Annotated in this window: 46 protein-coding genes and 1 pseudogene; 14 read left to right on the top strand and 33 right to left on the bottom strand. The window is 59.9% G+C overall.

Translation table 11 applies throughout. From position 1 onward, the window contains the following. Positions 1–357 (top strand): thioesterase family protein (locus B3Y70_RS09080; protein ID WP_288589641.1); only part of this gene is annotated, 357 nt, incomplete at its 5' end. A 3-nt stretch (positions 358–360) separates the two neighbouring features. Here B3Y70_RS09080 and B3Y70_RS09075 read toward each other — a convergent pair. The 5 genes from B3Y70_RS09075 to B3Y70_RS09055 all read right to left on the bottom strand — a co-directional run bounded on the left by B3Y70_RS09075 (position 361) and on the right by B3Y70_RS09055 (position 6,040). Beyond that, on the bottom strand, positions 361–1,683 hold the full coding sequence (locus B3Y70_RS09075; RefSeq protein ID WP_022991351.1) for an MATE family efflux transporter: 1,323 nt from the start codon (positions 1,681–1,683) through the stop codon (positions 361–363). Between the two features lie 261 nt (positions 1,684–1,944). Next, complete coding sequence (gene tpx / locus B3Y70_RS09070) at positions 1,945–2,442, bottom strand: thiol peroxidase (RefSeq protein WP_206854516.1); 498 nt, start codon at positions 2,440–2,442, stop codon at positions 1,945–1,947. A gap of 120 nt (positions 2,443–2,562) precedes the next feature. Beyond that, complete coding sequence (locus B3Y70_RS09065) at positions 2,563–3,780, bottom strand: Bcr/CflA family multidrug efflux MFS transporter (RefSeq protein ID WP_273031655.1); 1,218 nt, start codon at positions 3,778–3,780, stop codon at positions 2,563–2,565. A 116-nt stretch (positions 3,781–3,896) separates the two neighbouring features. Next, positions 3,897–4,808 (bottom strand): LysR family transcriptional regulator, encoded by a 912-nt coding sequence (locus B3Y70_RS09060; RefSeq protein WP_031210070.1) that lies wholly within the window; start codon positions 4,806–4,808, stop codon positions 3,897–3,899. Positions 4,809–4,888: 80 nt separating this feature from the next. Continuing rightward, positions 4,889–6,040: an alpha/beta fold hydrolase gene (locus B3Y70_RS09055; RefSeq protein ID WP_011787198.1), complete on the bottom strand. Its 1,152-nt coding sequence runs from the start codon at positions 6,038–6,040 to the stop codon at positions 4,889–4,891. A 179-nt stretch (positions 6,041–6,219) separates the two neighbouring features. On the opposite strand from B3Y70_RS09055, the gene B3Y70_RS09050 reads away from it, so the two are divergent. Continuing rightward, positions 6,220–7,131 (top strand): acyltransferase, encoded by a 912-nt coding sequence (locus B3Y70_RS09050; protein WP_194841868.1) that lies wholly within the window; start codon positions 6,220–6,222, stop codon positions 7,129–7,131. A 12-nt stretch (positions 7,132–7,143) separates the two neighbouring features. On the opposite strand, the gene B3Y70_RS09045 is transcribed toward B3Y70_RS09050, so the two are convergent. From B3Y70_RS09045 to folE, 12 genes and pseudogenes are all read right to left on the bottom strand, one after another. Beyond that, positions 7,144–7,341, bottom strand: coding sequence for a hypothetical protein (locus tag B3Y70_RS09045; protein ID WP_011787196.1), 198 nt, complete (start codon positions 7,339–7,341; stop codon positions 7,144–7,146). Between the two features lie 61 nt (positions 7,342–7,402). Further along, the gene (locus B3Y70_RS09040; protein WP_288589638.1) at positions 7,403–9,385 is read right to left on the bottom strand and encodes a ribonuclease R family protein; all 1,983 of its coding nucleotides are present in this window, start codon (positions 9,383–9,385) and stop codon (positions 7,403–7,405) included. Positions 9,386–9,456: 71 nt separating this feature from the next. Beyond that, positions 9,457–11,175, bottom strand: coding sequence for a GGDEF domain-containing protein (locus B3Y70_RS09035; RefSeq protein WP_153739632.1), 1,719 nt, complete (start codon positions 11,173–11,175; stop codon positions 9,457–9,459). Positions 11,176–11,310: 135 nt separating this feature from the next. Further along, positions 11,311–11,760, bottom strand: coding sequence for a DUF411 domain-containing protein (locus B3Y70_RS09030; protein ID WP_014423038.1), 450 nt, complete (start codon positions 11,758–11,760; stop codon positions 11,311–11,313). Positions 11,761–11,877: 117 nt separating this feature from the next. Further along, complete coding sequence (locus B3Y70_RS09025; protein ID WP_286893246.1) at positions 11,878–14,460, bottom strand: heavy metal translocating P-type ATPase; 2,583 nt, start codon at positions 14,458–14,460, stop codon at positions 11,878–11,880. A 3-nt stretch (positions 14,461–14,463) separates the two neighbouring features. Continuing rightward, a complete protein-coding gene (locus B3Y70_RS09020) occupies positions 14,464–14,898 on the bottom strand; it encodes a MerR family transcriptional regulator (RefSeq protein ID WP_014423036.1) in 435 nt (144 codons plus the stop codon). A 248-nt stretch (positions 14,899–15,146) separates the two neighbouring features. After that, positions 15,147–15,467, bottom strand: a complete 321-nt coding sequence (locus B3Y70_RS09015; RefSeq protein WP_011787190.1) for a hypothetical protein — start codon at positions 15,465–15,467, stop codon at positions 15,147–15,149. A 53-nt stretch (positions 15,468–15,520) separates the two neighbouring features. Beyond that, positions 15,521–17,788, bottom strand: a complete 2,268-nt coding sequence (locus B3Y70_RS09010) for a putative bifunctional diguanylate cyclase/phosphodiesterase (RefSeq protein ID WP_153739629.1) — start codon at positions 17,786–17,788, stop codon at positions 15,521–15,523. A gap of 58 nt (positions 17,789–17,846) precedes the next feature. After that, positions 17,847–19,157, bottom strand: a complete 1,311-nt coding sequence (locus tag B3Y70_RS09005) for an HD-GYP domain-containing protein (RefSeq protein WP_153739628.1) — start codon at positions 19,155–19,157, stop codon at positions 17,847–17,849. Between the two features lie 167 nt (positions 19,158–19,324). Continuing rightward, positions 19,325–19,759 (bottom strand): CoA-binding protein, encoded by a 435-nt coding sequence (locus B3Y70_RS09000; RefSeq protein WP_153739627.1) that lies wholly within the window; start codon positions 19,757–19,759, stop codon positions 19,325–19,327. A 13-nt stretch (positions 19,760–19,772) separates the two neighbouring features. Next, positions 19,773–20,147: pseudogene (folX, locus tag B3Y70_RS08995) on the bottom strand (dihydroneopterin triphosphate 2'-epimerase). Positions 20,148–20,173: 26 nt separating this feature from the next. Next, entirely contained in the window at positions 20,174–20,743 is a 570-nt protein-coding gene (folE, locus tag B3Y70_RS08990) for a GTP cyclohydrolase I FolE (protein ID WP_011787185.1), read from the bottom strand. Between the two features lie 182 nt (positions 20,744–20,925). Here folE and B3Y70_RS08985 point away from each other — a divergent pair, with 182 nt between their 5' ends. Continuing rightward, entirely contained in the window at positions 20,926–21,840 is a 915-nt protein-coding gene (locus B3Y70_RS08985; RefSeq protein ID WP_183580935.1) for an alpha/beta fold hydrolase, read from the top strand. Positions 21,841–21,845: 5 nt separating this feature from the next. Here B3Y70_RS08985 and B3Y70_RS08980 read toward each other — a convergent pair whose 3' ends face one another. Continuing rightward, positions 21,846–22,931 (bottom strand): GGDEF domain-containing protein, encoded by a 1,086-nt coding sequence (locus tag B3Y70_RS08980; protein ID WP_153739626.1) that lies wholly within the window; start codon positions 22,929–22,931, stop codon positions 21,846–21,848. Between the two features lie 227 nt (positions 22,932–23,158). Here B3Y70_RS08980 and B3Y70_RS08975 point away from each other — a divergent pair, with 227 nt between their 5' ends. Next, positions 23,159–24,241, top strand: a complete 1,083-nt coding sequence (locus B3Y70_RS08975) for a patatin-like phospholipase family protein (protein ID WP_273031637.1) — start codon at positions 23,159–23,161, stop codon at positions 24,239–24,241. Positions 24,242–24,277: 36 nt separating this feature from the next. On the opposite strand, the gene B3Y70_RS08970 is transcribed toward B3Y70_RS08975, so the two are convergent. The 12 genes from B3Y70_RS08970 to pilG all read right to left on the bottom strand — a co-directional run bounded on the left by B3Y70_RS08970 (position 24,278) and on the right by pilG (position 41,104). Further along, positions 24,278–25,264, bottom strand: a complete 987-nt coding sequence (locus B3Y70_RS08970; RefSeq protein WP_273031635.1) for a PAS domain-containing protein — start codon at positions 25,262–25,264, stop codon at positions 24,278–24,280. Positions 25,265–25,375: 111 nt separating this feature from the next. Beyond that, positions 25,376–26,188 carry a zinc ABC transporter permease subunit ZnuB gene (gene znuB / locus B3Y70_RS08965; RefSeq protein ID WP_041655189.1) on the bottom strand — a complete coding sequence of 271 codons (813 nt, stop codon included), beginning with the start codon at positions 26,186–26,188 and terminating at the stop codon, positions 25,376–25,378. Then, the gene (gene znuC, locus B3Y70_RS08960; protein ID WP_273031633.1) at positions 26,175–26,948 is read right to left on the bottom strand and encodes a zinc ABC transporter ATP-binding protein ZnuC; all 774 of its coding nucleotides are present in this window, start codon (positions 26,946–26,948) and stop codon (positions 26,175–26,177) included. Before znuC ends, znuB begins: the two co-directional genes overlap by 14 nt. Continuing rightward, positions 26,941–27,432 carry a Fur family transcriptional regulator gene (locus tag B3Y70_RS08955; protein WP_011787178.1) on the bottom strand — a complete coding sequence of 164 codons (492 nt, stop codon included), beginning with the start codon at positions 27,430–27,432 and terminating at the stop codon, positions 26,941–26,943. The genes znuC and B3Y70_RS08955 overlap by 8 nt, the downstream gene beginning before the upstream one ends. A 68-nt stretch (positions 27,433–27,500) precedes the next feature. Then, positions 27,501–27,962 (bottom strand): chemotaxis protein CheW, encoded by a 462-nt coding sequence (locus B3Y70_RS08950; RefSeq protein WP_278350570.1) that lies wholly within the window; start codon positions 27,960–27,962, stop codon positions 27,501–27,503. An 11-nt stretch (positions 27,963–27,973) separates the two neighbouring features. After that, entirely contained in the window at positions 27,974–29,026 is a 1,053-nt protein-coding gene (locus B3Y70_RS08945) for a chemotaxis protein CheB (protein ID WP_224850811.1), read from the bottom strand. Further along, a complete protein-coding gene (locus B3Y70_RS08940; RefSeq protein ID WP_288589637.1) occupies positions 29,026–36,642 on the bottom strand; it encodes an Hpt domain-containing protein in 7,617 nt (2,538 codons plus the stop codon). The genes B3Y70_RS08945 and B3Y70_RS08940 overlap by 1 nt, the downstream gene beginning before the upstream one ends. A gap of 11 nt (positions 36,643–36,653) precedes the next feature. Then, positions 36,654–37,553 carry a CheR family methyltransferase gene (locus B3Y70_RS08935; protein ID WP_011787174.1) on the bottom strand — a complete coding sequence of 300 codons (900 nt, stop codon included), beginning with the start codon at positions 37,551–37,553 and terminating at the stop codon, positions 36,654–36,656. 27 nt (positions 37,554–37,580) lie between these two features. Then, complete coding sequence (locus B3Y70_RS08930) at positions 37,581–39,656, bottom strand: methyl-accepting chemotaxis protein (RefSeq protein ID WP_288589634.1); 2,076 nt, start codon at positions 39,654–39,656, stop codon at positions 37,581–37,583. Positions 39,657–39,749: 93 nt separating this feature from the next. Beyond that, entirely contained in the window at positions 39,750–40,295 is a 546-nt protein-coding gene (locus tag B3Y70_RS08925) for a chemotaxis protein CheW (RefSeq protein WP_011787172.1), read from the bottom strand. Positions 40,296–40,315: 20 nt separating this feature from the next. Continuing rightward, positions 40,316–40,678 carry a twitching motility response regulator PilH gene (gene pilH, locus B3Y70_RS08920; protein WP_011787171.1) on the bottom strand — a complete coding sequence of 121 codons (363 nt, stop codon included), beginning with the start codon at positions 40,676–40,678 and terminating at the stop codon, positions 40,316–40,318. Between the two features lie 33 nt (positions 40,679–40,711). Continuing rightward, positions 40,712–41,104: a twitching motility response regulator PilG gene (gene pilG, locus B3Y70_RS08915; RefSeq protein ID WP_011787170.1), complete on the bottom strand. Its 393-nt coding sequence runs from the start codon at positions 41,102–41,104 to the stop codon at positions 40,712–40,714. A 297-nt stretch (positions 41,105–41,401) separates the two neighbouring features. Here pilG and gshB point away from each other — a divergent pair, with 297 nt between their 5' ends. The 8 genes from gshB (at position 41,402) to B3Y70_RS08875 (ending at position 48,353) form a co-directional block, all read left to right on the top strand. After that, on the top strand, positions 41,402–42,355 hold the full coding sequence (gene gshB / locus B3Y70_RS08910; protein WP_278350566.1) for a glutathione synthase: 954 nt from the start codon (positions 41,402–41,404) through the stop codon (positions 42,353–42,355). A gap of 46 nt (positions 42,356–42,401) precedes the next feature. Beyond that, positions 42,402–43,268 carry an energy transducer TonB gene (locus tag B3Y70_RS08905; RefSeq protein WP_023008698.1) on the top strand — a complete coding sequence of 289 codons (867 nt, stop codon included), beginning with the start codon at positions 42,402–42,404 and terminating at the stop codon, positions 43,266–43,268. After that, complete coding sequence (locus B3Y70_RS08900; RefSeq protein ID WP_011787167.1) at positions 43,265–43,831, top strand: YqgE/AlgH family protein; 567 nt, start codon at positions 43,265–43,267, stop codon at positions 43,829–43,831. Before B3Y70_RS08905 ends, B3Y70_RS08900 begins: the two co-directional genes overlap by 4 nt. Beyond that, entirely contained in the window at positions 43,824–44,255 is a 432-nt protein-coding gene (gene ruvX / locus B3Y70_RS08895; protein ID WP_031210066.1) for a Holliday junction resolvase RuvX, read from the top strand. The genes B3Y70_RS08900 and ruvX overlap by 8 nt, the downstream gene beginning before the upstream one ends. 19 nt (positions 44,256–44,274) lie before the next feature. Continuing rightward, positions 44,275–44,784, top strand: a complete 510-nt coding sequence (gene pyrR, locus B3Y70_RS08890; RefSeq protein ID WP_011787165.1) for a bifunctional pyr operon transcriptional regulator/uracil phosphoribosyltransferase PyrR — start codon at positions 44,275–44,277, stop codon at positions 44,782–44,784. Positions 44,785–44,811: 27 nt separating this feature from the next. Then, complete coding sequence (locus B3Y70_RS08885; protein ID WP_273031620.1) at positions 44,812–45,831, top strand: aspartate carbamoyltransferase catalytic subunit; 1,020 nt, start codon at positions 44,812–44,814, stop codon at positions 45,829–45,831. Continuing rightward, complete coding sequence (locus B3Y70_RS08880; protein ID WP_153739612.1) at positions 45,828–47,141, top strand: dihydroorotase; 1,314 nt, start codon at positions 45,828–45,830, stop codon at positions 47,139–47,141. The genes B3Y70_RS08885 and B3Y70_RS08880 overlap by 4 nt, the downstream gene beginning before the upstream one ends. A gap of 192 nt (positions 47,142–47,333) precedes the next feature. After that, the gene (locus B3Y70_RS08875; RefSeq protein WP_219194375.1) at positions 47,334–48,353 is read left to right on the top strand and encodes a putative solute-binding protein; all 1,020 of its coding nucleotides are present in this window, start codon (positions 47,334–47,336) and stop codon (positions 48,351–48,353) included. A 37-nt stretch (positions 48,354–48,390) separates the two neighbouring features. Here the strand turns inward: B3Y70_RS08875 and B3Y70_RS08870 are convergent, their stop codons facing one another. After that, a complete protein-coding gene (locus B3Y70_RS08870) occupies positions 48,391–48,663 on the bottom strand; it encodes an HU family DNA-binding protein (RefSeq protein WP_014422988.1) in 273 nt (90 codons plus the stop codon). A gap of 261 nt (positions 48,664–48,924) precedes the next feature. Between B3Y70_RS08870 and B3Y70_RS08865 the strand changes: the two genes are divergently transcribed. Together B3Y70_RS08865 and B3Y70_RS08860 are read left to right on the top strand one after the other, a co-directional pair. Beyond that, the gene (locus B3Y70_RS08865; RefSeq protein ID WP_011787160.1) at positions 48,925–49,977 is read left to right on the top strand and encodes a hypothetical protein; all 1,053 of its coding nucleotides are present in this window, start codon (positions 48,925–48,927) and stop codon (positions 49,975–49,977) included. A 25-nt stretch (positions 49,978–50,002) separates the two neighbouring features. Beyond that, a complete protein-coding gene (locus tag B3Y70_RS08860; protein ID WP_288589632.1) occupies positions 50,003–52,069 on the top strand; it encodes a TRAP transporter large permease subunit in 2,067 nt (688 codons plus the stop codon). A gap of 116 nt (positions 52,070–52,185) precedes the next feature. Here B3Y70_RS08860 and B3Y70_RS08855 read toward each other — a convergent pair whose 3' ends face one another. Beyond that, positions 52,186–53,721: a phosphoenolpyruvate carboxykinase gene (locus tag B3Y70_RS08855; protein ID WP_022991326.1), complete on the bottom strand. Its 1,536-nt coding sequence runs from the start codon at positions 53,719–53,721 to the stop codon at positions 52,186–52,188. Positions 53,722–53,895: 174 nt separating this feature from the next. Next, positions 53,896–54,104, bottom strand: a 209-nt coding sequence (locus B3Y70_RS08850; RefSeq protein WP_288589631.1) for an Hsp33 family molecular chaperone HslO, incomplete at its 5' end; no start/stop codon positions are given.

Here is a 54,104-nt window from a genome sequence, read left to right as displayed (position 1 = left end):
ACCGACATCAACGGCGCCAACCACCTGGGCAACGACGCGCTGATCTCCATGCTGTCTGAAGCGCGCGCCCAGTTCCTGGTGGAGCACGGCATTGAAGAGGCGGGCCACGATGGTGTGGGCATCATCGTCACGGATCTCGCGACCATGTATCAGGGTGAGTCCTTCTACCCGGACCTGCTGCGCTTTGAAGTGGGGCTGATGGATTTCAACAAATACGGCGGTGATTTCGTGTTCCGGGTCACCAAGGCCGACAGCGGGCAACCAGTGGCGCTGGCCAAGTACGGTTTCGTGTTCTTTAACTACCAGAGCCGGGAAGTAACCCCCATGCCCGAGAGCTTCCGCGCCCGGTTTGCCTGAGTATTACCCCTGCTGGCGCAACCGGCTCATACCCTGGCGATACAGGCTATAGGCCATGGTGCCGGCCAGCAGGTTGCCCACCAGAGCGCCGGACATCAGCCCGGTCAGCCCGGCCAGTTGCCCGCCAATCCAGAGCAGGGGCAGATAGCAGGCGAATAACCGCAGAGTGGAAATCAGCAGTGCGCGCATGGGCATGCCCAGTGCGTTGTTCACTGACACCATCAGAATACACACGCCAAGCCCGCTGTAGCTCAGTGGCACTCGCAGCAGATAGCTCACCAGAATGTCCTGCACTCCGGCATCGCGGCTGAACAGGCCAGAGACGAAGCCGGAGGCGGCCAGCCAGATCAGCCCGATGGCAAGCTGCCAGATCACGATAAAGCGCACCGCAATGCGAACCAGCTTGCGGATCTTCTCGACTTCTCCTGCCCCCAGCATGCGGCCGATCATTGGCGGCATGGACATGGTCAGGGCCAGCACTACCACAATGGAAAAGAACTCCAGACGAGTGCCCAGCCCCCAGGCGGCCACCGCAGCAGAGCCGAACCCTGCCACCAGTGCCGTGGCCAGCATGGCTGAGATAGGTGGCATCAGCTGGCTGACCATGGCCGGCGCCATGATGCCGCCAAGCTGGCGTACAGCCTGAGCCAGTTGCAGTTGGAGCAGGTCGAATCTTAGCCACTGGCGTTTGAGCAGGGTCGGGTAGACGATCAGCGCGCCAATGCCGAAGGCGGTGATGGTGGCCCAGGCGGCGCCGGGCAGACCCCAGCCGAACACGAAGATGTACAGCGGGTCCAGGGCGATGTTGAGCAGGCTGGTGATGATCATCATGTAGCCCGGCAGGCGGGTGTCGCCATTGGCGCGGCACACAGCGTAGCTGAAGTAGACCATGGCGCCGGTCCAGGCGGAGAGTAGCCAGGGTGCCCAGTATTCCCTGATGACTGGCCGCAGGGCCTGTTCGGCGCCGAGCAGGTCCAGGATCAGGTTTTGCAGGAGCCAGACCGACAGGCATAGAAGGAAAGCCAGGCCGGCCCCAATGGCGACCACCAGGCCGCCCAGGCGTTGGGCGCGCATGTCGTCGCCCTGGCCCAGTGTGCGGGAGATGATGGCGGTGGTGGCGATGCCCAGCCCTACGTACATGCCGCTGACCAGTTGTTGCATGGGCACGGTAAAGCCCAGCGCTGCCAGCGGGTCGCGGCCGAGTTGGCCGACGAAGGCGCTGTCGGTGAGCTGGAAGGTCATCAGCGAGAGCACGCCGAAGAGCATGGGCCAGGTCATGTGGTAGAGCTGGCGGCCCAGGGAGGCGTTTTGCAGGTGGTTTTGCACGTTAGCTTGAGGGCCTTGGTATTGAGTGTGGCGGGAATTCTAGCAGTTCTTGTGTCGGGTGCATGCACTCGGCTCAGATGCAAGCGACCGAGCGGGGTGGGCTTTCCAAAAAACGCTCCTTCGGCACATCCATGTGGCGCTTCTGCTCCGCCATCCCTGGCTCCGCAAATTTTTGGAAAGCCCACCCCACCCGGTCACCCGGACCGTGGTGCAATACCCTGTAGTCTATCGATCAACAGGGGTTTGGAGGTTCAATGAATATCAGAGCACACTCAAAGCCGCATCGTAATCCGGCTCGTTCTTGATCTCGTTGACCAGTTCGCTGTGGATTACCTTGTTGTTCTCGTCCAGTACCACCACCGCGCGGGCGCAGAGGCCGGCGAGGGGGCCGTTCTGGATGGCCACGCCGTAGTCCTGCTGGAAGCTGTAGTTGCGGAAAGTGGACAGGGTTTCCACGTTTTTCAGGCCTTCGGCGCCACAGAAACGGGAAGCGGCGAAGGGCAGGTCGGCGGAGATAACGAGTACTACGGTGTTGTCGAGGTTGCCGGCTTTTTCGTTGAACTTGCGCGTGCTGGCGGCGCATACACCGGTGTCGATGCTGGGGATGATGTTGAGGATTTTGCGTTTGCCGGCCCAGTTGTCGAGTTTGACTTCTTCCAGTCCGCTGCTGGTCAGAGTGAAGGGCGGTACGTTGTCGCCCGGCTGGGGGAATTTTCCGCTCAGTTCAATGGGGTTGCCGTCGAGGGTGACGTTGCTCATATGCTGCTCCTGAGTTTGTTGAGAGTTCCTTGGCTTTATGTTCTGCAACTTACTCTGTGTAGCTTACTTTGGATGACTTTTCATCCCCGACTTTAGCTAGATCATGCTCGTGCGAGCCTTTCAGGCGCTGGCTTTTCCGGTTTCGAAGGCTTTCGCCGGGTAGCGCTGTACCAGCAGCAGGTAGCCGATCATGGCCAGTCCGGCGCAGGTGGCGATGACGGTGGCCATCACCAGAGGGGTGCCATTGTGCAGGGCTCCGACGATGGCGCCGGCGATGGCGGCGGCGCTCATCTGGATAAATCCAAAAAGCGCGGAGGCGGAGCCAGCCATGGTGGGGAAGTTGGCCAGGGCGCCGGCCATGCACTGGGGCAGTACCAGGCCGGTACCGGCCATGAAGATGGCCTGGGGAATCATCACCGCCCACGGGCTGTAAACCTGTTGGTAGGCCAGGAGCGCCATGATGGCGCCGCCGGCCAGGGCGGTGACCAGGCCGTAGAACAGGATCTGATCCGGGCCCAGGTAACGCGCCAGTCGGATGGAGCCCAGATTACCAGCGATGTAGCCCACCACGATGGCGGCGAAGTAGAAGCCGAAGTGCTCCGGCTGAACCCCCAGTACGTCAATCAGCACGAAGGACGCGCCGGACAGGAAGGCAAACAGCCCGCCGTAGATGGCAGCGTTGGTCAGGGTGTAGCCAATGAAGCTGGCGTCGGTGCTGATGCGCCGGTAGTTGGCGAACAGGTGGCACAGGCGCAGGGGCTGGCGATACTCCGGTTTCAGGGGCTCAGGGATGCCAAAGGCGGTGACCGCGGCCATGACCAGGGCGTAGCCGCCCATGGCGATGAAGATCCAGTGCCAGCTGAGACCACTAACCATCAGGCCGCCCAGGGTAGGGGCCACCGCCGGTGCCAGGGCCATGATGCTGGCCAGCAGGGCGAGGATTTTGGCGGCTTCCCAAGGGGTATAGATGTCGCGGATGATGGCGCGACCCAGCACAGGGCCAGCGGAGCCGCCCAGGGCTTGCAGGAACCGGAACAGCTGCAGGGTTTCGATGTTGTTGGCCAGGGCGCAGCCGATGCTCGCAACAGTAAAGAGCAGGAAGCCACCGATCATGATGGGTTTGCGGCCGAAGCGGTCGGCCAGCGGCCCGCAGATGAGTTGTGCTATGGCGAAGCCGGCCAGGTAGACGCTCAGAGTCAGCTGGACCTGATCGGTGCCGGCATCGAAGTCGGCGCCGATCTGGGGCAATGCTGGCAGGTACATGTCCACGGCCAGTGGCCCGAGGGCGACGGCGGCGGCCAGCAGTATGGTTGTCCAGATGCTTGTGAGTGCTAACACTATTTGTCCTGACTTTAGAGTTGCGCTAGGTCGACGATTGACGTGAAGTCTAGGGTTTATGGTGCGTTTGGATAACGGCTTGTAGCCTCATGCAATACATGAACAAAACTGATTGATTAATCGTTCAGCCCGTTCATGGTCGCTGCAACCGAATTCACCTGGTTGCGTACCCAGCGGTGGGCCGGGTCATTCTGGTGCCTTCGGTGCCATAGCATCAGCAGGGTAAAGGGCTTGTAGTCGAAGGGAAGTGGAACCCAGGCGAAGTCCCGCATGAGTTGTGCGCTCATGCGTTCCGGGGCGGTGGCCAGCATGTCGGTGCCGCGGAGGAATTCGGGCAGGCCGGAGAAGTTGGAGACGGTGACCACGTTGCGGCGGTCCAGGCCCTTGGCGTGCAGGGTGTTTTCAAAGCCGGGTCGTTCGCCGGTGGCGAACATCAGGGCGATGTGATCGGCTTTCAGGTATTCGGCCAGATCTGTCGGCGCGTTGCGTTGGTTTGGGTCATAGAACACTACCATGCGGTCCGCCATCAGGCCCCGTTGCATGATGTCCGTGGTTTCCGGTGCGTGCGGGCTGATGATCAGGTCGCAGGCTTCTTTGCGCAGCATGTCGGCGTTGGGGATGCCGGAGGGAATCACCTGTAGCCGGATGCCCGGGGCCTGCTGCCGCAGGATTCGGAGCAGCCCGGGCAGAAGCAGATCCCGCTGGTAATCGTTGGCGGCAATGGTGAAGGTGAATTCCGCCGACGCCGGTTCGAAGGGCGGCCCGGAGGGCAGGGTGCGCAGATCATCCAGCAGTTGGCGGATGTGGGGGCCGGTGCGCAGGGCGTAGTCGGTGGGTACAATGCCGCGCCCTGATTTCACAAACAGGGGGTCGCCGAAGGCCTGTCTCAGGCGCTCGAGGGTGTGGCTCACGGCCGATTGGGTAACGCCCAGGCGAACCGCCGCCCGGGACACGCTGCCCTCATCCAGAACCGCCACAAACGTTGCCAGGGATCGCAGATCCAGGCTCAACATATCAACAGGTTTCATGGGTGGCAGTTTAAAGCAGGGAAGACGGAAAGTCAGCGGTGGAAAGCGCTCCCTGCCACCTGCCGCTTGTGAAAGTAGTATCAGTCAGACCTTGCAGCCAACCAGTCGGCCAGCTCAAGCCAGGACGCCCGGGGCGCTTTGCTTCCGGCCAGTATCCCCATGTGCCCGCCGGGGGCCACCCGGAAGGTCTTATCCGTGGAGCTGACGTGGTCCATCACTCGCTTGGCGGCACCGGGTGTAGCGAGGGTGTCCTCCTGGCCGGCGATGGCCAGTAAGTTGGCGTTTACGTTCTCCAGTCGAGCGAAGTCGTCGCCAATCTGGATCTGGCCTTTGGCCAACTGGTTATCAATCCAGACCCGGACCACGGTGTCCTGAATGACACCGCCGGGGTAGGCCACCATTCGGTCCAGAAAGGCCGAGGTGGTGGCATGGTTGGTGACGAATTCGCGGTCGCCCAGTCGCACGATCAACTCCCAGTAGCCCATCACACTGCCAACCGGGTTGGTTAACTTGAAGCCGATGGTGTTGGCCCAGCCCGGGGTGTGGAACCAGTGCGGTTTCATGTCGTGGAGCCGGAAACCGGTTCGCTTGCGCACTAGTTCTGCAACGTCTGCAATTCGTTGATACATCCAGCCAATCAGGCCGGAAGCATGGCTGTCGATGGGCAGGCCCAGGACGATGGCGTTGCGGATGTGCTGGTCCTTGCTGAGGGCAGAGTAGAACAGCGTGAACATGCCGCCCATGCTCCAGCCATGCAGTGACAGTTCCTGTTCCCCACTGTGTTCCCGGACCCGATTCAGATACTCCGGCAGGAATTCGGCAACATAGGTATGCATGTTGTAGTGGGTATGTTCCCGGCCCGGCATACCCCAGTCGATCAGATAGACCTCAAATCCTCTGGCTCGAAGGAAACGCACCAGACTTCGCTGGGGAAACAGATCATAGATCAGCATATTCACGGCCAGAGGAGGAATGATGACGATCGGCGTGCGGTGGGTCTTGCGTTCTACCGGGATCACCATGCCATCCAGTTCAATGAAATCCTCCTCCAGCGGCGGATAGTATCGCAGGCTCACCAGCCCATTGCTGTGCAAGGTCTCGAACGGGGTCTGGCCTGCCTGTACCAGGCTGGCCGCCCGGAAAATCCGGTCGAAGGCATTGCCAGCGTAGAGTGCGCTCTGGCGGGCGAGGCCGGAGGAGGTCTTGATAGCGGATTTCAGGGGGTTGCGCATAGGGTGTCCGGTGTAGCTGCGGTGCGTGTGGAGTCAGATAATAGAGTGGATTCATTCCCCCAGCCATGGCAAGACTGTCACATCCGGTCGGCGTTTTGGTCACTTCGGGCCACTGCCCAAGCGGCTGCCAGGTTGCTATGATTGCGGGCTTCGGAAACAACAACCACAACAGGATGCCCATGCTCAGTTTCCTGCCTGCCCCCGTTATTGGCGTGCTTAATTCCCTGCTACTAGGCCTGAACACCGTGTTCTGGTGCCTGCTGCTCTATATCCCCGCGGTGCTCAAGCTGGTTATTCCGCATAAGGGTTTCCGGGTGTTGTGCACCCGCGTGATCATCTGGATTTCGGAGTCGTGGGTGGCCTGCAATACGGGCTGGATGAAGCTCACCCACAATACCCGCTGGCACGTGGAAGGCGCTGATAAGCTCAAGCGCGAGAGCTGGTATCTGGTGCTCAGCAATCATCAGAGCTGGGTGGATATCCTCGCCATGCAGCGGGTGTTCAACCGGCGGGCGCCGTTTCTGAAGTTCTTTCTCAAGCAACAGCTGATCTGGGTCCCGGTGATCGGCCTGGCCTGGTGGGGGCTGGATTTCCCGTTTATGAAACGCTACACCCGGGAGTACCTGATCAAGCATCCGGAAAAACGGGGCGATGACCTGAAGGCGACCCGTAAGGCCTGTGAGAAATTCCGCTACACGCCGGTGAGTGTGATGAACTTTGTCGAAGGCACCCGTTTTACACCGGCCAAGCACGACCGGCAGAAGTCACCGTACCAGCATTTGCTGGTGCCCAAGGCCGGTGGAGTGGCCTTTGTGCTGGATGCCATGGGGGATTCCATTGATACCCTGGTGGATGTCACGATTGCCTATCCCGATGGCGCTCCAACGTTCTGGGACTTCATTTGTGGGCGGGTGCCGGAGATCCGGATGAGCATTGATACCCAGACCATTCCGGAACACCTCAAGGGCAGGGATTACTCTGAGGACGCCGAGCACCGCCGCAACGTCAAGGACTGGTTGGGCGATCTGTGGCGTGCCAAAGACGAGCGGCTGGGGCGAATGCTGGCCCGGCAGGACCAGAACCCTAGCTGATGCCGTCCCGGGTCAGTCGTCGTCTTCGACCTGATCCGGGTGTTCCTTCTTGAACCTTTCCCACTCTTCCCAGTCATGGGGAGTGCCGGCATGGGGCCGTTTCAAATGCCTGGCATGCTCCATGGCATTGTGGCGCAGGCTGTGGTCGGGCTCTTCTTCTTCCTTGTCGAAGCCGTACTTTCGCAGAAATTCCTGAGGACTGATGGGCATAACACACCTCCTGAAAACAGAAGACCTCTGAACAGATACGGTGTGTCTGCCCGGCTGGTTTTCAACCCTTGTCGTCGGTTCCGGGATTAATGTCCTCGGCCTCGAGCAGTTTGAAGTTGATCTGCCGACGCTCTTCGTCCACACCGGAAAAACTCACGGTTACCCGCTGGTCCAGCTGGAAGATCCGGCCGTTCTTGTTGTGCACCAGGCGCAGCGTAACCGGATCAAAGCTGAACTTGCCCTCCAGATCCTTGCAACTGACAAAGCCTTCCAGGCCGTTGCAATCCAGGCGGACGAAAAACCCCGACGGCATGGTGCGGGTAATGGTGCCTTCCATCGGATCTGCCGGCAGGCCTTTGGCGTAATCGCTCTTGAGCCAGGCCTCCAGGGTGTTGGCAGCCATGCGGGCGCGGAACTGGGTGGTCTGGAGACTCTCCAGCTGCTGCGGGTTCAGGGCCTTGATGGGTTGATCCCAGAGTGCGGCCTTGATCAGACGGTGCACGTAGAAGTCCGAGAACTTGCGCAGCGGTGAAGTAAAGGTGGTGTAGGCCGCCAGTCCCATACCCTGATGCGGAGCAGGCTCGAAGCCCAGTTCGGCCCGGGCCAGTTGGCGCGAGAGAATGGACTTGACCGGCACATCGGCCTGCAGGCCATCGGTGTGTTTCATCAACGCCTTGAAGCCTTCGGCACTGGTGGCATCCAGTTCGGCCAGATGTGGGGCGTAACCTTCCAGCAGTTTACGGATATTGTCGGCGCGGTCGTCCCGCAGCCCCGGATGCTGGATGAACAGGCCTTGCCCCTGCTTTTGCAGGAAATCGGCCGCACAACGATTGGCCGCAACCATGCATTCTTCCACCAGCCGGTGGGCTTCGTTCTGCACTGCCGGTTCAATCACCCGGATCCGCTTGTTTTCGTCCAGACGCAACCGGAATTCGGGGCGATCATTGCTCAGTAACGCGTGCTCCGAGCGCCATTTGCGCAGGGCAGTGGCGGCCTGATGCAGCTGGTCCAGGCTGTTGGCGACGGCTTCGGGCAAGGCCTTGATGTCATCGTCTTCCCGACCTTCAATCAGGTGTGACACCAGCTCATAGCTCAGCTTGCCCTGGGAGCGGATGACGGCCTGGCGAAAGCTGTAGTCGCCCAGGCTGCCATCGTTGTTCACCTGCAGGTCGCACACCAGGGCCAACCGGGGTACCTCTGGCATCAGCGAGCACAGGCGGGTGCTGATGGCGTCCGGTAACATCGGCAGTGGCTCACCCGGGAAATAGATGGCGGTGGCGCGGTTAAAGGCTTCTTCTTCGGCCGGGCTGCCCGGCTCGATCATCGCGGTCGGGTCGGCGATGGCGATGGACAGGGTCCAGCCAGTGGCATTCGGGGTTGCCATCAGGGCATCGTCCATATCCTGGGTGCCCGGACTGTCGATGGTCACGTAGGGCTGTTCGGTACGGTCTTCCCGGCCCTCGCGGTGTGAGGTAACGGATTCCTCAGTAAGGGTGTCGGCCTGCTTCTGCACTTCTTCCGGCCAGGCATCGGCCAAATCAAAGTTGGCCAGGGTGAAGGCCCGTTCGATGCCCGGCTCACCGGCCTTGCCGATCACCCGTAGCACCTTCGCCTGGCCCTTGCCGTCCTTGATCGGATGGCGGTGAATCTGGCAGTAGATGAAATCATCGGGCTGGGCGCCCATGCGTTCTTTCGGCGGAATAAAAATCCAGCGGTTAATGCCCGGGGTTTCCGGTGCCACGAAGTGGCCTTTGCCCTTGATCAGATAGCGACCCACGAAGGTGGTCAGGTGCGATTCCAGCAGCTCGTCGACAACGCCCTGGGTCTTGCCTTTTTCCACTTCGTGTTCGGTGACATTGACCCGATCACCGGGCAGGACTTTCTGCATTTCCTCGGGAGGCAGAAACACATCCCGCCCTTCATCCAGGGCCACAAAGCCGAAACGACCGTTGGTGGACTTGACGGTACCGGGGAAGACCACCTTGTTCTGTTTGATGTCGGTTTTCAGCTGGCGCAACTGATTGAGAGCGTCGGCGTTGAGCATGAAGAGATAACCTGAATAAAAAAGTGTGTTGCAGCGGAGTATAACGGTTCTGCCAGTGCGAGTCAGATCTGTCAGGCCGGATGAATGGCCTCGCCGGTGCCCGTGCGGATGCAGACCCGATTCCGGCCGTTTCGCTTGGCCTCGTACAGAGCCTGGTCTGCGTTGCGCAGCAGGACATCGAGATCTTCACCGGGCTGGCAAAAATAGCCGCCAACACTGATGGTTACCGGTGTTCCGGTGCGCTGGCTTTCCTGCTCGACGCTGGCGCGAATACGACAGGCGATCTGCTCCAGCGTGGCGGCATCGCAGGGTGAGAGCAGGACTACAAACTCGTCGCCACCCCAGCGACCGGGGTGGTCGTAGGGCCGAACCGCCGCTTTCAGCCAGAGCGCAACCCGGCACAGAATCTCGTCTCCGGCCTGATGGCCCTGGCTGTCGTTGATGGCTTTGAAGTGGTCTATGTCCAGCCACAGAAGCCCGAAGCCCTTCTGCTCCCTTTCCGCGCGCTGGATCTCTTCATTCATCACCTCGTCCAGGCCTCTCCGGTTCTTCAGGCCGGTCAGGGCATCGACCCGGGCCAGGCGCTGCAGCTCTTCGGTGCGGTGGGCCACCTTCTGTTCCAGCTCGCGGGTGGTATCTTGCAGGGAGTGGGACATTTTTTCGAAATGATCCACCAGGCGGCCGATCTCGTTGTCCGGTTTTGGCAGGTAGGGCAGATCAAAGCGCCCGTCCCGCAGCCGATGCACGGCTTCCTCGAGGCTGATGACCGGGCGCAGAATGCGGGACTGTATGATCTGGTGGAACAGCACCAGGGTCACCAGCAGGCTGAGCAGGAACACCGCGATCAGGGGCCAGAGGTAGCTTCGGGGAATCAGCGTATCCAGGTCCAGCAGGGTAATCTCAAACCAGCCAATGGCGGGCAGAAAGGCCACGCCGGCCAGATGCTTGCGGCCATCCACCGACACAAACCCGCTTTCCACCGCGCCATCTTCGCCATCACGCTGTTTGAGCATCTGCAGCATGCCCAGAATCTGCTGTTTGTCCTGGGGATCGTCGAACAGCAGATCCACGGTGTTTTTCTGGCCTTCGGGTTTGATGATGGTGGCAAAATCGATGTAGTTGCGATCGCGGTACAGTTGGATGGCGCCGTTATAGTCCACGAACAGGGTGGTAATGCCGTCCTGGCCGATGTCGACAATGTCCTGCAGAAAGTCGTCCAGATTCAGGCCGGTACCCACCATGCCGACGATGTTGTTGTCGGCATCGCGCATGAGCACGTCTATCCACAGCTTGGTAACGCCAAGTTCGGTATCGGGATTGACGTTCAGGTGAAAGTCGCGGCCCTCGTCAATGAGCTGGAAGAACCAGGCATCGTCGGGTTTGCCGGGGTTCAGTACATAGCGGAATTGCTGGCCGGCATACTCGTTATTGGCATTGTTGTAGTAGTAATGACCGTTGGCGTGAAGGGCCACAAAGTAGCTGTTATCCCGGAAGTTGCTGCGGAAGCTCTCCATCTGGCGGATGGCAAGGGTTTTCAGGGTTGGGTCATCGGGGGATTGGGCCCATTGAATCAAGGCAGAAGAGTTGGCCATTTGCCGGGCCAGCCCGATTTCCCGTTCCAGGGACTGCAGCAGCCGGGCGCTGTCATAGCGCACCTGGATTTCGGCCACCTGCTGGCCCCAGCGTTCAATAATATCTTCCGATAACGCCCGGTAGGCCAGCCAGGAAGCGGTACCCGCCGCGACGATCAGCACCGCGGCCAGCCCGAGAAAGCGGGTTTTGAGGCTCAAAATGTTTCCTTGCCTAATGTGTTCCGAATCTATCTTCCATCATAGAACAGTGCGGGGCTCTCGTGTAGAAAAAATAGGCAGACTTTGGGCGCAGACCTGCAACCTGCGCCCTTTCATAGCCCCGCAGGGGAACCATCAGTTGTGTTGGTTGAACACCCGCGTCTGGCCCTGGTCGTTGAACAGAATAACCTTGTAGTGATCTTTCCGGTCGCCCATCTCCATACCCGGAGAGCCCGCCGGCATACCCGGTACGCTCAGGCCGGTGGCCTTGGGGGCTTCCGCCAGCAGGCGCTTGATGTCGTCTGCCGGCACATGGCCTTCAATCACATAACCGTCGACAAAGGCGGTATGGCAACTGCCCAGACCCGGAATCAGCCCGGCTTCGGCTTTGATCCTGCCCATGTCGTCGCTGTTGGTGGCGGTGACATCAAAACCGTTTTCTTCCAGATGGTCGATCCAGTCGCCGCAGCAGCCGCACGTGGGGGATTTGTACACGTGAATGCTCTGGGCCGCACCGCCGGCAAGGGCGGTGGTGCTGAATCCCAGGGCAGCCATCAGGCCGAGGGCAAGGGTGTGTTTTCTCATGGTGATTACCTCAGTGATGTTGATCGGAGTTGTCCGAGTTAGAGCCGGAGAGCCAGAACCACCAGACAATGGCAGCCATCAGGGCGAGACCACCGGCATTGACCAGAAAGGTTGTCATCAGTTCCGCTCCTCTGCTGATACCTGGGGTTGGCTGGTCTTGAACAGCCGCAGCCGGTTGGCGTTGGAAACCACCGTCACTGAAGACAGCGACATGGCGGCGCCGGCCAGGATCGGACTCATCAGGATGCCCCACACAGGGTAGAGCAGGCCGGCGGCCACCGGAATACCCAAGGAGTTATAGATAAAGGCCCCGAACAGGTTCTGGTGAATGTTCTTCACCGTTGCCCGGGAGATCTCGATGGCGTCTGGCACCCCGTGCAGGGAACCGCGCATCAGGGTGATGGACGCACTTTCAATGGCCACGTCGGTGCCGGTTCCGATGGCAAAGCCGACGTCCGCAGCTGCCAGCGCCGGGGCATCGTTGATGCCATCCCCCACCATGGCCACCGTGTAGCCTTTGCCCCGCATTTCGCTGACCACTTCGGCTTTGTCCTCCGGCAACACCTCGGCCCGGTAGTCATCGATGCCGGCCTTGGCCGCAATGGCCTTGGCGGTGGCATCGACATCGCCGGTGACCATCATCACCTTGATGCCAGCGTCGTGAAGGCGCCGGATGGCAGCCTCGGAATCCGGTTTAATGGCATCGGCCACGCCGATGACACCCAATACTTGCTGGCCCACCGCCAGGAACAGCGGCGTACCGGCTTCCCGGGTAATGGTTTTGGCGGCATCATCCAGAGCCTCGACAGACAGCCCTTCGGCTTCCAGCCAGCGCCGATTGCCCAGGCGTACCGGTTCGCTATCAAGCTTGCCTTGCACACCTTTGCCATTGAGCGCTTCAAAGCCGGAGACCAGTTCTGGCTCAATATCGTTCTCGCGGGCCCGGTCCAGAATGGCTTCTGCCAGCGGATGCTCGGAATGCTGCTCCAGCCCGGCGGCTAATGCCAGCAGGCGTTTCTCATCGCCGTTTGTCGCGTGCACCCGGGTTACCGCGGGATGGCCCTCGGTAATGGTGCCGGTTTTATCCAGAATCACCAGATCGATTTTTCCGGCAGTCTGCAAGGCATCGCCCTGGCGAATCAGCGCACCGTACTCTGCTGCCTTGCCGACACCCACCATCACCGACATGGGCGTGGCCAGCCCCAACGCGCAGGGGCAGGCAATGATCAGTACCGTGGTGGCGGCCACCATCATGTGCACCACCGCCGGCTCCGGCCCGACGTTGTACCAGACCAGCGCCGACACCACGGCAATCAGCATCACCGTGGGCACGAACACCGAAGAGATCTTGTCTGCGAGCCGGCCAATGGCGGGTTTCGAGCCCTGGGCCTTTTTCACCAGCTTGATGATCTGGGCCAGCGCGGTCTCGCTGCCCACCCGGGTAGCTTCATAAATAATCGAGCCGTGGGTGTTCAGAGTACCGGCCGAGACCTCATCGCCTTCGCCCTTGCCCACCGGCATGGGCTCACCGGTCAGCATGCTTTCATCGATGCGGGTGGTGCCTTCGGCAATCACCCCGTCCACCGGCAGCTTCTCGCCCGGGCGCACCCGGATGCGGTCGCCTTTCTGAACCTCTTCAACGGGAATATCCTGCTCCTGGCCGTCGCGGATCACCCGGGCCGTTTTCGCCCGTAAATCGAGCAGCCGGCGCACCGCTTCCGAGGTCTTGCCCTTGGCCCGCAACTCCAGGGCCTGGCCCAGATTGATCAGGCCAATGATCATCGCCGAAGCCTCGAAATACACATGGCGAGCCATCTCCGGCAGCGCCTCCGGCGCACTGGCCACCACGATCGAATATAGCCAGGCGGTGCCGGTACCCAGAGCAATCAGCGTGTCCATATTGGCGTTATGATGTTTGAACGCCTTCCAGGCACCGGTGTAGAAATGCCCGCCGGTGGCAATCATCACCCCCAGAGTGAGAATGCCCAGATTAATCCAGGTAAGCTGATTGGCCTCGGTCACCATCATCGACCCGAAGCCCATGCCCCAGATCATCAACCCAAGGCCCAGCCCCAGACTAATGGCCATCTTCACCAGCAGTACCTTGTACTGCTTCTTGTCCTCTTCCTGCTTGCGGTCGTCGGCGGCATCCGCGTCTTCAATCACCCGGGCACCATAACCCGCACTCTCCACCGCCTGCACCAGCGCCTGCGGATCGGCATCACCGCTGGCGGTCGCGGTGCTGTCCGCCAGATTCATATGAGCGTGAGTGACACCGGGGACCGACATCAACGCCTTCTCAATGGTATTCACACAGGATGCACAGGTGGCCCCACTGACCGCCAGCGCGATCTGCCCGTCGCCGGCATCCGATGGCTCGACGTCGGTCGAGGCGGCCGGTGTATCCGGGTCCGGCGCCTTAGCAGCGGCGGACTTGCCTTTTTTGGATGCGCAGCAACTGCCGGAGGGTTCGCTATGAACCAAAGGCTCCGCCGGGTAGCCAGCCTCTGTCACAATCCGTGCCGCCTCGGCGCTATCCACGTCCTCGGGCAGGGCCACGGTCTGCTCGTCGAGATTCACCTCCACCCGCTCGGTGCTACCGGTCAGCGGCTCCAGAGCATGACGAATCTTCTTCGCACAACCCTGACAAGAGGCGCCGGAAATACTCAGCGCTGTTTTCAGAACCGATGCTTCACTCATTACTCAAGACTCCTCACAGCAGGATGATGACGAAGGATCATCCCAATGTTCGATTAACCGACAAATCGTATGTCCATCCGGCGTACCATCGGGCATGTCCTGCCAGGTGGACAATGCCGACACCATCCGCGCCCGCAACTTCTGCAACTCCGAAATCTCCCGCTCAACCTCCGCCAGCCGCTGCTGGAACACATCCCGAACCATCGGGCAGGGCGAATGATGATCGTCCGCCTGCTCCAGAATCTGCCGTATCTCCGGCAGAGAAAACCCCAGCTGCCGTGCCTTGCGCGCAAACCGTAACCGGCGCAGATCCTCGGCATCGTATTGCTGATAGTTGTTGTCCGGATTCCGGGTAGGGCGCAACAAGCCCTCCCGGGTGTAAAACCGGACGGTATCCGGGTTAACCCCGGCGGCGGTGGCGATTTCTTTGACTTTCATAAGCAATGTCCAGCAAAAAACGAAGACCAGATACCGGGAAACCACGGATCAAGTCAGCGGAGTGCTGGTGCGGGGGTAGCCCTTCCGAAAATGTTCGGAGCCATGGATGGCGGAGACAAGCGTACAGGGATGTACTCGCAGCGGTTTTCGGAAGGGCTACCCCCGTGCCGGCACGGCAAACTCACTACGTTGAAGATTAGACTAAAACCTGTGACCAACTCACAGGTCAAAGGTTTTCGGAGAGAAATTCAGGAAGAAGCGTTTTTCGAACGCAGAAACACACCGCATGATTTGCACTGATCCGGCGCCATCAGCTTCGCCTGCCAGCCAATTTTCACGCCACAGGCAGGGCACCTCAGCCGCAACTGCAGAACCACAATCGGCGCCACCAGCAACGCCAGCAACACCCCCAGCGACCCCCAGTCATCGCCGGACGACAGCCCCAACTGACTGCTGAACACCAGCACTACAATCAACGCCACAAACGCAAACACAAAATAATTTCGGTTCCACCGCTCCCAGCGGCGAAGCTGTGCATCCTGCTCCGAAGTCAGATATCTGGCCGACATAATGCTCTCGTGACAAACCGTTGAAAGTGAAGTGTGGAGTTCTGGCCCGGTAATTACAAACCGGAACCGACGGGCAGGCCCGGAATCAGAATGCCTTCCGCAAGCGCCCGCTCAAGATCGGCCGCCGGAATCGGCCGGCTGATCAGATAGCCCTGGGCCAGATTGCATCGGTGCGCTTTCAGGAAGTTCAGTTGCTCCTCCGTCTCGACGCCTTCAGCCACTACCTGAATGCCCAGGTTGTGGGCCAGATTGATCACCGCCCGGGTAATCACCGCATCATCGTGGCGCTCAGTGACGTCGGTAATGAACGACCGGTCAATCTTCAGCAGGTCGACCGGGAAATCTCTCAGATAGCCCAGCGACGAGTAACCAACCCCGAAGTCATCAATCGCCAGATGCACACCCAACTGGTGCAGCTGGGATAACTGATTGAGGTTGTGCTCGATGTTCTGGATAAAGATTTCCTCAGTCAGTTCCACCTCCAGCCTCGACGGATCCACCGCCTCCGATGCCAGGGTTGAACGGATATGGTCAATCAGGGAATCGTCATCCAGTTCGCGGCCAGACAGATTCACCGCGACTCTCAGGTGCTCACAGGGCGTACCTTTCCAGCGTGCCAGTTGACGGCAGGCGGCCAGTACCACCCAGCGGCCGATCTCGGTAATCCGGCCGCTTTCCTCAGCCAGCGGAATAAACTCCACCGGAGGCAGGAGCCCGCGAACCGGGTGTTGCCAGCGAATCAGCGCCTCGACACTGTTGATCTGGCCGGTGTCGAGATTGAGCTGGGGCTGGAAGTAAAGCACGAATTCATCATTGGCCAGCGCCTGGCTCAGGTCACGGTCCAGCTCAAGACGCAGCACTTCGCGGTCCTGCATGCCCTCGGTATAGAACTGGTAGGTATTACGGCCCTGCTCCTTGGCCCGGTACAGGGCAATATCGGCATTGCGTAACAGCGCATCCGCGTCCAGACCACTCTGGGGGTAAACCGCCACACCCATGGTCGCGGTAATACTGTGAGCCTCGCCCTGCACCTCGAACGGCGCGGCGAAACACTGCTTGATCTGGCCCAGCAGGTGAATCACATCGTCAATGTCATCGACCTGCTGCTGACACACCATAAACTCGTCACCACCGGAGTAGGCGACCAGTACCCGCTCATTGCTCAACCCGTTCAGGCGTTCAGACACCTTGATCAGAAGCTCATCCCCGAACTGATGCCCGAGGGAATCGTTAAGCATCTGGAAGCGGTCAAGATCCAGCATCACCAGGGCGATCTGGCGCAGCTGTCGATCGGCAATGTTGATGGTATGCGCGAGGTCTTCCATGAAGAAGCGGCGATTGGCCAGACCCGTGAGGGTGTCGGTCGACTCCAGCCGTTCCAGGTCCACCTGCATGGCTACTCGCTGATCGATTTCCTGTTCCAGTTCTTTACGGGTTTTGAGCAGAGCCTGGTTGCGTTTCAGGATGAGTTGCACCAGCAGGGTAGTAAGGCTGGTGAGCAGGCCCATCAGAAGCAGGCTGGTAAAGGTCATGGTAGGCCAGCTGCTGCGCTGGCCTTCGACCCACTGTCTCGAAGGCGTGAGTGTCAGTGACCAGTCCAGGGACGGCAGGTTGATCGGTACGGTGTGGTTCAGCGAGTTATCAAGGTCGGACGAGGTGTTCAGCAGATAACTGGTCTGGTCACTCTGGGTGATGGTGACCTGGAACTGTTCAAGGACCCGCCGGGTCAACATTTGCTCTGCCAGCGTATTCATTCTGAAAACGCCAGCCATGAAACCGTTATTGGCATCACCCCGCCCGACAGGATGATAGATCACCAGACCCTCTCCGCCCTGTCGGAGGTCAATGATGCCGGAAATATCGTACTGTCCGGAGGCTGCAGCCCGCGATAGCGCCGCTCGCCGCTGTTCATTGAAGGCGACATTGAAACCGATGACATCGTTGTTGCCGCTCAGGGGTTCCAGCCAGCGGATGATGTAGTTGCGGTCAATCCATTCAATGGCCTGGTAAACCCCGAAGTCTCTCAGATAATTGCGCGCATCCTCACGCCAGAGCGCCTCGGTCTGGGATGGATTGGCCTGCATGCGCATGGCCATACGACCGATGGCATCGAGGTGCACCATGAATTCGCGCTCAAGGTTGTTGGCGAGCGCTCTGGCTTCATTGCTGAGATTGGTCTGGATCTGGTGGGTATTCTGCTGGATCAGGCCAACCCGGAGCCCGGAGGCAATACCCAGAAACACCAGGAAGATCAGAACCGGGAAAACCGGGCTCATCAGCGCGCGTACGACCAGTCTGATGGATGTCTCGGGTTTCTCCACATCATGCTCCGGAGTGAGTGGGTTCGGGATACCTGGGTTAACGGCAGGCTCGCGCTGATTATGAATGATTTGCAACGCTCTTTGCCATTAGCTGTTCGATCCGACCCCTAAGGGATATCCCGAAAGCGCCGTCAGGTAAAGCCCTGGCGATTTCCCGAGTGGTGTGCTCAAGCCCCATCTGCTCACCGAGATCCACGACTCGCGGCGTGACCGGCTTTTTCGAGGGATCCAGCAGTATCTCAACGCTCGGTTTGAGTTTGCGTCCGGGGTGCGTACTTACTACCAACGCGACTTCTCCTGTGCTCAGTTCGACCAGGCTGCCCGGGGGATAGATACCCATCATTTTGATAAAGGCTTCGACCATATCGGCGTCGAATTGCTGCCCCCGGTTCTTGAACAGAATCCTTACGGCGTCGGCCGGTGACATGCCGTCGCGGTAACACCGGTCGCTGGTCATGGCATCGTAGGCGTCGACGATGGCAATCAGGCGGGCAAACCGGCTGATCTGCCACTCCGGCAACTGTTGTGGATAGCCCCGGCCGTCGATGCGTTCATGGTGATGCAGGGTCACATCGCTGATGATCGGGTCCAGGCTTGGGTCCTGCTTCAGGAGCTCATGGCCCAGGGTGGTGTGTTTCCGCATGAACTCATATTCCCGGGGGGACAAAGGCCCGGGTTTGTTGAGGATCTCGTCCGGTACCCGTAACTTGCCGATATCGTGCAGCAGCCCGCACATGCCGGCCACTTCCAGATCGTCTTCCGGCAGACCGAGGAAACGGGCGAAGGCTACGGTAAAAATGGCGACGCGCAGGCAATGTTCGGCGGTGTAGGCATCGCGGTTCTTGATTCGTGCCATCCAGAACATGGCACTGGCGTTGGCTCTGATACTGTCCACGCAGGAGCGGATCAGCGGTCGGGCAGACGCCAGTTCCAGATCGTTATGCTGTTCGATGTCGCGAATCACCTTTTCCACGAACTGCTGGGTTCGGCCCCAGGCATCGGCAGCCCTGGGCAGTTCCTGTTCGAGGGTACGGGTTTCCTCTAGGGGCTCGGTGGTGCGTTGCTTCAGGTGGGGGATCTGATCCAGAACCGGAGCCAGTCTCTCGGCCTCGTCCTCGACCACGACCCAGGCGCAATACTGGCGCAGTATTCGGGCTTCGACGTCGGATTGCAGAGTGAATCCCTGGAACAGAACCGGGACCTCGGTCCAGGGCCGGTCAAGCTTGACCACTTTCATGCCGGGCTGCAGCAGGTCCACGGGCAGACGCACCCGTTCCAGTACAACGTCTGTAGACGCTTTGGGAGTGCTCTGAACATCGCGGCCTTTAGCGGCGGCTCTGGACTTGCCTGGTTTACTTCGGAACCACATGGTCCTGCCAGTCTTCGAATTATTGTTCAGAGAGTATGTCAGACTGTCGCAATTGGTAACAGTTACGATCTGAAACTGTGATCTGGCTCTTGATCCAGCTCAGCTTCGGCAGCCGGTTTTCATGCCGGCTACCGATATCAGTCATGCACCAGGGACAGTAAGACAGGTCAGCGTTTGGCCGGGGTGCGTAGGCCGTGCCGCGGTATTTCCTGCTTGGGGCAGCGATCCATCACCACCGCCAGGCCGGCGGCTTCGGCACGCTGAGCGCCGGTTTCATTGATCACACCAATCTGCAGCCAGAGCACCGGAACCTTCTGCTCAATGGCCTGATCGATCACGGCATCGGTACGCTCAGGAGCCAGGAAAAGTTCCACCATATCCACTGGCTCTGGAAGTGTGGCGAGGTCTGCATAGACGGTTTCGCCCAGAACCTGCTGACCGGCCAGGCGCGGGTTAACCGGAATCACCCGATAGCCCTGGTGCTGGAGATATTCCATCACTTCATGGGACGGCCGGTTGGTCTTCTCGCTGGCACCCACCAGGGCGATGGTATTAACCGATTCCAGGATCTCCCGGATCTGTTCGGGGCTGTTGCTGGGCATAATGCAGATTCTCCTAGTCGCGACTGGCTTCCAGAGTCACGGAAACCGATTCTGCATAACGTAGCGCATGGGGCTTGTCGATTTCTACCTCGGCCCAACGCACGGCGCCATGTTCCATGACGATGGTCAAAACTTCGTGGGTCAGGCGCTCCAGCAAGGCGAACCGCTGGCCGTCCACATGGGCGATAATCTGCTTGGTAATGGTCCGGTAGTTGAGCGCAGCAGAGATTTCATTGCGCTCGATAGCCTCCGAGGCATCGTAGGTCAGGCAAACGTTAATCACCACATCCTGCTGGTTGTTGATCTCTTCTTACTTGATGCCGATATAGGCACGCAGCAGAAGATTCTTGATCTGGACACGGGCCAGTGGTTTCTGGGCGTTTGCCATAACAATTCCCTGGAGTCAGTCGGATATCAGCGGTTACTGGAAATCAGGTTCAGGAACTCGGTCCGGGTTGCCTGGGATTTGCGGAACTGCCCGAGCATCATGGAGGTTTTCATACGCGAGTTCTGTTTCTCTACGCCGCGCATCATCATGCACATGTGCTGGGCTTCAATGACCACCGCGACGCCCTTGGCCTGGGTAACGCTCTCGATGGCTTCGGCGATCTGACGGGTCAGGTTTTCCTGAATCTGTAACCGGCGGGCATACATGTCGACGATGCGGGCAAACTTGGACAAGCCCAGCACCTTGCCCTGGGGCAAATAGGCGATGTGGCACTTGCCGATGAAGGGCAGCATATGATGCTCACACATGCTGTACAGTTCGATGTCCTGAATCACCACCATTTCGTCCATGGCGGACTCAAACACGGCGTTATTGACCAGCTCTTCGAGGTCCTGCTGGTAGCCGCGTGTGAGGAACTGCATGGCCTTGGCTGCACGCATGGGCGTGTTCTGGAGGCCTTCTCGATCCGGGTCTTCGCCCAGGCCCTGGATAATAGTGCGGTAGTGATCGGCCAGATCATCAAGGGGTAGAGACATAATCGATTCCGGTTTGGGGTGTCTGAAAAAGGCCAAAGCTTAAGGCAATTCGCCGGGTATCTCCATGGTTTACGTCTGTGGCGTAGAAAAGGACCACCGCACAGGCCGCCGAAGGCGATATGGCCCCGGCCGCAGCTTTGCACTAAAGTATGAGGAGTTTCGGGTACGGTCATGGATTGCACATGGAACAGGTGATACCGGGTTCAGAAGTGGCGGCATCTGGTCGCCAGGAGACATTTACGCTGGAAGCCTGGCAACAGGCTGGCAAATGGTTCTGTTACGAGGGGCATGCCATCTTCAGCCGCATGGGAGGGCAGGGTGAGCCGCTCGTTCTGCTGCATGGCTTCCCAACCGCGAGCTGGGACTGGAGCCGGATCTGGCCCATGCTGGTGCGCGAGCATAACCTGCTGACTTTGGACATGCTCGGTTTCGGTTTTTCCGATAAACCTTTGCATTATTCCTACAGCATCGAAGATCAGGCGGATTTGATTCAGGGCTGGATTGAGGGGCTGGGTCTGGAGCGGGTGCACCTGTTTGGACATGATTACGGCACCACCGTCGTCCAGGAACTGCTGGCCCGCGAGCAGGAGGGCGAGCTGTCGTTTGCCATCAGCAGTGTCTGCCTGCTAAACGGTGGTCTGTTTCCGGAAGTTCACCATCCCCTGTTTATCCAGAAGATTCTGCGCAGCCCCCTGGGTGGCCTCATTGGCCGGGGGCTCAGCCGATCGCTCTTCGAACGCAACTTTCGACGTCTGTTCGGGTCACGTAATCCGCCGGGCAGGCAGGACATGGACGACTTCTGGCATTTGCTGAACTACAACAACGGCCGGGGCGTGTTGCACCGCCTGATCCAGTTCATGGAGGAGCGTCGTTGTCACCGCAACCGCTGGGTCGGAGCGTTGCAAAAGGCGGAGCAGCCCATGCGACTGATTTCCGGCGGTGCCGACCCGGTGTCCGGCGCCGCCATGGCCCGGCGCTATCGGGAGCTGATCCCTCAGGCCGATGTGGTGATGTTGCGCAATGTCGGGCATTACCCCCACTTTGAGCAACCCTGGGATGTCTACAGCGCCTACAGGGAGTTTCGCAAGGCGCGCTAGCCAGCTCAGGCCGGTGTGGTGCCGCCGGTGGCCGGGTCTGCCAGTGGTGCCGGATCCAGGATGTCCTCCTGGCTCGCGAGCCTGGGAGCGTTCACCACCTGATTCCGGCCACGGGATTTCGCTTCGTACAGAGCCTGGTCTGCCCGGTTGAGCCATACGGACCAGGTCTCGCCCTGGGTGACTTCCGCCACGCTGGCACTCGCGGTAACCCGGATGTCATCCAGAAACGGCCGGGCGCTGATGCTGGTCAGCAACTGGTGCGCCAGGGTGTCGGCGTCTTTCTGGCGGGTTTCCGGGAGTACTACCATGAATTCTTCGCCGCCGATACGGAACAGCTGATCGCTTTCCCGCAACCGCTTGCGTACCCGCAGCGCCATTTCCTTGAGCACCTTGTCACCGGCCAGGTGGCCCCAGCGGTCATTGATGGTCTTGAAATAATCCAGATCAATCAGTACCAGGCTGGACACCCGTTCATAGCGTTCCCGCATCTGAATCTGGCTGTTCAGGATATCCGCCAGTTGGGAGCGATTCAGGCAGCCGGTCAGTGGATCGGTTGTCGCCAGGCGGGTAAGCTCGGCCTGCAGGCGCCCCACCAGCCAGGCAAAGATCATGGCAAAAAGGCAGCTGAGACCGAGGGAAAAAGTGATACGCCAGAAGTCGGCTTCGGGAAATTTGAAGAAGGACACTACCGCCATGACCGACACAAACACGATATTGCAGAAAATGGCTTCACGCAGGGGCAGCAGGAAAAACAGGGCAATGGCGGCGGGATAGGCCCAGTAGAGCCCGGCATGACCATTGATGAGGGTGGAATAGGCTGCGCATACCACGGCCAGTATGGGGAACAGCCGGCCCTTGAAAAAATAGGTACTGCGAAAACGCAGGAACGCGATCACCAGGGCAGCGTTCACGCAGAACAGAATCAGCAGGGATGACAGCAGAACGTTGCCATGCTGCCACTGCACCATGACCAGGGGAGCGACCGCAATAAACGCCCAGATGTGCAGATGATAGACCAGTTGCCGCTTGAACCCGAGAACAGCCAGGGTCGGGTTGGTTGCCAGGGTATTTGGCGAGGCAATTAGATTCACAGCCTACTCCCGCTGTTCATAACCGGCATGTTTCCGTTTGTAATCGATGGCTCAAGTCTAGCATGGAGTTTGATGAGCGAAAGCAAAAACCACGGATCGATGGTATTTGCAAAAACTATTCTGGAGACATCTGTTATTCAGAATATACATGGCCGTCATGAATTCTGTTCAGTTGGCCACCTCCGGTCGGTCGGATACACTCGCCGGACATTTCAGGGGAGAAAGGAATGACTGCCATTCACAGTCGGAAGCCGGCACTGACCATCCGAGCAGGTCGCCGGGCTTTGCAGCGCTTGCAACAGAAACCGCTGGGGCCGGAAGATGTCCACGTGATTCCGGGGGCAGCCGGTGGCCCGAAGGCGCTGGGAATCAGTGGCCTGGACAAGGCCATTTTTGGTGACTGGTTGCCGCAGGCTCCCCAGGAAAGGGCTCTGATCGGATCTTCCATCGGCAGCTGGCGGTTTGCCGCCATTGCCTCTTCAGATGATCCCAAGGCCCAGTTGGCCCGCCTGGCCGAGCTGTACACCAGTCAGCGATTTGCCAAAGGCGTCAGCGCTGCGGAAATCTCCCGCAAAAGCATACTGTTTCTGGAGGAGCTGCTGGGGGGCCGGGAAGACTTTCTGCTCAGCCATCCCTGGTACCGGTTGAGCATTGTAGTAGTGCGCAGTCTTGGCCTGTTGCAACACGATACCCGTGGCAGGCTGAGCCTCGGGTTGATGCGGGCTATCAGCGCCAACATGGTCAGCCGCCGGCACCTGGGTCGTTTTATGGAACGTGGCATTGTGCACGATGCCCGGAGCCGCGCGCCGGTCTCAAGCCTGGTGGATTTCCCCAGTCATGAAGTGCCCCTGAGCCGGGATAACCTGTTGCCGGCCCTGCTGGCGTCCGCTTCCATTCCCCTGGTGATGTCTGGAGTCCGCAATATTCCGGGCGCGCCAGAGGGTGTATACCGGGATGGCGGACTGCTCGATTATCACCTTGACCTGCCTTACCAGCAGCCTGGCATTGTCCTCTATCCGCATTTTACGGATCGTGTGGTTCCCGGCTGGTTCGATAAAACCTTGCCATGGCGTCGGGGCGATGCCAGTCGACTGCAGGATGTCGTGCTGGTATCGCCGTCACCGGATTACCTGGCAACCCTGCCGGATCGCAAACTGCCGGATCGAAAGGACTTCGAGAAGTACGTCGGCGATGATGCCGGTCGCGAGCGAGCCTGGCGTCGAGCGATCTCGGAGAGTGACAGGTTGGGTGATGAGTTTCTTGAGCTGGTTGAGAATGGGCGGCTGCTGGACCGGATTCAGCCCTTGTGAGTCGCTGGTAGATCGCGCTGGCCGTCTATGCGGGCCCTAGTCCGGGGTAGCACTGAGCCGAAAGCCGGTAATGCCGTGGACGGGATCCTTGATGGGTTTCAGGCGCAGACAGACCCGCACTGGCCGGGTATCCTCGGCCCCGATCAGTACCAGGTCGGTTCGGGTCAGGTCTTCCTCGCTGCGGGCGCTGTCCAGGCTTTCCCGGAACCGGCTGCGGTCTTGTTCGGATACCAGTTGTTCAAACGGCTGATCGGTCAGGTCGGAGGGCGCGCGACCGAGCACGTCGGCAATCTGGGCGGACACAAATCCGATGCGCCCCTGGTGATCCAGTTCGGCGATTACCGCTCCGCCCAGCCGGACCAGATCCCGGCTTCTTGCTTCGCTGTCGTTCAGCGCATGCCGGAGCACAGACTTCTCCACCTGCAGATTGGTAATCTGTTGTTGATCGCGATCGAGTTGTGCCTGTTGCTGCCGGATTCTGGCATTGCGGATGGCCAGTCGACGGCAGGCGACCAGCATCAGTAAGGCTGCGAGTACCGAGATACCGGCACCTGCAGTAAGAAGCTGCCAGCGCGCCTGGTTCGAGGCCCGGTCTATCCACCCTGCGCTGGGCGTCGTGGTGACCATCCAGTGCCTGCCGGGCAGTGTCAGCTCGGTCCGCAGGGCCTCGGAATCCCGGGGCTCGTCTACGTTGCCGAGCTCCAGCACAGCCTGTTTGGTGTGTCTGGCGAGCGTATCGATTCGAAGCTGCAGGCCCTCGGGCAGATCTGTCGCCAAAGCTGAGGTCAGCGATGCAGACAATTGCTGCCCCGGCGTGTGTTGTAGACGGGCTGCGATCGTCGCAACCAGAGCCTGATGCCTGGCATGGTAGGCCTCAAGGCCAAGGTCAGCGATAGTTCGCGCCAGGGTGTTGGCCAGTGCCACTGACACCAGTATGCCGATACCCAGGATAACCCCGGGAATCCAGAGACCCGGCCAGAGCCGGAATCGGGTGCCGGGTGTGTTACGAAGGTCGCTGTCCATGCTGGTGTGCTCCCGCGAGGCCTTTGCTGCTCGGATACCGCCTAACTTTAGACCAGCAATACCGGCCCGGCAATTCGGGCGCCGCCCTGTGCTGACTGGTGGCGCGGACGGTCAGTGCCGGCTCTGGCGGGCACCTGCATACACCATCAGGAACACCAGAAATGCAGTGACCACCACCGATGGTCCGGCCGGCGTGTCCAGGTACCAGGACAGGGTCAGTCCGCCGGACACCGCCACCACCCCGAAGACCACTGCCAGGGCGGTCATGTGTTCGGGATTGTGGGCCAGTCGGCGTGCGGTTGCGGCCGGAATAATCAGCAGGGCGGTAATCAGCAGGACGCCGACAATCTTCATGGCCACCGCAATCACCAGCGAAAACATCAGCATCAACGCCAGCCGCAGGCGTTCCACCGGAATCCCTTCTACCCGTGCCAGTTCCTCATGAATGGTGCTCATCAGCAGGCCGCGCCAGAGCAGCGCCAGCAAAGACAGGACAAAGGCGGCGCCACCGTAGATCCAGACCAGATCCTGTCGGGTCATGGCCAGCAGATCGCCAAACAGCAGGCCGGTCAGGTCCACCCTGACATCCGGCATGAAGCTCAGGGTGACCAGGCCAATGGCCAGCGCGCTGTGCGCCAGGATGCCGAGCAGGGTATCGGTAGCCAGGGTGCGGGTCCGGGATAGCAGCACCAGGGCCAGCGCAATGAGCACACAGGTGATCACTACACCCAGATTCAAAGGCACGCTGATCAGAAAACTAAGCGCGATGCCCAGCAGGGCCGAATGGGCCAGCGTATCTCCAAAATAGGCCATGCGACGCCAGACTACGAAGCAGCCAAGGGGACCGGCCACCAAAGCCACGCCCAGGCCGCCGAGCAGCGCCCGCCAGAAGAAGTCGCCCAGTACCGCATCAATGATGGTCATGGCTGCAACCTTCGTGGGCGTCCGCGGAAGAGACCACATCACCATGGAGGTTGTGGCGATGGTTGTGATGGTGGTGATAGACCGCCAGTGACTCGGCAACCTGATGACCGAAGGTTTCCACAAAAGCCGGGTCCTGGGAAATATCCTCCGGATATCCGCTGCAACATACGTGCTGATTAAGGCAGATAACCCGGTCTGTGGCCGCCATCACCAGATGCAGATCATGGGAGATCATGATGATACCGCAGTGCAGCTCATCCCGAAGCTGGCGAATCAGATCGTAGAGTGTGGCCTGGCCATTGATATCGACCCCCTGGGCGGGTTCGTCCAGCACCAGCAGATCGGGTTTCCGGGCCAGTGCCCGGGCCAGCAGCAGTCGTTGTTTTTCGCCGCCGGACAGGTGGTGGACGGACGCATCCAGCAGGTGCGCGACCCCGGTCCGTTCCAGCGCGGCCGTGCAGTCTGCCAGTGCACGCCTGCTGAGCAGCATGAAGCGCCGGACACTCAGTGGCAGAGTGGGCTCCAGAGTCAGGTGCTGGGGTACGTAACCGATCACCAGACCGGGCGCCACTGATAATTGACCGCTGGTCGCTCGCTGAATCCCCAGAACGGTTTTAATCAACGTGGTTTTGCCGGCACCGTTCGGGCCGATGATGGTGACGATATCGCCCCGGCTCACGGTCAGGTTGACCCGATCAACCACCGGCCGGTCGTCAAATGCCACCGTAACCTGTTCTAGCCGGACCAGAGGGTCAGTCATTCGTTTGCTCCCCCTGACAGCGGGGGCAGAGGCCAGCCACTTCCAGGGTAACGTCGTCAGGAAGGAAGGCTTCCGCGCGCGCCGCGGATTCGATGGCCTGATTGAGTTCCGGCATGGCCAGTTCCAGGACCGTGCCGCACTGCCGGCAGATCAGAAAAGTACCGCGATGATGTTCACCGGCATGGGCACAGCCGACGAAGGCGTTGAGCGAGGCAATCCGGTGAACCAGTCCATGTTGAAGCAGAAAGTCCAGGGCCCGGTAGACCGTGGGGGGGGCGGCGTTATGTCCATCCGAGGACAGTTTGGCCAGAATATCGTAGGCGCCCAGCGGCTTGTGGGATTGCCAGATCAACTCCAGCACCCGTTCACGGATCGGAGTCAGGCGGGCGTTTTCATCGCGGCAGATGGCATGGGCATCGGATAATGCCTGGGCGACACAGGCCTGATGGTTATGGGGACGGTAGGGAAGTGCGCGTTCCGGCATGGTGTGGATCCTGCAAAATTTGCAACATTATAACATTTGCAGGCGGCCACGCCATGCCGACCGGAGGCTCAGTGATGTGCGTCGACGGCCAGGGATTCCAGGTATTCCAGATTCGGGATCCAGGCTGGCTCGCCGTCTACTTCCACCTGCATCAGATCCGCAGGGCCGGGGTCGCCGTCCAGTTGTCGGATCTGGTCTTCCATCAGGCGCGCCTGGCTGGGAATGCCCTGGGTGACCAGGGCCATGAACGGGGCGCTCTGGTGATTCGGGCCGATGGTATTGAGGATAATGATGCGGCCACGGTTTTCACCAGGGATGGTGAGCTTGTTGCCGTTGGCGGCATCGTAGGAAATGACCGGCAGTGTGAGCCCGCGCCAGTCCAGGAACCCGGCCAGCCAGTCCGGTGTATTGGCGCCGGCATCGTTGCTGTTGAAATCCACCACCTCAGCAATGGAGACGTTGGGCAGCAGGAGCTGGCGGTCCAAGACCGGTATCATGACGCAGGACAGGGATTGGCTGTTTTCACTCATTGCTTGTTACCTCAGGCGGAATCCCGTTTTTGCCGGCCCTTGAGCAGGCAGTTGTTCTCAATGACTTTTACCAGTTCCCTGGCCAGTTGCTCCGGAGTGCCACAGAAACTGGTGCAGCCGGTGGCGGCCACCGAATCGGGCATGGAGCTATTACCACAACTGGTGCTTTCCTGAACCCAGATGCGGCTGCCATAGGCCTTCAGCATGGGTGCAGCGATAGCGCCGTCGTTGCCCATGCCGGAAAACAGGATGGCATGACAGTGTTTGCCATAGTGATCCGCCACGTTCAGCAACACCTGATCTATCGATGGGCCATAAGGGCCCGGCCAGGGATGATTCAGTTCCGTCAGCTGGCCCTGGCGATCAAAGGACCACTCTCTTTCAACCGGCATCAGCACCACATCGCCGTTGCGTACCCGATAGCCCTCCTCGGCCCGTTTCAGCGAATAATGGGCGTGCCGGCCCAGAACCCGGGTGAGGACTTCGGTAAAATTGCCATCAATATGTTGGGCATAGATAAACCCGACCGGTAGCCTTGGCGGCAGGTGATCGAGAAAGGTCTTCACCGCTGCAGGACCGCCCAGCGAGGCTCCGAGAATCCAGACTTCCTCAGCCACCGAACCCGGCGCCGCCGGCGTTATCCAGTGTGGCAGCGTAGGCGCGTCCACCGCATCTGGCGTGGACTCGGCCAGCTCTTCAATGTCGTTGGCGGTATCCAGCTGCTCCAGATGCCCGAGCTGTTTTTCCAGCTTGTCGAGCAGCCGGCGTTCCCAGCGGAAGTATTCCGTGGTGCCGGGCTTGGGAGCCTGGTCCAGGCCAAATAAGACCGGTGCTTCTGTATTTTCCAGCAGATGCTCGAACAGTGCCGGATGATCCGCTTCGTCTTCCAGGGTCACCAGCCAGAGGGCTGCGTCCGGAAACGCCGGGTAGTCCATCAGCCGCTCGGGATCTCCCGAGAAGCTGACGTCCAGGCCAAATTTTCCGGTCGCCGCCTGCAGCCGATGCCGTTGCAGCACCACATCGGACACAATCCCGACGCCAGGCCGGCCGTTAGGGCCGGCCATCACCGGTTCCCGGTCAGCCGCTTGATGGTGTCAAGCAGCTCGGTTTCCTGGAACGGCTTGCCAAGGTACTCGTTGACCCCGATGGCCAGAGCACGTTCCCGGTGCTTCTCGCCCGTCCGCGAGGTGATCATGCAGATCGGCGTATCTTTCAGGTTGTCGTCGTGGCGCACAAAGCTGGCCACTTCGAAACCATCCATACGGGGCATTTCGATATCGAGCAGGATGATGTCCGGCCGGTGGTCCTGAAGCTGGGCTACGGCGTCGAGACCATCTTTGGCGGTCACCACTTCCATGCCATTGCGCTCCAGCAGACGGGAGGTCACCTTGCGCACCGTAACGGAGTCGTCCACCACCATAACCGTCGTGGCCTTTTCCTCGTAGCGGGCGCTGTCCCGTGCCTTTTCCAGATTCGCCAGGCGCTGGCGTTCGGACAGGATGTCGGAGCGGATCATCGCCGGCAAGTCGAGAATCACAACCACGTTGCCGTCACCAAGAATGGTGGCACCGGAAACGCCCCGGACGGAGCTGAATTGCGGCCCGAGGGATTTAACCACGATTTCCCGACTACCCATCAGCTGGTCCACCTGCAGAGCCATGGGCTGCTCGGCGCCGCGCACCAGAATGACCGGCAGCGGCAGGGCCTGGCCCTGAAGCTTGGGCTGGTGGTCACTGTTGAGCAGGCTGCCCAGGTACTGCAGGCGATACTGCTGGCCGGCATATTCGTACATGGGGGCATCTGGCTTGTAGTACTCTTCCAGCTCGTAGGTGCTGACCCGGACAATACCTTCGATGGTGTTGAGCGGGATGGCGTAGAAATCTTCCCCGGTGGACACCATCAAGGCACGGTTGACCGACACGGTGAACGGCAAGCGTACGGTGAAGGTTGTGCCACGGCCCAGGGCGGAATCGATGTCGAGGCTGCCGCCGAGCTGTTTGATTTCGCTGGCAACCACGTCCATGCCCACGCCACGACCGGAAATCTGGGTAACCTGCTGGGCGGTGGAGAAGCCCGGCTGCAGAATGAACTGCAGGATTTCCCTTTCCGAGAGGTCTTCGTCGGCGCGCATCAGGCCCTGGCGAACGGCCTTGTCGCGGATAACGTCGGACGGAATGCCTTTACCGTCGTCCATCATCCGCAACACCACATCACCGCCTTCCCGGGTCAGGGACAGAACCACTTCACCTGTGGCCGGTTTGCCTGCCTTGGTGCGGTCTTCCGGCGTTTCGATGCCGTGGTCCAGCGCGTTGCGGAGCATGTGCTCCAGCGGCGCAACCATCCGCTCCAGAATGTTCCGGTCCATTTCCCCTTCAGCATTGCGTACGTCGAAATCGACTTTCTTGCCGAGTTCGCCACTGATCTGGCGCACGATGCGGCGCAGACGGGGCACCATGGAGGAGAACGGAATCATCCGGGTCTTCATCAGACCTTCCTGGAGTTCCGTATTGATCCGTGATTGCTGAACCAGCAGGGTTTCGGTGTCTCGAACCCGCTCGGACAGGGTTTCACGCAAATCAGCAAGGTCCGAAGTGGATTCGCTCAGGGCCCGTGACAGCTGCTGGATAGAGGAGTAGCGGTCCATTTCCAGCGGATCGAAATCGTCGCCGTAATCCGGCCCATGCTCCTGCTCGGCCCGGAACAGGATCTGCGCTTCGGTTTCGATGTCCATGCGGCGCAGCTGTTCCCGCAGACGTTCGATGGTGGCGGCCATTTCGTCCAGGGTGTAACTGAAATCACTGCTCTGCTGTTCCAGGCGACCCCGGGTAATACTGGTTTCACCGGCCAGGTTAACCAGCTCATCCAGCAGCGGTGCCGATACCCGAATGGTTTCCTGGGCGGCTCTTTGTGCATCGGCCGATTTCTTGCGTGCCTGGGCCGCCGATTTCTCCGGCTTCGCCGGTGCCTGAACCGGCTTGACTGGCGCTGGCTCGGTGGCGGCTTTGGGTGCAGGAGCGGGTTCGTCGCGAACCGGTTCCGATGCTTTATCCGGCTGCTGGGCAGGTGCCGGTGCGCCGGATTCAAAGCGTTTGCGAATATCCGCAACCAGCGCGATGATGGCATCGTGATCGCTGGTGATGGCCTGCCATTGCTCCTCGGTTGGCGCGTTACCGCCCAGATCGATCAGGCGGGTCTCGAAGGCATGGGCCTTGTCGCCAAGCTCTGAGAGCTGGGACAGACGAGCGCCGCCTTTGAGGGTATGCAATGCTCGCTGGGCTTCCCGGTTGAAGTGCTCATTGGCCGGCTCCCGACGCCAGTCATCCAGCAGTTGCTCCAGCTGGTCCATGATTTCGCCAGCTTCTTCCAGGAAGATCTCAAGCACTTCAGGGTCCACGGAGTCCGCTTCCGCCGTTTCAGCCTGAGGTGATTCGGTTCCGGACGTATCTTCTGCTGGCGCGGCAGTACGCAACGCGTTGATCAGGGCCGCGTCGGCGTCGGGCTTGCGACTGTCTTCCAGCGCATCAAGCATGGATTTCAGGCTGGCCGCGGCGCGGTCACTCAGGCCAAGCATGGCCGACTGGTCCCGGTCGCCGGCAATCAGCTGGTCCAGGGCGTCGGCCCAGGCTTCGGCCAGATCCGCAATCGGGTCGACATCCGACAGTCGCGCGCCGCCCTTCAGGGTGTGCAGTTCCTGTTGCAGGCGGGTAATGCCCGCCAGCTCCTCCGGCTCCTCGCGCCACTGGTCGAGGCATTCGGTAATGGCCTCGTGGATTTCCAGGCCTTCGTCCAGGAAGATGCCAACCAGATCATCGTCGGTGGCGTCCTCCAGGCTCTCGTTGAGGCTGGACGCGGATTCTTCGGATTCCGCCGCCGGCTGTTCACTGATTTCCAGTTCTTCCAGTTCGCTAACGTCGGGCTCACCCGGCTCTGACTGCGGCGGTTCCTCCGAAGGCAGGGATTCGCCGCGCAGAATGGCCTGAACCTGATGCACCAGTTCTTCGGCTGGCGGGCACGGCTTCTGGGTCGCCACCTGCTCTACCATCTGGGCCAGGCGGTCGTGGCAGGCAAACAGCAAGTCGGTCATCTGACCGCTGGCTTCAAGCTGGCCTTCGGCCACTTTTTCGAACAGATCCTCAAGCACGTGAGTGAGATCGCCGATGGCCTCGACTCCGGCCATGCGGGCGCCACCCTTGAGGGTATGCACATCACGCTGCAGTTCGGCAGCAACCTCCCGGTTCGAGGGGTCTTCGCTCCAGGTATGCAGGGCACTGCCGGTTGAGTTGATCAGGTCGTAGGCTTCTTCCAGGAAAATGCCCACCAGTTCCGGGTCCAGATGGGACAGATCGGTGGCCTGGAGCTCTTCCTCCTCTGCACCTGCAGTTTCTTCGGTGCTTTCCTCGAGCTCCGGCTCCGGCAGGGTCAGCTCTTCGTCTTCCGGTTCTGCCGAGTCGTCGGTGTGTACATCGGTTACCGGGCGAGTGCCACGGGCGCCATCGATGTAGGCATGAATCTCGGTGATCAGATCCGGCGCGTGCCTCGGCGGCTCACTGGCTTCAAGTGCCTCGACCATGCCGGCAAGCCGGTCATGGCAGCGGAACAACAGGTCAGACAGAGTGTCATTGATCGAGAATTTCTGCTCGGTCAGTCCTTCAAACAGGTTTTCCAGTTCGTGGGACAGATCACCCACGGCCGGAATGTCGGCCAGTCGGGCGCCACCCTTGAGGGTGTGCAGGTCACGCTGGAGCAACCGCAGGAGGTCCAGGTTTGATGTGTCCTCGCTCCAGCTGTGCAGGGCTTCCGCGGTGCTGTCAATCAGGTCGCGGGCTTCCTCCAGGAAGATTGCTGCCAGCTCGTCGTCCATGGCCTGATCGTCTTCAGACGTTTCAGGCAGTGGCGGCGTTTCTGTCAGCTCAGGTTCTTCTGTTGCCTGCTCCAGTTCATCCATTTCCAGGCTGAGGTCGATCTCTTCCAGGTCGTCGGTGAACTGCTGCTCGAACTCATCCGGTTCTGCGGGCTCGGCTGCGGTTGCCTGTGCCAGCGCCTCGAGTTCCTGAATCAGTTCCTGGCTGGGTTCAGTAGCCAGCCCGGCCGCCACCTGATCCATCATGTTAATCAACTGCTCATGGCCGGCGCGCAGGGTCTGGAATACATCATCGCCCGGCGGCAGGCCCTGCTCTGAAATGGCGGTGTAGGTGCGGGTCAAAGCGGCGGCCAGTTCGGCAACATCGGGCAGATTGGCGTCCGTCGCACCCTGGGTCAGTTGCTCCAGTTCGGCACGGAGGGTTGCCAGTGCCTCGTCCTGCTGCGGGTTTTCAGACCAGCGATCGAGAATGCTTTCGGCATCCAGAACGATATCCAGGCCTTCACCCAGGAACAGCTGTACCAGCTGTGACGATGACTTCCTGGCGGGTTGTTCGTCGTCTGTCTGGGCATGGCTGGTGAGTGTCTGCTCACACACCTGGTGCAGGCGCTCAAGGTACTCGTCGGTGCCTGCCAGCGGTGCCTGGGGATTCTCCCGAATCTGGGCAAGCCCTTGAGTCAGGAAGCCCGCCGCATCACTGATCAGCGCCAGTACGTCGCGGTCTGCCCGTTTGTTCTGGGCCCGGGATTCTTTGATAAAGCGCTCAAGCGGCGTAATGACTTCCGCAATTGGCGCGATACCGGCGGTGTTGGCACTGCCCTTCAGGGTATGCAACGCCCGAGAGAGATCGTCCGTGTAGGCGGCGGTAGCTTTGTCGCCCGCAGACTCCAGGTACTCCTTGATGGTCTGCAGATGGGTTTCGGTTTCGTTCTCGAAGATATCCAGCAGCACCGGATCCACTTCGTCTTCTCCGGGCAGGGCATCATACTCAATGCTGTCTTCCGGAGTGACGGTACCCGCCGTTGTTTCCTCTGCAGACTCTGTGTCGGTGTCCACCAGCGGCATGGCTGTGGCATCGGGAATTTCGCCATTGGCCAGGGCATTGGCCCGCGCCTCCATGGCAGAGGTGTTCAGGCTCGGCGCCTGGCGTTTCTCAAAATCGGTGACCAGCGCCGGCACCGAATCGGTGACATCCTGAAGCAGCTGGGCAATATCATCATTCATGAACACGCTGCCGTCGATCACCCGGTTCAGCATGTTCTCGACCGACCACGCCAGCTCCCCGATCACGGTAGCGCCAACCATCCGGCCACTGCCTTTCAGGGTATGAAAGGCCCGCCGAACTTCTGCCAGGGCACTGCGGTCATCGTGCTGACGTAGCAGCATGGGCAGGTATTCGCGAATGGTGTCGAGTACCTCGCCAGCTTCCTCAATAAAGATCTCGAGGATTTCGTCATCAATGAGATCGTCACTGTCGTCCGCTTCTTCAACTTCGCTCGTTGGCGCGGTAGCGGGCGTTTCGGGAATTTCGATTTCGTGCTCGGCGGCGGCCTCGTCTGCAGTTTCTGCTTCGCCTGTGGTCTCTTCGGCCGCCTGTCCGGTTTCTGCGCGTCGGGTCGTTGCCAGTGCTTCAGCCTGTTCAATCAGCTCGTTGACGTCGCCACTGGTCTCGCCGTTCCGGAAGTCCTCAATCAGGGAAGGAATACGGGCGTTGACCTGGTCGACCAGGGTGAACATGTCATCGGTCGGTTTGATGGTCTGGTCGATGACCCGATTGAGCAGATTTTCCACCGACCACGCCAGTTCGCCGATGCTGGTGGCGCCGACCAGGCGGCCACTGCCTTTGAGGGTATGGAAAGCCCGGCGAACTTCAGTCAGAGCTTCGCGATCGTCGTGATCCTGGCGCAACCTCGGATAGAACTCGTGGATGGTCTGCAGAACTTCTTCCGCTTCCTCAACAAAAATGCCGAGGATTTCATCATCCAGCAGCTCGGCATCAGAGGTTTTGGCCTCTGGTGCGGTGGTCTCTTCGGCGCTGGCCTCAGGTTCTTCAGCCACGGGTACTTCAGCCGGGGCCTCTTCGGTTTCTTCCGTCAGGCTCCAGGTGGGCTCCTGTCCGACCGGGAAGCCGAGACTGGCGAGGCTGTCTTCGGCCACGCGCAGGATAGCGTCGTTATCGCTGATGCCATCTGCCAGTCTCTCCAGGTAATACTCGATACTGGTAACGGCATCGGCCAGGGTGTCGAGCTGTTTCCAGTCCGGAACCTGTTTGTTGCTGAGCAATACGTCGGTGACATAACGCTCGGCTGAGGCGAGCATATCGGCAACGCGATCCAGTGGCACCAGGCTCAGACCGCCACGGATACTGTGCAGGAGTCCGGGTACGTGTTCGATTTCACGGGCATCCCACTGGGAGGCAATGAAATTGACGATGGCGGATTTAACCTGCTCCAGGGTATTACGGGATTCGCGGATCAGCGCTTCGCTGGCCTCTCCGAGTTCACGGGAGCCCATGTTGATGGCGGAGGCTTCCTCGGCCGAGCCGGACGACTGCTCCGGGCGTCGCTCGCTGTCGAGACCAGCCAGACTGGCCTCCACGTAAAGCAGGGCACCGGCAATGTCCATCAGGGTGCCGTCGTCGACCACTTCGGCCTGCTGGCAGAGTTTTTCTACCAGTTCAATCTGTTCGGTGACGACCTTCCGGGGAATGCCAAGACCAAGAACGGCCAGGGTGTTGGCAACCTGACGCAGGCCGGGCAGTAACTCGTCCAGTTCGCTGTTCTGACGAAATTCGGCCCGCACAAACAGGTCAAGCTGATCTTTCAGTCGAGCCAGTTCTTCGTTGAGGGCACTGACCACGGAGTGGATGGCGTCCCGGCCTGGACCGGATACCCGGTTGCGGGCCGCATCCACGTCGTCTTCCGAGGGCAGGGCGCTATCCAGCTGATAGGCCTGACGCAGCGCCTGAACCTGAGGGCGATCGAGATCCCGGGCGCGGGCGACGTAATACAACAGGTGTTTGAACAGCGCTTCCGGAACCGGCTGCTGAAGGATATCCGCATGTTCGTCGGTGAGCCGGCGGATCTCGGAATCCAGCTCCCTGAGCAGGGATTTGACGGCGGTGTTCACCGGGTTGACCCGGGCTTGCAGAGTGTCGACAAAGGCACTGGCCGCTTTCCAGAGTTCGCCCCGGGGCGTTTTCTGGCACAGGCGCACCAACCGCTGGATTACCTTCTGCATGTAATCGAAATGGGCGTCGAGGTCCGCCTCGCGAACCACGCCAGCAAGGGCAAACTGGTACATCTGGCGCAGCTTGCGCAGGTGGCCCAGGACTTTTGGATCATGCAGGCGTTCAGACACCTTACCGCTGACCCTCATCTTTGACGCAGAGAGATCCGGCTTGAACAGGGAGGTGTCGGACAACAGGGAGTCGCCCCGGGCGGCCCGGAGATCGTTGAGCAGCGGCAGCAGAACCATGGGAAAGTCATCGCTGCTGCTGCCAATGTGCTCCAGATACTGTGGCAGCTGTAGAATGGCCTGCATCAGCACGTTGACGGCATCGTCAACGCTGGTCACGGTTTCGTTGAGAATGGCCTGGGTCAGTTTTTCCATCTCTTCGGTGAGCAATGCTGCACCGTAGAGTTCCACCATTTGCAGGGTACCGTGTACCTGGTGAAGGTAATTCAGGCAGAAGCGCAGGCGCGCAGTGTCGTCGCGATTCTCGACATACGCTTCAAGTGCATGCTGGCCCTGGGTCAGCGTGTCCTGTATCTCTCCCCGAACCCAGTCGAGGGCGATGCTGTCATGGTGATTGCCCATAACCACTCCGGTTATTCTTCGTCGGACTGGCGCTTGATCCACGCCAGTACATGTTCCGAGGGAACCCTCTGCAGGCCCGGTGGCTGCCAGTCGGTCAGTTCACCTTGGCCAAGCACCAGTAACCCCCCCGGTGCCAGACGCTCTGCGAGCCGTTTGACGATCTCCCGTCGGCGCCAGCGACGGAAGTAGATCAGCAGGTTCTGGCAGAAGATAATGTTCATCCCGTGCATGGGTGCTTTATCCAGATCCAGAACATTGAGCCTGGTAAAGCACACCCGGTCACGGATGCTGTTCACAATTTCTACGGTATTCCGCTCCGAGGGCCGGAAATACCTGGCTTTCAGGTCTTCTTCCATTCCCAGCAACTTGCGGGCATTAAACCGGCCCTGGCGCGCTTTTTCGATGGCCGGCTGACTGATGTCCGAGCCGGTTACGCCGAAGAGCGGTTGCACGCCCAACTGGGCCATGCCCTCGTTCAGGATCATTGCGAGCGTGTAAGGCTCCTCGCCGGTGGAGCAGCCAACACTCCAGGCCTCCAGGGCCCGCTTCCTGAACTGTTCCCGGGGACGGGTAAGCACATAATCCGCCACCAGCCGGAAGGCGTCCGGGTCCCGGAAAAACCGGGTTTCCTGAACAGTGAGCCGGTCTACCAGTGTGGCCCACTCCCTGACAGCATCCGGGCCGGATACGATTTTCTCGTAATAGGCCTGGTAGCTGCTGCAACCGATTTCGCGCATCCGGATGCCAAGATTGGTTTCCAGAAATGAGCGCCGTTCGGTGGTCAGGGTTATGCCGGTGCGGTGCTCCAGCAAGGTCTGCCACTGGCTGAACTGCGCGTCGTCCATATCCGGAAGACGGCGCAGTGACCAGATGCCTTCGGCGGGTGACAGTTGGTTATGCGTATGCGCCATAGACCGTCATCTGCCCCGGGCCGGTGATCAGCTGACCACCGGTACGTCGCTGTTTTCCTCTTCTTCCTGATTGGCCATTTCCTCATCCGGCAGGGTGAAGCCGGCAACGGAGGACCGCAGCTCGGAGGCCATTTCTGCCAGGTTACCGATAGACTTCGCGGTAGCGTTGGTACCGGAGGAAGTCTGGGAGGTGATTTCCTGGATAACGTTCATGGTGTTGGAAATGTGCGCCGCAGAGGACGACTGCTGACGGGCGGCGTTGGAGATGTTCTGGATCAACTCCGCCAGGGACATGGATACGTTCTCGATTTCCTCGAGGGCGATACCCGCGTCCTGGGCCAGGCGGGCACCACGGACCACCTCGGCGGTGGTGTGTTCCATGGAGATAACCGCTTCGTTGGTGTCAGACTGGATCGTCTTAACCAGCGCTTCAATCTGCTTGGTTGCTGCAGAGGAACGTTCCGCAAGGCGCTGAACTTCGTCCGCAACCACCGCGAAGCCCCGGCCTGCGTCACCGGCCATGGAGGCCTGGATTGCCGCGTTCAGGGACAGGATGTTGGTCTGGTCGGCGATGTCGTTGATCAGGGATACGATGTCACCGATTTCCTGGGAAGATTCACCCAGACGCTTGATCCGCTTGGAGGTTTCCTGGATCTGCTCCCGGATGTTGTCCATGCCGCGGATGGTGTTCTGTACCACTTCCGCGCCTTTCTTCGCGATCGCAACCGACCGCTCCGCAACCGCAGAGGATTCGGCGGCGTTCGAAGATACCTGGTCGATGGACACAGCCATCTCGTTCACCGCAGCGGAGGCGCCGGCAATTTCCTGGGCCTGGTGCTCGGATGCATCGGCCAAGTGCATGGCGGTAGCCTGGGTTTCCTGGGCGGCGGAAGCTACCCGTACCGCAGTACCACGAATCGCCTGTACCAGTCCGCGCATCTGGTCGATCGCGTAGTTGATGGAGTCGGCGATGGCACCGGTGAAGTCCTCGGTTACCGTGGCCTCGGTGGTCAGGTCACCATCAGCCAGGTCGGCCAGTTCGTCCAGCAGTCGCAGAATCGCGTTCTGGTTCTGTTCATTCTGCTCCTGGGTGGTGGCCAGACGCTCCTGGGCGTCGCGGTAAAGGGCAAGACCGATAAAGACAACAATCGCAACCATGGCGGCCAGGATGACAAAGGCCAGGGTCGGGCTGATCAGACGGGAGCTGGACTGGGTGGCGAAGTTGTCGGCCAGAGTCGACAGTTCGGCCAGCAGGCTCTCGGAGTTCTGGAAGATGTCACTTGCGGCGGTACGAACCTTGAAGAGGTCGGGAGAGGCCTCAAGGATCGCGTCTACGTTCTGGGAAACGAACTGGAACAGCTCGTCAACCGCTTCCAGACCATAGATGGCGTCTTCGTCCGCTACGCGGGAGATACCCATGGCGGGGTTGCCGTTAAGCTGGCCGTCAAGTACCCGGCCAAACAGGCTGGCGTCCCGGCCGAAACGGTCGGCCGCGATAACGGCGTCTTCATCACCGGACAGTACGTTGTTAACGGAGCGGACAATACGCTCTGCCAGCAGCGACTGGCGCTGGGCCAGGGAAATCTGCTCGGCAGGGGCGCCGTTATCCAGCAGGATCTGAACGATGTCGTCGTATTCCACCTGCAGCTGGGGAATGGTTTCGTTCAGGGTCCGGGCTACTTCGTGCAGGCCGAGTACCGCATCACGGGTAGAGAGGATGCTGTCGGCGTTTTCACGAACGGTGTTCCAGTGTTCCTGTACGCCGCTTTGCTGGGCCAGTTCACTGGGCGGGAGGCCGGTTTCCGGGTTGCCCTCGGTAACATTGGTCCAGAGCTGCTGGAACTCATCCCGCGAACGACGGAGCTGATCGAAGGCTTCGGCAGTACCACCGGCGGCCTCGGTCGCGTTCTTCGCGATCTCCTGGGAGAGTACCCGCATTTCCGCGGTGTTGGCGATGTACTGCTGGTCGTGCTGACTGTCCTGGTTAATGATGAACAGTACCACAACGAGCAGGACGGTAAGTGCAATCAGCGCTGCGATCAGGCCGGCAACCAGTTTGTTGCCTCCCTGTCCCATACTGAGTCTTCCGGCTCTGTTTTTCATTTTCTGGCTCCCGGCCTCTTTCTTCTGGAAATGGCAAGTATGTGTAGCGGGTTTCAGACGGTCAGGGTGATGTTCCTGCCAGTACCATCACCCTTACCACTGTGCAACATCAAGAAAGCGTTCGTCTTCCACCAGATCGGTGGCTGAGAACACTTTCCAGACCTCCTCATTACGCTCGTAACCGCCGCTCACAAACGGACGAACGCTGTCGGGCACCCCGTCGGGGGTGGCCCTGAAACTGTCTTTGGCGAAGTACTGCATGCCCAGTACGCTGTCGACGACCAGGCCACTGAATACGTCGCCCTGCTCAACCACCAGAACCCGCCGTTCACGCAGGCTGCGGGAAGAGCGGGGCACATCGAAAAAGGTGGCGAGATCGACCAGGGGTAACAGGCGGCCGCGAACATTGGCCGCTCCCATCAGGAACGACCGAACCCCCGGAACATGGGTGAACCGGGGTACATGCAGGATTTCGGTAACTTCGCCCATGGGGGCAACGTAGCGTTCGCCCGAGAGAATAAAACCGATGCCGTTCCAGAGTTCAACGGCTTCCTGTTGTTCCGGCAGACCGGCGGCCATGGACCGGCTGCGCTGGGCGATATCCGTCAGAACGGCAAAAGGGGCGGCCTGGGCGGACATGCGTACTCCAAGGTTGGGGATCAAGCAATCAGGCTGTTGATTGTTTTGATCAGGTCGTCTTCGTTAACTGGCTTGACCAGATAACCCTTGGCACCCTGGCGGGTTCCCCACACCCGGTCAGTTTCCTGATCCTTGGTGGTTACGATCACAACCGGGATGGAAGCGGTTTCCGGCGCACGGGTCAGCTGGCGGGTCGCCTGAAAGCCGTTCAGGCCGGGCATGACAACATCCATCAGCACCAGATCCGGAGTTTCCGCGCGGGCCTTGGCCACACCATCGGCGCCATTATCTGCGGTCAGCACTTCGTGCTTGTGTTTTTCCAGAATGGTGGAAATCTTCTTAACTTCAGTTGGCGAGTCGTCAACAATCAGAATGCGGGCCATGGTTTCCTCGATGGTTCTGTGTGTCAGCAGGGGTTACTGTTCCGCCTGAGGCATGTATTGGCGGATGGTATTAAGCAATTCATCCTTGCTGAACGGTTTGGTCAGATACTGGTCCGAGCCTACGATTCGGCCTTTTGCCTTGTCGAACAGGCCGTCCTTGCTCGAAAGCATGATAACCGGCGTCTTTTTAAAAGAGGAATTGTTCTTGATCAGTGCGCAGGTCTGGTAGCCGTCCAGGCGGGGCATCATGATATCGACAAAAATGATGTCCGGCTGGGAGTCGGCAATCTTGGCCAGAGCGTCAAAGCCGTCTGTGGCAGTGATAACCTCACAGCCAACCTTTTTAAGAAGGGTTTCCGCGGTGCGACGAATGGTCTTGCTGTCGTCAATCACCATGATCTTCAGGTTCTCGAAGTTGTCATCCATTGTCCAACTGCCTTGCGCTCTAGCGACTGTCGTTATTTTCAAACGGGGGTTTTAACACAAACGTTAAGGTTGTTCTATAAACCCCGCTCATTTATAGAGTATCCATGGCCGGATAAAAAGTATTAGTTTGTGACCAAATGTACTTCTGCCGCTGCCATCACGGATTTATCTGCGGATTTCTCCGGATGCATTCACGGCTCGGGTACAATACCATCTGACCTCTCAGCATAGCACTTTATAACCGGTCCGCTCTGCTGACCGGTTCGTGTTTTCTTACCGACAGTTCCAGGAGACGCTATGACAGTCCGGCTGGGGATCGTGATGGATCCCATTCAGGATATTCACTTCAAGAAAGACAGTTCTCTGGCCATGCTGCATGCCGCCCAGAAACGCGGCTGGGAAATCGAGTACATGGAACTGCCGGATCTCTATCTCGCAGGCGGCCAGGCCCGGGCTCATACCCGTGGGCTGACGGTGCACATGGACCCGGACAACTGGTACAGCTTCGGTGCCAGCCAGGATCGTGCGCTCGGTGATCTGGACGTTATTCTGATGCGCCAGGATCCACCGGTGGACCGGGAATTCCTGATGGCCACCTATATACTGGAATCGGCGGAGCAGCAGGGCGCTCTGGTGGTTAATCCGGCGGCCACCCTGCGGGACTGCAACGAAAAACTGTTTGCCACCCAGTTTGAAGACCTGACGCCCCCGCTGATCGTGACCCGCTCTGCCCAGCGTTTCCGGGAGTTCTATGCCGAACACGGTGACATCATCATGAAGCCCGTGGACGGCATGGGTGGCCGCTCGATATTCCGGGTCAAGGAAAACGATGCCAATCTCGGGGTGATTATTGAAACCCTCACCAATTACGGCAGCCATCAGGCCATGGCCCAGAAATTCATCCCTGAAATCACCGAGGGTGACAAGCGTATTCTGCTGATTGAGGGCGAGCCGGTACCCTATGCCCTTGCACGCATTCCGTCGCAAGGTGAGAATCGCGGCAATCTGGCCGCCGGAGGTCGTGGTGAGGGCCGGGAGCTGACCGAGCGTGACCGCCAGATCTGTGCCCGGGTAGCGCCGGTGATCAAGGAAAAGGGCCTGATGTTCGTGGGGCTTGATGTCATTGGAGACTATCTCACGGAAATCAACGTCACCAGCCCCACCTGCATTCGTGAGCTGGATGCGGCGTTTGGCATCGACATTGCCGGCATGCTGATGGACGCCATCGAGCGGCGTCTGGCCAGAGACTGAAGACCGATCACAGCTTTTGAGCGCACAAGGAGACTCAGGAACCGTCATGGCAACTCAGGTTAGCGATTTCGATCGGTTTTCCTTCACCCTGTTTATGGCATTGGCCGTTCATGCCATGTTGGTGTTGGGGATTACCTTTGCCCCGGAATCGCCCCGGTCTTCGGCTCAGACCATGGAAATTACCCTGTCCCAGTTCGACGATGAGCAGGCGCCGGAGAAAGCCGATTTTCTGGCCCAGACCAGTCAACAGGGCAGTGGCTCGGAAGAGCAGGCCATGGAAATGACCTCGCCCAATCCCTCCGAGATCAGTCAGCCGGAGCTGGCTCAGGTGCAACCCGAGCCACAGACCACCACCCGGCCTCAGCCGCAACAGGAGCGGGCGGTCGTCCAGACCGAGACTCACACCGAGCGCCAGGCGTCAAGGCCCGAGGAGCGAAGCGAGCCCCAGGAAGAGCCCTTGCCTCAGAGCGAGAAAAAGAGCCTGATGGAGCGCAGCCTGGAGATTGCCAGCCTGGAGGCGAGGTTTGACGCACAGCAGCGGGCCTATGCCCGCAAACCCCGGGTAATGCGGGTAACGGCAGCCTCGACCCTGAAGTCCAGCAACGCCTGGTATGTGCAGAACTGGGTGAGCAAGGTGACCCGGGTGGGTAACATCAACTATCCCACCGAAGCCAGGCAGGCAGGCATCTACGGCACCCTGCGCATGCTGGTTTCGCTGAAGAAAGATGGCACAATCAAGGAAGTGGCAATCCTCCAGTCCTCCGGCAGTACGGTGCTGGATGATGCCGCAATCCGAATTGTGCGTATGGCCGCTCCGTTTGCGCCTTTCCCGGAGGAAATGCGTCAGGACGTGGACGAACTGGAAATCATACGCACCTGGTCATTTCAGAGACGGGGGCTTACATCAGGATGACGGCCGAACACGACACCACAGGCAGTCTCAGGCACCACTTCCTGGTGGCTTCGCCCTGGTTGGCTGATCCCCGCTTTCACGGTGGGGTGATCTACCTTTGCGAACACTCGGAAGAGGGCGCGCTGGGGCTGATGATCAATCAGCCGCTGGATATCCACCTGGGTGAGATCCTCGAGCAGCTCGACATGCACGGCGGGGAGCTGGACCTGCCGGTATACACCGGCGGGCCGGTTCAGCCAGAGCGCGGCTTTGTTCTGCACTCGCCGGGCCGGCAGTGGCAGAATACCGCGCGAGTCACCGACGAAGTGCTGTTGACCACCTCCCGGGATATTCTGGAAAGCATTGGCCGGGATGAGGGGCCGGAATCGTTTCTGGTGGCACTGGGTTACTCTGGCTGGGGCGAGGGTCAGCTGGAGGAAGAGCTGGGCAGCAATGCCTGGTTGACCTGCCCGGCCAGCACCGACATTCTGTTCCGCACGCCGGCAGACCAACGTTACCAGGCGGTACTCCGCCTGATGGGCATTGATCTGAACCAGCTCAGTGATTCGGTGGGTCATGCCTGATCCCGGTAACCGTCGACTACTGGCCTTTGATTTCGGCACCCGGCGTATCGGGGTGGCGTCAGGGCAGGAAATGCTCGGAACCGGCCAGCCCCTGGCCATGCTTCCGGCCAGGGACGGGATTCCCGACTGGCAGCAGATCGAGGCGCTGCTGGCGGAATGGCAGCCGGATATTGTCCTGGTTGGCCTGCCTCTGAATATGGATGACACCGAAAATGACATGTGCGCGCGGGCCCGCAAGTTCGGCAAGCGTTTGCACGGTCGCTACCATGTCACGGTCGAAATGGTGGATGAACGACTCACCAGCTACGAAGCCAAGGGCGAGGTGATGGCCGGTGGTGGCAGCCGCGATTTCGGCCGCCACGGCGTCGATGACCGTGCCGCCGTGCTGATACTGGAAACCTGGTGCCGGGAGCAGGCCGGCTGATCTGATAAACGAGGCTGTAATGACCGCATTGCTTGATATAGACCAGCTGCTCGACACCTTGGAATCCGGCCTGCGTCAGATTCTCCAGGCGCGTGGCGTGGATGACCCGGTGCTGATCGGAATCAGGACCGGCGGTGTCTGGCTGGCAGATGTGTTGGGGAAGCGCCTGGGTATTGCCCAGCCTTTCGGAGAGCTGGACATCTCGTTCTACCGGGATGACTTCAGCCGCATTGGTCTGAACCCCCGGGTGATGCCGTCCAGTCTGCCGTTTGATACCGAAGGCCGGGACATCATCCTGATCGACGACGTGATCATGAGTGGCCGGACGATCCGGGCTGCCATGAACGAAATATTCGACTACGGCCGTCCGGCCAGTATCATACTGGCCACGCTGATCGATATGGGCGCCAGGGAACTACCAATCCAGCCGGATGTGGTGGGACGGGCCCTGACGCTGGAAGCCCATCAACGAGTGAAACTGCGTGGCCCCGAGCCACTGCGCATTGAAGTACAGGAATCCGGGCAGTAAACCTTCCCAACTGATAACAGGCGAGCCATGACCGCGAACGACCCTTCCCCGAACCACTTGCAGCTGACCCGGGATGGTCAGTTGCGGCATTTCCTGACGCTGGATGGCCTGGGCCAGCCACTGCTCACGGATATTCTCGACACCGCCGACTCCTTTATTGAGGTGGGAGAGAGAAGTATCAAGAAAGTGCCCCTTCTCAGAGGCCGCACCGTAGTCAACCTGTTCTTTGAATCCAGTACCCGGACCCGGAGCACCTTCGAACTCGCGGCCAAGCGCCTGTCTGCCGACGTCCTGAACCTGGATATTTCTACCTCAGCTACCTCCAAGGGTGAATCCCTGTCCGATACCCTGCTTAATCTGGAGGCCATGGCTTCGGATATGTTCGTAGTGCGTCATTCCCAGAGCGGCGCGCCGCATTTCATAGCCGAGAGTGTGACCCCGGGCGTTGCCATCATTAATGCCGGTGACGGCCGCCACGCCCATCCCACCCAGGCGATGCTGGACATGCTGACCATCCGTCAGCGCAAGGGCAGCTTTGAAGGCCTGAAAGTTGCCATTGTCGGGGATGTGCTGCACTCCCGGGTGGCGCGCTCGCAGATTCGCGCATTGAATGTGCTGGGCGCGGAAGAGGTGCGGGTGATTGCCCCCGGCACGCTGCTGCCCAGGGATGTCGAGGATCTTGGCTGTACCGTGGAATACGATATGGCGCGGGGCATGAAAGACCTGGATGTGGTGATCATGCTGAGGCTTCAGAAGGAGCGCATGGAAGGTGCCCTGCTACCCAGTGAACGTGAGTTTTACCGTCTGTACGGGCTGAATCAGGAAAAGCTGGGGCTGGCAAAGCCCGATTGCATCGTCATGCATCCGGGCCCGATCAACCGCGGGGTCGAGATTGAGTCGGCAGTGGCCGATGGGCCCCAGTCGGTCATTCTTAACCAGGTCACCAATGGTATTGCTATCCGGATGGCGGTGATGTCCATGGCCATGGGTGGTCAGATGGCGGAGCGTCAGCAAAGACAGCAGGAACAGCAGGAGGGCCGGGCATGACAGCATCAGCGAACTGGAATGAGGGCGGCCTGAAACTGACCGGCGGGCAGTTGTTTGAGCCGGGCAAGGGGTTGATCAGTAACCCGGGGCTGTTGGTGCGCAATGGTCGCATAGAGGCGGTTGGAGCGCAGGCTCAGGCAGCCGAGGGCGCGGCAACACTGGACGCCGCCGGGCAGGTGATCGCGCCCGGTTTTATCGACCTGTGCTGTAATCTCCGGGAGCCGGGCAATGGCCAGAAGGGCAATATTGCCTCGGAAACACGAGCCGCCGCCCATGGTGGTTTCACCACGGTCTGTGCCTCGCCGGAAACCTCGCCGGTCAATGATTCCGGTGCCGTGACCAATCTGATTCTCGACAGCGTGGCCTCCCGAGGTGTGGTTCGGGTGCTGCCGATCGGTGCCATCACCCGTGGCCTTGATGGCGATATGCTCAGTGATATGGCCGGCCTGAAAGCAGCCGGTTGCGTGGCGGTCGGCAATGGTTCCCGGGGCGTGCGCAATGCCCGCATTCTGCGCAGGTGTATGGCCTATGCCCAGACCTTCGGACTGACCGTGATGTTCAGTCCGGAAAATACGGCACTGGCGGCCGATGGCTACGCCCATGATGGCCAGGTCACCACGCGTCTGGGGCTACTGGGTATTCCCGAGGTGGCCGAAACGGCCGCGGTCATGGAAATGCTACTGCTGGCGGAAGAGACCGGGGTGCGCCTGCACCTGAGCCAGCTGTCCTGTGCCCGCAGCGTCGAGATGCTGGCCCAGGCCCGGGATCGCGGCGTGAAGGTTACCGCCGATGTTGCCATGCACCAGTTGGCATTCACCGAGTCGGCCCTGGCCGGCTTCGACAGTCGTTTTCATGTCCGGCCGCCCCTGCGCGGAGAAGCCGACCGTCAGGCGCTGGTGGCCGGCGTGCGGGACGGCGTTATCGATGCAATTGTGAGTCAGCATCAGCCCCATGATTCCGCGGCCAAACAGGCCCCGCTGCCCGCGACCGAGCCCGGGCTGTCGAGCATCGAGAGCGTGCTGTCCCTGGGCCTGGAGCTGGTACAGAATCATGAGCTGGAACTGCCGGATCTGCTGCGGGCGCTGACCGCCGGGCCGGCGGCTGTCCTGGGCCGGGAAGTGGCTCTGACGGCCGGGGCTGCCGCTGATCTTTGCCTGTTTGACCCGGATGGCCACTGGCAGCCTTCCGCAGCAACGCTGCTGTCGGCGGGCCGGCACGCTCCGGTTCTGGATCGGGCCCTGCGAGGGGATGTGAAACTCACCCTGGTGGCAGGTCGCACCGCCTGGCAGGCTCCCGGAACCCCACTTTGAAAAATGAGGCAGGGGCGGCTCCGCCTCTGTCGACATCATCACAGAACTCGCCGGTTTTGCTGAAAAACCCTTGATGGCAGGCACCTGAGCCAACGTATTCTATGACCCGACCCTCTACGGTCAGGTCATAGAATACGAGAGCCAGTCACCCGGATGTGACCGGCCCGACAATAAAAACTCAGGAGTCATCCCGTGAAATCAATCCGCTTTTCCCGCCGGCTCGCCATGGCGGCCGCCCTGTGTGCCAGCCTGGTGGCACCCTCCCTGGTTCAGGCCCAGGATGAAATCCTTGAGCGCAGTTTCTGTGTATTCGATCCGGTCGGTGCCAATGGCCCGCTGTTTGCCATCACCAAGGAATTCCAGCCGGTGGCCCTCAAGCGAGGCATCAAGCTGGAACTGCGTGCCTACACCGATGAAAAAGTAGCGGCCGAAGACTTCAAGGCTGGCCAGTGCGATGCCGTGTTGCTGACCGGCACCCGTGCCCGGGAATTCAACAAGTTTACCGGTAGTCTTGAAGCCATGGGTGCAGTGCCGGGCGAAGAAGAAATGCGCCTGTTGTACAACACCCTGAGCCAGCCCAAGGCCCGGCCGTTCCTGGTTGACGGACCCTATGAGGTTGCCGGTGTCTTTCCTGCCGGGGCCATTTACCTGTATACCCGCGACCGGGCCATTGATTCGGTCGAGAAACTCCAGGGCAAACGCATCGCAACGCTGGATTACGACTCGGCCTCGGTGCGCATGGTCCGTCATGTCGGAGCATCGGTGGTTGGCTCCAACTCCGCCAACTTTGCCGGCAAGTTCAATAATGGCAGTGTCGACCTGGCCTATGCTCCGGCCGTGGCCTATCAGCCTCTGGAACTCTATAAGGGCGTTAATTCCAAGGGTGGGGTGTTCAAGTATGCCCTGGCGTACATGAACTTCCAGGTCATTATTCATCGCGACCGTTTCCCGGAAGACGCCGGCCAGATGGTTCGGGATGAGTCCATCAAGCGGATTGATCAGGCCTACGAGATCATTGCGGAAGCGGAGTCCGGGATTCCTGCCGACGTCTGGATGCACCCGCCCCGGGAAGACGTGGCCGAGTACGACAAGATGCTGCGCCAGGTTCGTCTCTCACTGTTGGAGGACGGGGTCTATGATGAGCGCGCCATCAAGTTGATGAAGGCGATTCGCTGTCGGGTGGATGGCTCCCGTTCGGAGTGCGCCTCCTGAGGCACTGAGCGGCCCGCATACAGCGGGCCGCAGGTGATCAGCGGATGGCGTCTTTCAGGGCCTTGCCGGCCTTGAAACCCACGGTCTTGCTGGCAGGGATCTGGATGCTTGCGCCGGTTTGCGGATTGCGTCCGCTGCGGGCTTCCCGGCTGCGGATGTTGAAGGTACCGAAACCGATCAGTGTCACGTCTTCTCCCCGCGCGGCAGCCGCCGACACCTGGTCGGTAAATGCGTTGATTACCTCTCCGGCCTTTTCCCGGGTAAGCCCGGTTTTGTCGGCAATGGCAGCAGCAAGTTCAGGTTTGCGCATCGGATACTCCTGATTATTCGTTCTGATTGTTGTTGGTTATTGCCCCGGCCAGGCCGGAGGCTGAAGCAATCTATAGTGGCTTTGGGCTGAATCTGCAAACCTTCTTCGGTAACGATATGTTCCCGGAGGCGTCATTTGCGGGATCGGTCTCATAAACCCGGGGCGGAGTTCGTCATAATGAGCGTCGGTTACAGACTGTAACAAATGGTGCAGTCCGCCCCCATCTTCTGGACAAAACACAAGAACAAAAGGTTGAAAGGTATGAAGGGTTTCCGGAGATCCCCGACAACATCATCTGGGCTTCGCGGCATGGTGGCGGCATTGACTGCCGGTCTCCTGCTGAGCGGCTGCGGGGCGGTCAATAACATGATCTACAAGACCACGGGGGATGTCATGAAGGGCTTCTCCCGCAACCATACCGTCCCCTACCTCATGGAGTCGGACGATCTGGCCATGGGCTGTTCCATGAGCGAGGCTACCGCGCCGCTGTTGATGTCGTTTGGTCGGGTAACCAGCGAGCCGGATCAACTGGCTGTGATGCTCTACCTGTCTTCGGGCAGTTGTGCGGAAGAGCAGGCCAGGGAGCATGAGCTGGCAGGGTTGGCCGCCATGTACGCCATGGACGCGACCGCGGCGGAAGACGCCTTTATTCGCCAGAAGCGTGCCCATACCCTGGCCGCTCGCCGCTATCTGAAAAGCTGGCAGCATCACAATAGCCACTATGGCAACCCGGATGAAACCGAGTGCCCGGATTTCGACGATGACATGGACGAGTTCATGTACATGGCCGGTTTGCTGTCCGGGCTGCAGGCGCTTAACGCCCAGATCCAGGCCACTTCCTCGGTGGGCGTTCCGTTCAATACCGGCTCCGTGGTGGGCCGTGCTACCCAATGTCTGGATAACAAGAAATGGTGGGGCGCCCCCATGGGCCTGCGTGCCACCGTCTGGGCCATGATCCCGGGAACCCAGCCGCAGGGTGAAGATGCCTTCGAGCGCCTGGCCATTGCCGCGGAGCAGGGCGAGGAAGCTGGCGTCCGACTGGGCCATGTGTTCCAGGCCATTGCGGCCATGAACAAGAATGATGAAGCCCTGGTGAAGTCGGTTATCCGCGACCATGCTGAATCCCTTGAGGCCAATCCGGCTAACGAGGAATGGCGGTTTGTGGATGCCATGGCGACCAATATGCTGGTGGCGATTTCGGATCGGCTGTGGGTGGAAAACACCGGTCACCGCACCCCCATCGGGCAGTTCGGTGCCTTCTGGGATGACCAGCGTGAACCGGTCGAGACCATGGATCTGGACGACCTGTTGTAACCATCATCAAGCCGAGTAAGCCGATATGCCCCAGGGTGGTTTTCGTCGTAGTGGTCTGGAGTGGTTTTCATCGCTGCCGGCCTGTCTGTTGTTGCTGGCTGTGGTTCTGTTCTCCACCAGCAGTGATATTCATAACCAGATGTTGCGCGCTGGTGAGCAGCTCTGGAGTGGCTATTACAAGCTGCGCATGGACCCGGTACAACCGGAGTGCGACCTCAACCGGGATGTTGAGGCAGAAGTCGCCCGGGAACTGGCTGAGCAAGCGCCGGCAGACGACCCGATGGCAGCACTGCTTGGCGCCCATGAAAAAGATCCCCGGGAAGTTCGTCTTGCCATAGAGCGCTCGGTGGCGGATTGCCGGGCCGCTCACGCCAGTTACGAAGACCTGCAGGACAAACTGACTCCCGGTGTGAAAGCCTATCGGGCGGTAGAGCTTTTTGTAGCCGACCTGATCGCGTTCGGGCTCACAGCCCAACGCTATGTTCTGGTGATTCTGGTGATGCTGTGTGCGGTGACCGCCACACTCACCCGCCATCACATTGCCATGCGAGCCATGGAGACCCGGTTGGACTACACCGTCTCCTATACCCTGCAAACCATTGCCAACGCCATGTTGCTGGGCTCGTCAGTGATCTTCCGGCAATCCAGCCTGGCCAGCAGCACCGCCGTATCCGGTGAGGAGCTGCTGCTACACAATTTCTGGATTGTCGGCTTTGCCTGCCTGACGCTGGCGAGCCTCTATCGCCTGTTCCGCGTGCCCGACAATCTGGCGCCGGGGGGCAATCTGAATCAGGCGTTTCTGTCGGTTCCGCTCTATACCGTGATGTGTCTGATTTCAGGTACTTACTTCGCGCTGATCGGTCATTCCTCCGGTATCGGGATCTATCTGGGCAAGATGATGGAACTGGCCGACATGTTCCTGAATGTCGGGCTGTACGTGTGGGTGGGCATGATGCTGAAACAGACCCGCCTGGCGACTCTGGTTTTCAATATTTTCCGGCCCTGGCGTATGCCGCCGGAGATGCTGGCGGTGGTGGCCGTTCTGGTGGCGGCGGTGCCTACCGCCTATACCGGTGCTTCCGGTATTTTTGTGATTGCTGCCGGTGCTGTTATCTACAGTGAGCTCCGAGCGGCGGGCGCGCGCAGACATCTGGCCCTGGCGGCCACGGCCATGTCGGGCTCCCTGGGTGTGGTATTGCGGCCGTGTCTGCTGGTGGTGGTGATTGCCTACCTGAACCGAGAGGTGACGACCGATGAGTTGTTTGGCTGGGGCATCTGGGTATTCGTACTGACCGCCACCATGTTTGCGATGGTGGCTCTCACGGTGAACCGGCAGAGCCAGTTTGACCTTGCCCCGGCGGCCGATGCCTTTCCGGCGTCCATTCAGGCTTTGCGGCCATTGATTCCCTATGTGATCGTGATCGCTGCCGTAGTGCTGTTCTACCGGCTTGCCCTGGATGTGAAGATGGACGAATTTTCGGCGCCCCGGTTGCTGCCGGTGATCATGCTGGCCATTCTGGTATATGAGCATATCAGCCTGAACAATGGCCGGGGCCGGGCGTCCGGTGAGATCAATCACCAGGGGCTGGAGCGCAGCGTTCGTGGCGCGACCAACGATACCACCGCTGAGATTGGCGCCCTTTTGTTGCTGCTGGGGCTGTCGGTGAGCATTGGTGGTGTGATCGAGCGCTCCCACATCATGGAAACTTTCCCTCAGGCGTTCGACAGTCCCTGGTCTGCCATGCTGCTGATGGTAGTGATCCTGGTGATTCTGGGGATGATCATGGACGCCTTCGGGGCGGTGATTCTGGTAACCGCAACGGTGGCGACCATAGCCTACTCCAGCGGTATTCACCCGGTGCATTTCTGGATGGTGACGCTGGTAGCCTTCGAGCTTGGCTACCTGAGCCCGCCTGTGGCCCTGAACCATCTGCTCACCCGCCAGGTGGTGGGCGAGGCTGAGGTGCTGGCGGCCCAGCAGGAAGGTGGAACCTTCTACCAGCGCCACGAACGCATCATCATGCCACTGATTGCCATGGGTATTTCTCTGGTACTGGTGGCCTTTGTGCCGTTGCTGTTCTACGCCAACTGATTTCTCTGCCCGAGGCCGCCCCGGCGGCCTGTCTGGTCTGTGTTCTCAAACCAAAGGCACAAAAAAAGCGCCGAGCTTTCGCAAGGCGCTTTTTTTATGGCAGTGGGAAAGCGGCTTTAGCCGGCTTTCGGGCCCGCTTCAACAATGGCGTCGGCCACGTCGAATTTCTTGAAGTTTTCCACGAACTGGGCAATCAGCTCCTGAGCCTTGCCGTCGTAGTAGTCCGGGCTGACCCAGGTGGTGCGCGGGTTCAGCAGCTCGGTGTCTACGCCCGGAACGTGCTTGGGCACGTCCAGATTCAGGGCATCCAGGTGCTCGGTTTCGACGTCGTCCAGATCGCCGTTCTGGATGGCGGCAATGATGGCGCGGGTGGTCGGAATGCTGAAACGCTTGCCTTCACCGTAGGGGCCACCGGTCCAGCCGGTGTTGACCAGAAATACCTTGCTGCCGAATTCGTCGATACGCTTCATCAGCAGCTCGGCATAGACGCCGGCCGGGCGCGGGAAGAACGGCGCACCAAAGCAGGTCGAGAAGGTGGACTTCAGCTTGGAGGATGAGCCCATTTCGGTGGAGCCCACCAGCGCGGTGTAGCCACTCAGGAAATGGTACGCAGCCGCTTCACGACTCAGGATGGATACCGGAGGCAGAACGCCGGTCATGTCGCAGGTCAGGAAGATGATGTGCGAGGGCTCACCGGCACGGTTCTCGATCACGCGCTTTTCGACGTGCTCGAGCGGATAGGCGCAGCGGGAGTTTTCGGTCAGTGAAACGTCGTTGTAATCCGGCTCGCGGGTCTCCGGATCAATCATCACGTTCTCAACGATGGCGCCGAAACGGATGGCGTCCCAGATGATCGGTTCGTTCTTCTGGCTCAGGTCGATGCACTTGGCGTAGCAACCGCCTTCAATATTGAATACGGTGCCCGGGCCCCAGCCGTGCTCATCGTCACCGATCAGGAACCGGTGCGGGTCTGCAGACAGGGTGGTTTTGCCGGTGCCGGACAGGCCGAAGAACAGGCAGGTCTCGCCGGTTTCACTGACGTTGGCTGAGCAGTGCATGGGCAGAACGTCTTTCTCGGGCAGAAGGAAGTTCTGAACCGAGAACATGGCTTTTTTCATTTCGCCTGCGTAGTGCATGCCGGCCAGCAACACCTTGCGCTTGGCGAAGTTGATGATGACGCAGCCGTCGGAGTTGGTGCCATCACGCTCCGGTACACACTCGAAATTAGCGGCGTTGAGAATCTGCCATTCCTGCTTGTCGGCCGGGTTGAAGCTATCCGGGCGAATGAACAGGTTGCGGCCGAACAGGTTCTGCCACGCGGTTTCCGTGGTCATTTTTACCGGCAGGTAGTGTTCCGGGTCGGAACCAACGTGAACGTGAGAGACGAAGCGGTCTTTTTCGGCGATGTAGGCTTCAACGCGATCCCACAGGGCATCGAACTTTTCAGCATCGAACGGGCGGTTGATCGGACCCCAGTGAATGTCGTCGGCGGTGCTGGGCTCCTCGACGATAAAGCGGTCCATAGGAGACCGGCCGGTACGCTCACCGGTGGTGACCACCAGAGAACCGTTGGATGCCAGCTGGCCTTCGTTCCTTGCTAATGCCAGCTCGACCAGTCGTGCTGTACTCAGATCATTATAAGTGTTGCTCACTTCGACCTCGCCCTCGGGATGTCTTCGTGATTGCCCAGGCCGTCCCCCCGAAAATTGACGGAAAACTGAACAATCGGGTCAATTCAGGCGCGCTATTATGCCAGAGACGCCCACAAAAAACGACTGCCCTGAAAGCCGCGCCAGAGGCGGCTTCCGGGCAAGTTCAGTGACTGCTTAGTGTAACGTATGGCCGGTGAAAAGGTGATCAATATCATTTCTATTGAAGCGATAGTTTGCGTGACAGAACTGGCAGTCCATGTTGATGCTGCCCTGTTCGTCGAGGATGCTGTAGCACTCGTCCTTGCCGATGGCTTCCAGCGCGGCCAGGGTGCGCTCCCGGGAGCAGCTGCAGCGGAAGGCAACCGGATCCGGCTCGAACAGGC

Source organism: Marinobacter sp. UBA5687 (assembly GCF_002420325.1).
GTDB lineage: Bacteria > Pseudomonadota > Gammaproteobacteria > Pseudomonadales > Oleiphilaceae > Marinobacter > Marinobacter nauticus.
The sequence above is the reverse complement of the archived record's forward strand: the minus strand, read 5'-3'. Positions and strand labels throughout refer to the sequence as shown.

Excerpts from the sequence above, each read along its gene's own strand:
- tpx (WP_206854516.1), bottom strand. The coding sequence starts at position 2,442 with ATGAGCAACGTCACCCTCGACGGCAACCCCATTGAACTGAGCGGAAAA.
- B3Y70_RS09060 (WP_031210070.1), bottom strand. The coding sequence starts at position 4,808 with ATGAAACCTGTTGATATGTTGAGCCTGGATCTGCGATCCCTGGCAACG.
- B3Y70_RS09055 (WP_011787198.1), bottom strand. The coding sequence starts at position 6,040 with ATGCGCAACCCCCTGAAATCCGCTATCAAGACCTCCTCCGGCCTCGCC.
- B3Y70_RS09050 (WP_194841868.1), top strand. The coding sequence starts at position 6,220 with ATGCTCAGTTTCCTGCCTGCCCCCGTTATTGGCGTGCTTAATTCCCTG.
- B3Y70_RS09045 (WP_011787196.1), bottom strand. The coding sequence starts at position 7,341 with ATGCCCATCAGTCCTCAGGAATTTCTGCGAAAGTACGGCTTCGACAAG.
- B3Y70_RS09040 (WP_288589638.1), bottom strand. The coding sequence starts at position 9,385 with ATGCTCAACGCCGACGCTCTCAATCAGTTGCGCCAGCTGAAAACCGAC.
- B3Y70_RS09030 (WP_014423038.1), bottom strand. The coding sequence starts at position 11,760 with ATGAGAAAACACACCCTTGCCCTCGGCCTGATGGCTGCCCTGGGATTC.
- B3Y70_RS09025 (WP_286893246.1), bottom strand. The coding sequence starts at position 14,460 with ATGAGTGAAGCATCGGTTCTGAAAACAGCGCTGAGTATTTCCGGCGCC.
- B3Y70_RS09020 (WP_014423036.1), bottom strand. The coding sequence starts at position 14,898 with ATGAAAGTCAAAGAAATCGCCACCGCCGCCGGGGTTAACCCGGATACC.
- B3Y70_RS09015 (WP_011787190.1), bottom strand. The coding sequence starts at position 15,467 with ATGTCGGCCAGATATCTGACTTCGGAGCAGGATGCACAGCTTCGCCGC.
- B3Y70_RS09005 (WP_153739628.1), bottom strand. The coding sequence starts at position 19,157 with ATGTGGTTCCGAAGTAAACCAGGCAAGTCCAGAGCCGCCGCTAAAGGC.
- B3Y70_RS09000 (WP_153739627.1), bottom strand. The coding sequence starts at position 19,759 with ATGCCCAGCAACAGCCCCGAACAGATCCGGGAGATCCTGGAATCGGTT.
- folE (WP_011787185.1), bottom strand. The coding sequence starts at position 20,743 with ATGTCTCTACCCCTTGATGATCTGGCCGATCACTACCGCACTATTATC.
- B3Y70_RS08985 (WP_183580935.1), top strand. The coding sequence starts at position 20,926 with ATGGAACAGGTGATACCGGGTTCAGAAGTGGCGGCATCTGGTCGCCAG.
- B3Y70_RS08975 (WP_273031637.1), top strand. The coding sequence starts at position 23,159 with ATGACTGCCATTCACAGTCGGAAGCCGGCACTGACCATCCGAGCAGGT.
- B3Y70_RS08970 (WP_273031635.1), bottom strand. The coding sequence starts at position 25,264 with ATGGACAGCGACCTTCGTAACACACCCGGCACCCGATTCCGGCTCTGG.
- znuB (WP_041655189.1), bottom strand. The coding sequence starts at position 26,188 with ATGACCATCATTGATGCGGTACTGGGCGACTTCTTCTGGCGGGCGCTG.
- znuC (WP_273031633.1), bottom strand. The coding sequence starts at position 26,948 with ATGACTGACCCTCTGGTCCGGCTAGAACAGGTTACGGTGGCATTTGAC.
- B3Y70_RS08955 (WP_011787178.1), bottom strand. The coding sequence starts at position 27,432 with ATGCCGGAACGCGCACTTCCCTACCGTCCCCATAACCATCAGGCCTGT.
- B3Y70_RS08950 (WP_278350570.1), bottom strand. The coding sequence starts at position 27,962 with ATGAGTGAAAACAGCCAATCCCTGTCCTGCGTCATGATACCGGTCTTG.
- B3Y70_RS08945 (WP_224850811.1), bottom strand. The coding sequence starts at position 29,026 with ATGGCCGGCCCTAACGGCCGGCCTGGCGTCGGGATTGTGTCCGATGTG.
- B3Y70_RS08940 (WP_288589637.1), bottom strand. The coding sequence starts at position 36,642 with ATGGGCAATCACCATGACAGCATCGCCCTCGACTGGGTTCGGGGAGAG.
- B3Y70_RS08935 (WP_011787174.1), bottom strand. The coding sequence starts at position 37,553 with ATGGCGCATACGCATAACCAACTGTCACCCGCCGAAGGCATCTGGTCA.
- B3Y70_RS08930 (WP_288589634.1), bottom strand. The coding sequence starts at position 39,656 with ATGAAAAACAGAGCCGGAAGACTCAGTATGGGACAGGGAGGCAACAAA.
- B3Y70_RS08925 (WP_011787172.1), bottom strand. The coding sequence starts at position 40,295 with ATGTCCGCCCAGGCCGCCCCTTTTGCCGTTCTGACGGATATCGCCCAG.
- pilH (WP_011787171.1), bottom strand. The coding sequence starts at position 40,678 with ATGGCCCGCATTCTGATTGTTGACGACTCGCCAACTGAAGTTAAGAAG.
- pilG (WP_011787170.1), bottom strand. The coding sequence starts at position 41,104 with ATGGATGACAACTTCGAGAACCTGAAGATCATGGTGATTGACGACAGC.
- gshB (WP_278350566.1), top strand. The coding sequence starts at position 41,402 with ATGACAGTCCGGCTGGGGATCGTGATGGATCCCATTCAGGATATTCAC.
- B3Y70_RS08905 (WP_023008698.1), top strand. The coding sequence starts at position 42,402 with ATGGCAACTCAGGTTAGCGATTTCGATCGGTTTTCCTTCACCCTGTTT.
- B3Y70_RS08900 (WP_011787167.1), top strand. The coding sequence starts at position 43,265 with ATGACGGCCGAACACGACACCACAGGCAGTCTCAGGCACCACTTCCTG.
- ruvX (WP_031210066.1), top strand. The coding sequence starts at position 43,824 with ATGCCTGATCCCGGTAACCGTCGACTACTGGCCTTTGATTTCGGCACC.
- pyrR (WP_011787165.1), top strand. The coding sequence starts at position 44,275 with ATGACCGCATTGCTTGATATAGACCAGCTGCTCGACACCTTGGAATCC.
- B3Y70_RS08885 (WP_273031620.1), top strand. The coding sequence starts at position 44,812 with ATGACCGCGAACGACCCTTCCCCGAACCACTTGCAGCTGACCCGGGAT.
- B3Y70_RS08880 (WP_153739612.1), top strand. The coding sequence starts at position 45,828 with ATGACAGCATCAGCGAACTGGAATGAGGGCGGCCTGAAACTGACCGGC.
- B3Y70_RS08870 (WP_014422988.1), bottom strand. The coding sequence starts at position 48,663 with ATGCGCAAACCTGAACTTGCTGCTGCCATTGCCGACAAAACCGGGCTT.
- B3Y70_RS08865 (WP_011787160.1), top strand. The coding sequence starts at position 48,925 with ATGAAGGGTTTCCGGAGATCCCCGACAACATCATCTGGGCTTCGCGGC.
- B3Y70_RS08860 (WP_288589632.1), top strand. The coding sequence starts at position 50,003 with ATGCCCCAGGGTGGTTTTCGTCGTAGTGGTCTGGAGTGGTTTTCATCG.